This is a genomic window from Myroides odoratus (assembly GCF_965118575.1).
GTDB classification, from domain to species: domain Bacteria; phylum Bacteroidota; class Bacteroidia; order Flavobacteriales; family Flavobacteriaceae; genus Flavobacterium; species Flavobacterium odoratum_B.
Genome location: NZ_CBCPHW010000026.1, coordinates 1 through 55,226 on the forward strand (window position 1 = coordinate 1; position 55,226 = coordinate 55,226).

The following is a 55,226-nucleotide window of genomic DNA, read 5'->3' on the forward strand; positions in this document are numbered from 1 at the left end:
TCAAATAATAAATATTAATAAAGCTGCTTAACTAATTGTCCGAATTTCATTAGGATATCCATACTTTGATTCATGAACAAAAGCATCGAGATGATAATGCAAAAGGTATTACAAATACACATGCAAGTCATGCCGAAGTTTATATTCATCAAATGGCAGATGAGTCTTTTAAAATGACGACAGAAGGCTTTCAACAAGGAATGGTGGAAAACATGTTAAGTTATATTTTAGGTGTTAAGAAGAGAGGAGATAGAGATAAATTAATTGATGATTTTAATAATTCTAATTCAGCAGGTTTTGAGGTAGGTAAATCGTATAAGTCAGGGTATGGATGGGAAGTGAAAAAAAATAATGAAACAAAATACCTTAGATCACTTAAAAAAGCAGAAAAGCCTAATTAATTATGAAAAAAAAAATAATTTATTTATTCTATGTTCTTTTGTTTATTTCATGTAGAGAAAAGAATGATATAGAGGAAATTCTATTAGATAAAAATGGAAAAAAAACTGAATATTGGGATTATTATGCTTCAAAGGATAGTATTACTTATGAATTTTTGGGGTATAAAATGTTATTTGCTTCAAATAATAATTATCAATTATTTTATTTAAAAAGTAAAAATCAAATAGATACAAATCATAAAAAAGAGGATGATTTAATTGAAAGTATCTCTGAAAGAGAGTGGCATGTGGATACAAAGAATATGAAAATGAATTTAGATGTAGATTCTTTTATAATTGAAAAGTATAATAACGATACAATATTTATGAAGGGAGATGGCTTCGATGGAAAATTTATGTTAATAAAGCATATAAAATGATTTAGATTTTATACCCCCCCAACCTTCCAAAACGGATCGTTGGGGTTTGTTTTAGTTAACAGTTTACTGTTAACGGTTGACAGAGGTATTATTCAATGTAAAGAGAAGTAAAACTGTAAGCTGTAAACCGCCCACCGTAAACCAAAAAAAACACCCTACCACCGTTACACTATTAAAAAAGCTTCGACATTTTAAACGACAATGGCAAAAGTGTTTCAAAACGTAAAGTACAGCCTAAGACTACAAAAAAGCAACAGTGGTGTAGTAAAAAGAGTAGTTGGGTTTTAGTCCTTTGTTTACTATAATAGCAAAGAGTACTAACGTACAACATACAATAAAGGTGTACAATTGATTTAAAAAGTGTTTTGCAGTAAGTGATTCATTGCAATAAAATAAACAGTTGTAGCAATGTATTTACATTATATTTTTAAAAGTAGTTTATCGTCAGTGGAGTAGTAAAGAGGAGCGTAGTAAGTCGAAGGCTGCGACAGTGCCGATAAATAATGTAGTTTTACAAAGACTACTTTTTTGCTTTGAACTAAAGACTACCATTGAAAAGTAGAAAAACAGTCAAATGAAAATAAAAAGATTGTATGTGTTTATTTTGGCTTCATAGCAATTGGATCGTTCAAACAAAGTAAATCGATTGTACGAAGTATTTACTGCCTTAAAACTAAGGTTAAACGCATAAATAGGCGCAGTTAAAAATAGCAGTAAGCAAAGGCTAAATAATAGCAGTTGGAAGATGAAAAACCAAAGAGAATTGCGATATTTACTTTGTGATTAACTTAACATAAAAAACAAAAAAGGAAGGGAAGGAGTTGTTGAATAAATAGCAAAACATTAAAGAGTTAACGCATATACAGACGCACATTGAAATACGGCGTAGATAAACCCACTGAAATTGCATAGGTAAAAGGAAAGGCAATGGTACCATAGCGACCACTTGGGAAGTTCTTCTTACCTTACAGACATCAATGGAGTGCCTACGCATTACTATGGGTACCTACCATTCGGAGAACTGATGGTGGAACACAACAATAGTAATTATGATAATGTGTATAAATTCAACGGAAAAGAAATAGATCCACAAACGGGTTATTACTATTATGGTGCGCGTTATTATGATCCGACGATGAGTGTGTTTTTGAGTGTGGACCCGTTGGCGGAGAAAATACCAAATTATAACCCTTATATTTATACATATAACAATCCAATTATGTTTACAGATCCAACAGGAATGATAGGGGAAGAAGTAATTATAAAAGGAGAAAAGAAGCAAGAAGCTTTTGAACAATTACAAGCATCAACTAAGTTAAACTTAACTATGGATGCGAATGGAAAAGTTGATACAAATGATAAAAGAGGAGGATCCAAGTCGGATAAAAAATTATTTGATGCAATTAAATCTCCAACTATTCAAGTTGATGTAAATGCTACTGATAGTAATTATTACAGTGAGACTAAAGCTATGTTAGGAGGAGTTTATGAAGGAAGTACTATAGATGAGTCAGGCAAAGTTATTGCAAATCAAACAGTAAATCCCCGCCAAATGGGAGATATTGATGAGTTTTACAATATGCCTAAAGGAACTACTGCAAAACATGAAATTTTAGAAGCTTATATTGGAGCAGATAAATCTCCAGGGAAAGGAATTCCTTTAATGGAAGGAACAAATGAGTATAAAGGGTACATTAAGGCTCATAACGGAGCAATGAAATTGGATAAAAATTTTATGGAACCTGATATAAAACAACATGACTCAGGAAGTTTTTTTATGTACAAACCTAACCCTAATCCTGTTTTTAAATTTCCTCAAATCAAAGAATTAAATAATTTATCTAAATGAAAAAATGTGTTTTAGTTGTAATAATTTGTTTGTTAGTTAGTTGTTTAGCTAATAAAAAATATGACTATGAGGAGGAATTGAAGATCGTTAATGAACGATTGTTCATCATAAAAATTAGTAAAAAGAAGGGTTATTATCTAATTGATGCAATTCGTTCGTCTAATGATACTATTTCGATAATTTCTTATATCAATAAGAAAATGATTAAAAACAAAAAGAATAAAACAAAATTAAATGTTGAGGAAATTTATAATTTTAGTTTAATGAAAGTAAATGTTAAAGTTGCTAATGGACTTTCAAATAGAGGATATATTATAATTAAGAATGATACTCTATGGAGAGGAGACATAGTATTAAATAAAAGTGATTCTTTAAAATATGTATACCCTCAAATTTTCGAATCCTTAAATTCGGAAGGATTAGATTTGTACAACTAAATAATAAACACCACCCCAACCTTCCCAATCGGATCGTTGGGGTTTTGTTATTTAAGGGGGAATTGTTTTTAGAGGAAAAAAGAAACACCCTACCACCGTTACACTATTAAAAGAGCTTCGACATTTTAAACGACAATGGCAAAAGTGTTTCAAAACGTAAAGTACAGCCTAAGACTACAAAAAAGCAACAGTGGTGTATCCACCCGAGCAAGTACATCTTGTTAGGTAAATAAATTATTCTATAGCGTCTGTAATTAGCTTTTTGTAGTTATGAGGATATACATTCGTACTATTCTTGTGATTGATAGCTTGTATATTTTCAAGGACGTATTTTAACCATTGATATGGATTAACGTCATGTTTTTTACAATTAGCAAAAAAAGTATAAGCCATAGCCGCTCTTTGCGCAGCATCATGAGACACGTACTTACAATTTTTTCAGTACAAACTTAGAAAATATAAAATAACTAAAGTATCTTGTGTACGTGTTCAAAAAGTAGAAATACCTCAGTCGATGAAAAATCAAGTCTATATTTCATGTAGTTTTGCCAAGAGAAAGGAATTAGATCAAGCAGTAGAAAGCATAAAAAATACATTACTGTCTCAGGGATATTTTCCATGGGTTTTTGTAGATAACTATACCTTTACCCTAGAGCAAGAAAAAGAAATGATGCATCAAGCAATGCAAGATATTGAGGCTAGCGTTTTTTTACTCGCTGAAACATCAGATAAGGGCATTGGCATAGGAATAGAGGCGGGGTATGCCAAAGCGCTGAATAAACCCGTTGTTTATCTGCGAAATATAGCAGCAGAACATTCCACTACTTTAGCAGGAATTAGTGATTATCAAATTGTATATGCAGATGGAACAGATTTGGCGATACAAGTAGAAAAGGTAGTTCAAGCTATTAGTCACAATAAGAAATCCTAAACCAATATACCCAATACTTAAACAACAAAAAGAAACAGAGTGATGATACAAGTAAATAAAGCCGATTTTAATCCTTGTCATTACGATGACGAAACGGTAGAAATGACCGCGGTTTACAAAGAAAAAGAAGTGATTTTATCCGTCTATATCGGCGATGTGGCACTCGAGGATTTTTTGCCAGAAATAGAGCGTATTACTTCAAGAATAGTAGAATTTGATCAACAAGGCAAACAGCTTATTTATGAGGAATTGGGCGAGTCCTATAATCAGCACAATCCTCAAAATACTCTGGCAGAAGAGGCTTTTAAAGAAAAACTAGATTTATTTTCGCTTTATTTTTCAGGCGATGAAGAAGTAGAATTTACCTATGAGGCAAATGGTATGTTTGGAACCCATATTTTGAGTGTTGAATTAATTGAAGGCGTATTTACCGAGTGGGTAAGTATGAATGGATAAGGTAGAACAACTAAAAATGACGATAGAAGACCTACTTAAGCAGTTAAAAGCGAAAGAAAAAGCAAGAATAAAAACCGCAACGGTTCGAGAATTGGATGAAGAGGAGAAAGGACATTTTGTTGCTTTTGTAGATGACGCAGAAGCAACCTATGATGTGCATATTGAGTTAGAGGATCAAAAGATCAAACAAATGACCTGTGATTGCATGGAAGAACTAACGCCTTGTATTCATCAATGGGCGGTTTTACTGCAAATAACACAACAAGGATTAAAAGTTGTACCTACACAAGTAACACAAAAAAGCAACTCAAAAGCAAAAATTTCGAAAAGCAATGCCTTGTTGCAAGAACAAAGTCGAGAAACACTTGCAAAATGGCTAGCTGAAGTTTTTAAAAAGAATAAAACCTTAGAGCAGCAATTTATTGTAACTTTTTCTCAAGAGAAAACCAACTATACTTGCGAATACGTAGAAGAGAGTATGCAGCAAACATTTAAAGCCGTTGCGGGAAAAAGAAAGACCTTAGAAGGTGTGAAAATTAAAAAGATAGTAGATACGCTTGCTATCGCTTTTGAACCGGTAGATGACTTTATAACGGTTAACATGGATAAGCCACTTGCTTTTGAGCTTTTTTCAACAATCATGCGTACGATGCAAGCATTTGATCGACGTATTGTCCATCACAGCAAGAAGTTTGACGATTTCTATGAAAAATACAGTACTTGGTTTGCCTTAACACTTAACAATATGCAAAACCAAGGCCTTTGGCAGGTTCAAATCAAAAATTTGGTTGAAAATATTTTGGTGGATGCTAGTCCTTATAGCGGTTTTGAGGGGGTACTCGTGAAAAACATCTACGAACATGCAACCCTAGAGCAACAGCAGAAAATAGCACAAGAAATAGCACAAAGTTTAGCGAAATCATCTCAAACGAGATACGATTATAAAGTAGATTTTATCAGCTTTATTCGAGATGTTGCCTTGACCCATGATTTTTATGAAGAAGTATATGATTTTTTTAAAATCAGAGATTGATAGAAGAAAAATAAGCGGATAATTTAAAAAATCAATGCTGTTTATTTCAGTAAAGGAAGGAAGATAAAGGAGATAAAAAACAACCTCAATTGCGAAAGCGATTGAGGTTGTTTTTGTTATTTGTCATTCTCATCAGAGAAATATTGGTTGTATATTTTTATACTGTCAATAGGATCAGGCATTCCCATAGGTGCATTGTCTCTCTCGTATTTTTCAATTAGAATTTGCAATACCTCTAGTTCATCTACACTATCTTTATGTTGAGGACTACTTTCTAATACTTGTACTTTTATCATAGCCGTGTGATAATCTTCTTCCGTACGAATAGGTCTTAATTTCATAATACTACTATTTTTTTTGAATGAATTAGTGTTTTGGAAACTTGATTTTTCAAGCCTATCCCATAAAACTACACCTTTTTTTTGATAAAAGAACTCAATTACCTGCTAATTACTGTTAATACTAATAAAAAAAGCCCTCACGAAGTGAAGGCTTTTTTTTAGGTTAAATTATTTAGTATCATTTGTTTCGATCCATTTGCGAGCATTGACAAAAGCTTCCATCCATGGGGATACCTCGTCTTTGCGTCCTTCTGGGTAATTCGCCCAGTGCCATTGAAATAGGGAACGCTCAATATGAGGCATCATAACCAAGTGACGACCTGTAGGGTCACATAGCATCGCTGTATTGAAATCCGAACCATTTGGATTGGCAGGGTAACTATCATACGCGTATTTCGCAACAATATGGTAGTTGTTTTCTGTTTCAGGTAAATTAAATTTACCCTCACCATGTGAAATCCAAACCCCTAAAGTACTTCCCGCTAAGGTAGATAGCATGATCGAATTGTTTTCTTGAATGGTAACAGAGGTAAAGTTACTTTCGTGTTTTTGAGAATCGTTGTGTAACATTTTTCCGTGAACAGCGTGTTCTGGATTAATTAACTCCAATTCCATAAACAACTGACAACCATTACAAATACCAACAGATAAAGTGTCTTTACGAGCAAAGAAGTTTTTCAATGCTGTATTTGCTTTTTCGTTGTACATAAAGGCACCTGCCCATCCTTTGGCAGATCCCAAAACATCTGAATTAGAAAAACCTCCAACAGCACCAATAAATTGGATGTCTTCTAGCGTTTCTCTACCTGAGATAAGATCCGTCATATGCACGTCTTTAACGTCAAATCCAGCTAAGAACATCGCATTGGCAACCTCTCTTTCAGAGTTACTTCCTTTCTCGCGGATAATCGCTGCTTTTGGACGAGGTTTTGAAGCGTCAATAACCGGTTTCTTACCGTCAAATTGCGCAGGGAAAGCAAATTGTAAAGGTTGGTTCTTATAGTTGGTAAAGCGAGCAGTCGCTTGACCGTTTTTCGTTTGTTTTTGATCTAATAGATACGAAGTTTTGTACCACGTATCGCGGATTGCAGGAACACTGTAGGTAAAGCTGTCCGTTCCGTTTTTGAAAGAAACGGTTTCTTCTGTGAGAACAGTTCCAATTTTAATAGCTTCAACCCCTTTGGCACTTAATGCTTTTTCGAAGGCCTCATCATTTTTCGCTTGAATGACTAAACCAATGTTTTCATTGAAAAGAACTTTTACTGTATCTTTTTCATTTAAAACCGTTAAATCATAAGCAGCGCCTAAGTTGACATCTGCAAAAGTCATCTCTAAAAGCGTAGTAATCAAACCACCACTTCCAATGTCATGTCCTGCAGCAATTTGACTGTTTTCAACCAATTCTTGAACCGCATTGAAAGCCTTTTTAAAATAAGCCCCATCTTGGATGGTTGGTACTTCATGTCCAATTTTATTTAAAATCTGAGCAAAAGAAGAACCCCCTAATTTAAACTTGTCTTGAGATAAATGGATATAATAGATTGAACCTGCTTCTTTCTTCAAGGTTGGTTCAACAATTTTTGTGATATCTGTACAGTTTGAAGCAGCAGAAATAATAACAGTACCTGGCGCAATTACCTCGTCATTCGGGTATTTTTGCTTCATTGATAAAGAATCTTTTCCAGTTGGAATATTGATGCCTAATTCAATAGCAAAATCAGAACACGCTTTTACGGCTTCATATAAACGAGCATCTTCTCCTGGATTATTACAAGCCCACATCCAGTTAGCAGATAAAGAGATATTTTTCATTCCTTCATGTAAAGGAGCCCAAACAATATTAGATAAAGCTTCAGCAATTGCATTTCTACTTCCTGCTGTTGGATTTACCAAAGCAACAACAGGCGCATGGCCAACCGTTGTCGCGATTCCTTCTTTTCCTTTGTAATCAAGAGCCATAGCCCCTAAGTTATTCAACGGAAGTTGTAAAGGACCCGTGCATTGCTGTTTCGCCACACGTCCACCCACACAACGGTCCACTTTATTAGTTAACCAATCTTTAGAAGCAACTGCTTCTAATTGAAGAACTTGGTTTAAATAGTCATTTACTTTTTCAACAGAATAGTCCAAATCAGCGTAAATACGCTCAATGGTTTGATCCGCCATAATTGTTTTTGGAGAACTGCCAAACATTTCTTCAATAGCAAAATCCATCGGTTTGGCACCTGTAGTTGCTGATTCAATGGTAAAACGGTGATTATTTGTAATCTCCCCAACCGCATACATTGGCGCACGCTCTCTTTCTGCAATACGCGCTAAAGTAGCCATATCCTTTTGTCCAATTACCAAGCCCATGCGTTCTTGAGATTCATTTCCAATCGTTTCTTTGGCAGAAAGCGTAGGATCTCCGATTGGCAATTTATCTAAATTGATGTGTCCACCTGTTTCTTCTACTAATTCAGATAAACAGTTTAAGTGTCCACCTGCACCATGATCGTGAATTGACACAATAGGGTTGTGGTCTGCTTCAACTAAACCGCGGATCGCATTTGCTGCGCGTTTTTGCATTTCTGGATTGGAACGCTGAATCGCATTTAATTCAATACCTGAACCAAAAGCCCCTGTATTGGAAGAAGAAACTGCTGCTCCTCCCATACCAATACGGTAGTTTTCACCTCCTAAAATGACAACTTGATCCCCTTGTTCTGGTTTGTGTTTTTTCGCTTGATCTAACTTTCCATAGCCAATACCTCCGGCTTGCATAATTACTTTGTCAAAACCAAGCTTACGCGCGTCTTCTTCATGTTCAAAAGTTAGAATAGACCCCGTAATTAAAGGTTGTCCAAATTTATTTCCAAAATCAGAAGCTCCATTTGAAGCTTTGATTAAAATATCAATCGGGGTTTGGTATAACCACGCTCTTTCGTCCATAGCATTTTCCCAAGGGCGATTTTCTTCTAAGCGTGAGTAAGAAGTCATATAAACAGCGGTACCGGCTAAAGGCAAGGATCCTTGCCCGCCTGCTAAACGATCGCGAATCTCTCCTCCTGATCCAGTAGCAGCTCCATTAAAAGGCTCTACGGTAGTAGGAAAATTATGCGTTTCTGCTTTTAATGAGATGACAGAATCAAATTCTTTTTCTACATAAAAATCAGGTTTATCTGCGGATTTTGGAGCAAATTGTGTAACGCGTGGTCCCTTGACAAAGGCCACATTATCTTTATAAGCTGAAACAATCGCATTCGGATTAATTTCAGAGGTTTTTTTGATTAATTTGAATAAAGAAGTCGGTTTTTCTTCTCCATCAATGACAAAGGTGCCATTAAATATTTTATGACGACAGTGTTCTGAATTTACTTGTGAAAAACCAAATACTTCAGAATCCGTTAATTTACGTCCAATTTTATGAGCTAAATCTTGCAAGTAAGTGATTTCCTCTTCATTCAAAGCCAAACCTTCCTCTTGGTTGTATTTTGCAATATCCTCGATGTAAATAATAGGCTCAGGTTGAATGTTAATCGCAAAGATATCTTGATTTAAAGATTCAAATACTTGTGACAACATAGGGTCAAACGCTTGTTGGTCACCTTCGGAAAATTCTTCAATGCGAAAAATTCCCTCAATCCCCATGTTTTGTGTGATTTCAACCGCATTGGTACTCCAAGGCGTAATCATGGTTGCACGTGGACCAATAAAGGGGTTGTTGATTGCTTTTTGATCGAGGTGTTTAGCATTGCCAAAAAGCCAATTTAGTTTTTGAATATCTTCAATAGATAAAGTGTTCTCCACCTGTACAGCGTAGAACTTTTTCGAAGGGTTTTCGAAGAAATAAATCATTGCGATAAGATTATTTTAGTTGTTGTTGTAAGATGCAAAAATATACTAAAAAAAGACAATTAAAAAATTATTCTTTTGTAGTTTCAATATGTTGATATGCCCCCAAATCAGGTGATTTAGTTCGCTCTTTTCCATCCAAATCTCGCGGTAAATCTCGCGCAACTTTCAAATTACCTTGACCAATGAGGTGAGTCATTTTAGTCGTATAATAAAATAAATTCTTTTTAGGATCCTGAAAATCAATAGCAGATAGAGCAGGGGTATCTAAAAGAATATTGTTGGAATACATGGATGTATTGCTGTAATTGTAGGCCGATGAATTGCCATTGCGTTTGCTCGTATCTTTTAGCGCATTGGATTCAAAGGTTATATTCGCCGTTTGTGTGGTTTGAAGCACAAAACTTTGAGCAATTGCACTGTGTAAAATACTATTTTCAATGGTCAAGCGCTCAAAAGGAAAATCAGCAGAGTTTTCGACGAGTAAAGCCATTTGATCCGGTCGATAACCAGAATTGCTAAAAGTACAATGTTGAAACCTGTAATTGCCCCCCTCGCGCAGTACAACCGTTGCATTTTGCGTATTTGCAGCCACAAGGTTTTGCCCCAAGAGTGTAGAATTCACAGCAACTAATGCGGAATAGGAATGATTGTATAATTGGACATTTTGCAAGGTGAAATCCGAAGCATTTTCAAGGTATAAACCGATTTTAGCCTGTTCCACAATTACGTGATTTAAAGTGCTCTTAGCCGGGTTTTGCAAGCGAATCCCAGACCATTGTCCGGTTGCATACATATAGTTGGTCTCCAAGCGATCACCCCGCAAGATTATAGGTTTTTTGTGTGTGCCATTGGCTTGTATTGAACTGCCTTCTAAACCAATAATTCCCGAATTTTCGTGAAAATAGAGTTGAGTGCCTTTTTGTAGCACTAAGGTTTGATTTTCAGGAAGGATAGCATACCCATAAATAACATAGGGTTTGCTGTTATCTAGTTCTAAGGTATTTTTTTCATGTACTTTTGAGTCACCCAAATAAAAACCTTCAAGTGGAGTTCCATCTTGCAACTGTATTTTGTGTAATACGTTTTCATCTACCTTACCTGGATGGAAAAAATAAGCATCTTTAATCAAGGTCACTAATTCAATCGTTTGTTGTTGTGTACTCCCTTGAATGCGAATTTGATCGGTATAAATAAAATCCTTTGCCTGAGGATCTGCTTTTCCTAAGGTATGAACGAAAACATATAAACTGTCTTTAGCTAAAAGTTCAATATTTGAAAATCGCTTATTAGAAATCCCTTCAATGATAAGGTTAAAATAAGAATCCTCCCCTTTAGCCAAAGTAAGCTGGGGGATTTGAATATTCTTACTACTGGTATTGTAAATCTTAACTAAGTAAGAACTTGATTTTGTTTCAGAAAAAACAGGATCCAAGTAAACCGTATCTGCAGAAAAACGCAAAGGTTCAGATAAAGGTTCAAAATCCATATCCGTTCGGCAACTGATAAGGCTAAACAGAGAAAGAACCAGTACTAAAAACCTAAGTGTGTGCATAGCTGATGTTTAATAGTAAATGTAATGAAAAATAGTGAAAAATAACGAAAGTAGGAGCGGTTAGTTTTTGATGTTATTTCGCAGCATCCAAAGCTTTACATAACGCAAAAAAGTCGCATAGGCATTGAGTGAAGATAAAATTAAACCTGGAATACCATCTCGAAATCCCTGTTTTATGATATAGTGTTTAAAGAAACGCATCCCCGGTTTTACAATAAAGTGGTGTGCTGTTAATTTACCTGTTTTTTTATCGTAATCCTGCGCTTGTAAACTCGCATATTGACTCAATTTAGCGATGTGAAAGTCAAACCCGCGATAGGTGTTGTGATAGAGCTTCTCTTTTAGAAAACTCACCTTTCCATCGACTTGTAAAGTTTCGTGAACTTTGTTGGTATACTGGCAAACGTCCTTTTGAAATAAACGAATAACTTTGTCTTTTTGGTAACCCGAATAGTTGATTTCTTTGCCAAAGAAAACGTTTTTTCGGTAGACCCAATACGCTTGGTATTCCCCTAATTTATCTTGTTCAATTAACTGCGTTATTTCTTGCTTTAACTCAGGGGTTAACTGCTCATCTGCATCCAATAAAAGAACCCAATCCCCAGGAATTTGAGCGATTGCCCAGTTTTTTTGGTCTGAGTAATTGTCAAATTTTCGAGAAATTACTTTCGCTCCAAGCGCTTCTGCAAGTTGAACCGTATTATCCGTGCTAAAAGAGTCAACAACATAAATGTCATCTACAAGATCAATCGCAGAGAGAATACAAGCTTTAATATTAGCCTCTTCGTTTTTTGTAGGAATTAAAAGCGTTATTTTTTTTTTCATAAAATAAGGAATAAAGCAATTTTAGTTTTTAAGCTGAGGTCATTAAATTCGTTTCCCAAAAATAAAAAACGATTAGTTACAAAAGTAAGTTATCTGTCCCATTAATAATACCCCTTTGCAAAAATAAAACCAAACCTAGAGAATCAAAGAGCAGGAAAAAAGTAGAAAAAAGCGGGATATCCAAATTTATTTAAGACCGCATTTGGGGATAAAATTACAGGATTGCTAATTATTATTGTATTTTTAGCAAAAAATAAAAGATGAACATTGTATATCTTGTTTTTGGACAAAACATTAGCTATTACCAACAGGTGTTTTTTTCAATTTATACGGCTTTTCTTACTAAAAATGAGTCAGATCGAATTATTGTAATTGCAGAAAATCCTTCTTTTTTTAAACAAGTAGAACATTTAATTACGGTAATACCTTTGGAAAAAGAGAAGATTAAAGCATGGGAAGGGGCGTATGATTATTTTTTTAGAATTAAGATAAAAGCCTTAGAACACGTAGCTAATGCGTATCCAGATCAAGCTATTTTGTATTTGGATGGCGATACTTTTATCTATAAATCTTTGGCTATTCTTAAAGCAGAATTAGATAAAGGTTTCAATATCATGCACCTTAACGAAGGGCCTCTGCCGTTGTTAAAGACCAAGTCAGAGAAAAAGATGTGGAGTAGTCTGAAAAATAGAAAGTTTGGAGATGTACGCATCGATACTACTACTTGCATGTGGAATTCTGGCGTAATAGGAATTTCACCCCAACATTTTCAAACAATAACTTTAGCCTTACAAATTTGTGATGAGATGTGTGCGGCTAATATTGCTTATTTTACCAAGGAGCAATTGGCTTTTGGTGTTGCGGGAAGCCAGTTTACAATGATTAAACCTGCAGACCATGTAGTTGGTCATTATTGGGGAAATAAAGAGGAGTGGAATGAAGTGATTGCTACTTGGATGAAAAAATCCTTAATGAGCAATTATTCTATTGCGGAGATGATGGAAGAAGCAAAAAAAATACCCTTTGCTCAAATTCCGTTTTATTATAAACATTCGAATACATACAAGCGCTTATCAAAGCGTTTAAAAAACTATTTTAAACCTAAGCATGCACTTTATATTAAAGAATAAAAAATAAAAACAAAAGCCAAAATCACATTTGTGATTTTGGCTTTTGTTTTTATCGTAATGTCTAATGAATAGTATGTTGAATCTAGAGCATAATTTCAAGAATTAGGCAAAAGAAAGAACTAGTTCATATAGAGATTTTTACTATATCTTATCTTCATGCCTCTACCCACAAAGTTTGTCTGCCCTAAGGTAAAAAGAGGGGCATTAATGGTTATTAGTAGGGTGCTCCTGTTCCTTTTTTACAGTCAATAGATTGTTTTTAACACGGTGATTAAACGATTGAATATATGCTTTTAAAAAGCGTTCCATGGCTTTTACTCTTTTGGGCTCTTTTGTTAAAAGGTTATTTTTTAATTCAGGATCTATCTTCCAGTTGTATAAGCCTAAGCTTTTTGCACCATCAAAGGCTAAATAATAATCCCCTTCTTCATAGTTGTAAATAGTATTTAAATAACTAATCGCAAAATCCTGCTCCGATTGGTAGGATTTACCATAAGTGACCAGTTTAGTATTGATTTTTAGATAATCCATTAAACTCGGTAAAATATCAATCTGTTGAAAGTTGCGTTCCACTTTAGTTGGCGCAAGGGTAGCATCCCCAGGGGCAAAAAACAAGATGGGAATTCTAAATTTGCCCACATTAGTTTTCCATTGCTCTTCCTGAGGTTCTGAAGAGGTATGATCGGCTACAACAATAAAAATAGTATTGGTGTACCACGCTTTGGTTTTTGCAGTTTCAAAAAATTGCTTTAATGCATAATCAGCATACGCAATTGATTCGTGTATATCTCCAGGCCCTTTCGGGAATTTCCCTTTGTATTTAGTTGGAATAGTGTATGGATTATGGGAAGAAATCGTAAAAAGAGTGGAGAAAAAAGGCGGAGAGAAGCTGTCTAATTTTTTGGCAAAAAACTGCAAGAATTCTTCGTCAAAAATTCCCCAGGTACCATCAAAAGCCTGAGGTCCTTCATATTCATTTTTTCCGTAATATTCTTTAAATCCCGCTACATTAGCATATTGATCAAAGTTTTGACTTCCGTTAAAAGCACCGTGAAAAAAAGCGGTGTGATACCCGTTGTCATTTAATATTTTTGGTAAAGCATACACGTCATTTAAGGCATAACTAGACGTAATAAACGTGCGATCCATTAAGCTGGGAATACTCGAAATAGAAGAAGGAACAGCATCAATAGAAACTTTTCCGTTGGCAAATCCATTTTCAAAGAAATAGCTGTTAGTAGCTAGTGAATCCATGAAAGGAGTAAGCCCTCTGTGCATATTTTCTCGTCCAAAGCTTTCTAAAATTAGCAAAACAACATTTTTTTTGTTGATTGAATCATATTGAAAAACTTGTACAGGATTGAAAATCTTCACTAATTCCTCTTCCGTATAGAAGTTGTAGTCGGGTAAATTTTCTTTTTTACCCATGGTTTTTAAAACAGAAAATGGCGTATTTAAAACTAAGGCTGTGTTTTTTAGTCCTCCATAAGCAGCAGCATCAACTAATCGAATCGGCTTAGGTTGAAAACCACCGCGACCAAAAACAAGTAAAATCCCCACTACTAAAATAGCTACAATACTTTGAGGAAAGTTAAAGCGAGAATCGTAAACGCGGTAATTTATTTTGCGGTAAATCAGCCAAAAGAAAACAAAGGAACCCAACATAAAAAGGGGAATCCACCAATAGTCTACGATGAAGTTTTTCAGTAAACCTGGCAATTCATTTTCCATTCCCGAAGCTGTAATAAAAGAATACGAACTGCGTCTGCCGATGAATCTAAAGTATTCGTAATCAACGAAATTTAAACACAGAATACCAACGTTAACCAGAAAAAAACTGTAAAATAAAAAGGACTGATACCCTTTTTTGGTTTGAAATTTACCGGGCCATAGATGCAAAAGCGCAAAGACAAGATTGATGAACCCTAAGGCTGCCAAGTCAAATCGAATACCTCCTGCAAGTACTTTGAGGTCAATGGAATCTAATAAATGCCCATTATACCAATAAAAACCGAACCTACAAATTTGATAGAAAGCAAAAATAAGTAAGAAGCGTAAAGCAAATATCTTTGCGTTTTTTGAAAATAGTTTATGCATAAATAATCCGATAATTTAAACTAAATTACCACAGTAAGTAGCTTACTGTGGTAAAAGTATAATTGAGTTACTTGAAAATTAAACAGCAACATTGTATTCTCTTAAAGCATCGTTTAAGGATGTTTTTAAATCGGTAGAAGGTTTTCTTTGACCAATAATTAAGGCGCAGGGAACTTGATATTCTCCAGCAGGGAATTTTTTGGTATATGAACCTGGAATTACAACTGATCTTTCAGGTACATATCCTTTGATTTCCACTGGTTGATCCCCCGTTACATCGATGATTTTTGTAGAAGCAGTTAATACCACATTGGCACCTAAAACGGCTTCTTTTCCAACGCGAACCCCTTCAACGACGATACAACGTGAACCGATAAAGGCATGGTCTTCAATAATTACAGGCGCGGCTTGTAGGGGTTCTAAAACTCCACCAATACCAACCCCACCCGATAAGTGAACGTGTTTGCCAATTTGCGCACAAGAACCAACCGTTGCCCAAGTGTCAACCATCGTTCCTTCATCTACATAAGCTCCAATATTCACATACGAAGGCATTAAAATTACCCCTGATGAAATATAAGCGCCATGACGAGCCACCGCATTCGGAACAACACGAATCCCTTTTTCAGCATAGTTGCGTTTTAAAGGCATTTTGTCGTGGTATTCAAAAATACCAACTTCATGTGTTTCCATTTTTTGAATTGGAAAGTATAAAACAACGGCTTTCTTTACCCATTCATTTACTTGCCATCCGTTTGCTGTAGGTTCTGCAACACGTAATTTTCCTTGGTCAATCCATTCAACTACCTCGCGGATTGCCTCTTGTGTATCTTGATTTTGAAGCAGGGAACGATCAGCCCATGCTTTTTCAATAATTTGTTGGATATGATTCATTTGTACGTTTATTTTGAATTAAAATTAGTTTTGAATAGTTGGAATTACAGCCATTAAGTCTTCTCCCGCAAGTTCTTGTTGAGCCGCTTGTTCAAGCAAATCAGACAAACGATAAATAGGAATATACCCTAGATTTTTCTTCTTGATTTCTACAGAAAACGAATACAGAATAGCTTGATTTTAATAGGTTTATAGCTATAAGGTTGACCATATTGCCTAAACCTATCCATCCAATATTTTTCATGGAGTTTTAATTAAATAGGTAAATCTTTTTATAAAAAAGTAAGAAGCAAAGGTAAGTATAAATGTTTAGAAAATGAGTGTACAGCAAAGGAATCCGATGGGAATTACTACTAAAAAAGAAAAGGAAAGAAGCACAATTTTTAGTTGTAAAAAAGCGACGTAAACAAAGGAATGAAGAAGGAGATTAAAGCAAAACAGAACGTGTAATACTAAAAAAGCTTCTATTCTTGTAGAATAAAAGCTTTTAGGTTTGGTATGAAGTATAGAATTACTTTGTACTTAAATTATCTCTATAGACTTTACCATCTTTGATAATAAGAAGTAAATTCGTTTTGGGATCTCCAAGTACTTCAATGTTTTCTAAAGGACTTTTGTCAAACAATAAGATATCGGCATAAGCACCTTCGGCAAGTGTGCCTAAATCTGAGGGATAAGGATTTCTCGGCCCACTCATTTTGAGCAATTGCGCATTGTCATAAGTAATCATTTTCAAAATCTCAAAATTGGTAAACCACTCTTTTAAATTGACAACTAGTTCATTTTGTCTCAATGGATTTTTAGGAGGTGCGACTAAATCGGTTCCAAAAGCTATTTTTACCTTGTGCTTTTTCGCCCAAGTATATACGTTTTCTGTTCCTGTTCCTACCATTCTTTTATTCGCAGCTTGCTCCGGATTAGTATAAGCACTCGCATCCAAATCAAAAGGTTGCATGCTTAACCAGATATTCTTTTCTCCTAATAATTGTACAGTTGATTCATCCAATAAATGCCCGTGATCAATGCATTTTACACCCGCTGCTACAGCCTGTCTAACCGCTTTTGGTGTATACGCGTGAACGGTAACATAGGTACCCCAGTTTTCAGCAGCTTCAACCGCAGCTCTTATTTCTTTGGTTGTGTATTGCGTAGCATCTAATGGATCATAGATCGTCGCAACACCACCACCTGCCATGACTTTAAGCTGAGAAGCTCCTTTTCTTAATTGCTCTCTGGCTGCAACAGTAACTTCTTGTTCGCCATCTGCAATAATACTACCGCCTAATACTTGGAATCGTGGTGGGGTATGATCAATCATGCGCGGTTCAGACCATGGGAAGCTTGCATCTCCATGTCCACCCGTTTGGGATATCATCGCCTCACTTGGATAAATACGAGGTCCTTTGTTAATGCCATAATCATTCGCTTGTTTAATCCCCATCACATGACCTCCTAGATCTCTTACGGTAGTAAAACCACGTTGTAAGGTGTTTTCGGATTCCTTGGCTGCATTAATAAACAAAAAACTTTCATCTCCAAGCATAATCGCCTGATTGGAATTAGCCGCTAAAAAGGAATGCCAATGGGCATCAATCATGCCAGGCATAACAAATTTGCCCTTGCCATCAATTACTTGTGCGTTTTCTAAATCAGCAGCTGTAACATCACCGGTAACAATTTTTACAATTTTGTTTTGCTCCACAACAATGGAACCTATTTTGGTTTTGTTGTCTTTACCATTGAAAATCTCAACGTTTTTTAGTACAAGCTTGCTTTGTGCAAATCCAGAGGATGCGAGGCAAAAGGCACCCAAAAGAAGGCTGATTTTTAAAAATTTATGCATCATATTAATTTTTTTAGGTAAATATACACTTATAAAATTTTATTTTCAGTTCATTGTGGATAAAAATGTATTTTTTTGTTTATATGGTGAGAATAATTTAAATTTTTCTTAAAATTAAGAAGAATAGTAGAAACTCCTTTAGCTTTGTATATAAAGAGGTTTAAAAAATGGAAAAAAGATATTTGATATATGGGGTTAGTAAAGGTTTAGGAAGAGCCATTGCTTGCGGTATCCCTCAAGAACAAGATATTGTGTTTGGCGTTTCTCGATCTAAACCAGTTAATTTTCAGGAAAATAAAATTTGGATTCAAGCAGATCTTGCTAATCCAGTAGCATCAGTAGAAGCTGTTCGCGCCGTTATACAAGAAGCACCAATTGATTATTTGATTTACAATGTGGGGATATGGGAGCAAGAAGCGTTTACAGATGCGTATGATTTTGAACAATCGTCAACCGAAGAAATTGTACAAATCATACAAACCAATATAACGGCTTGTATTTTAGCTTTACAAGCCTTTCTTCCAAATTTAAAAGAAAGTGCAAACGCCAAGATAATACTGGTTGGCTCTACCTGGGGATTGGAAAATCACCAAGGAAAAGAAGTTGCTTTTTCAGCTTCTAAATTTGCTTTGCGAGGCATTGTTCATGCACTTCGCGAAACCTTGAAAAAACAGGCTATTGGTATAAGTATATTGAATCTAGGGTACTTAGCTACGGAATATGAAACGCTATCGGTAGATGAAGTGGTAGAAGCAGCTGAAGGAACCTTGATTCCTTTAGAAGATGTTTTGGCCGCTATTCGCTTTATTCTAAGTACGAGTAAGGCAACTTGTGTAAAGGAAATAGATATGCCTGCCATGCAAGATCTTCACGTATAAATGACCCCTAAATTAAAGAAGAAACAGTACCTTACCCTAAAATAAGAAAGAATGTTTAGTACGCAAACGTATTATAAAAGAAGAGAAATATTAGCCCAAGCTATGGGAAATAAAGGTATTCTACTATTTTTAAGCAATGGAGAAAACCCAATTAATTTCGAAGACAATACCTATCCTTTTCGTCAAGATAGTACTTTTTTGTACTATTTCGGAATCCAACAACCCCATATCGCTGCATGTATTGATTTAGATGAAAATAGAACGGTTATTTTTGGGGATGAGTTATCTATTGATGCTTTGGTTTGGATGGGGCGACAAGAAATGTTGCAAACAAAATGCGAGAAAGCGGGTGTGAAGGAAACGCGTTCTTATGCAGAATTAGCCGCTTATATCGCAATAGCAAGAAGTAAACAACGAAAAGTACATTATTTGCCCCCTTATCAGCCCGCAAATAAAATGTTACTCAGTGAATTATTGCATATTCCTTTCCAGGAGATCCAACCTTCTGTCGCTTTTATTCAAGCGGTTGTTGCGCAAAGAGAAAGTAAAGAGGATCAGGAAATAAGTGAAATTGAAAAGGCATTAACCCTTTCAAATGACATGCATTTAGCAGCCATGCGTTTGACTAAACCTGGTATGAAGGAATACGAAATTGCTGCGGCCATCCAATATATAGCTGCGCAAGAGAATTGTGGATTAGCCTATCCATCTATTGTAACAGTAAATGGAGGAATATTACACAACCACTACCAAGGTAATACACTGCAATCAGGGCAGTTAGTTTTGAATGATTCAGGTTGTGAAACACCGAGTGGATATGCGTCCGATTTAACGCGAACCTTTCCAGTCGATCCAAAATTTACCACCGAACAACGCGAGTTGTATCAAGTGGTATTACACGCATTTGAAGGAGCTAAGAGTCAGCTTAAAGCAGGTGTTAAATTTAAAGATGTACACCTACATGCAGCCTTGCTTCTCTCCCAAGGATTGATCGACTTAGGTTTTATGAAAGGAAAGGCAGAAGAGGCTGTACAAGCGAATGCGCATACGATGTTTTTTCAATGTGGTTTAGGACATATGATGGGCTTGGATGTACATGATATGGAAGATTTAGGAGAACAATATGTAGGATATACAGCAGATGAACCAAAAGAAAATCAAGTATTTGGATTAAAATCGTTGCGATTGGGAAAAACGCTAAAAGCGGGCCATGTATTGACCATCGAACCAGGCATTTATTTTATCCCAGAACTAATTGAAAGGTGGGAAGCAGAAAATAAATACAAAGCCTTTATTAATTATGAAAAACTCAATAAATATAAAACCTTTGGAGGAATTCGAATTGAAGATAACTTCTTAATTGAAGAGACCGGATATCGCCAATTGGGTCCTGAATTAATACGAACCGTAGAGGATATCGAAGCGTATAGACAACCGTTTTAACGACAGTATGGCATAATAGACAAATACAAGGCGCAAAGAGTCAATAGACTAATTACATGAATCCAATCCCTCTTTCCTCTCTATGAAATTAGGGGGATAGAAGGGCTGTTTTCTTTTATGTGGATTCGTTATAAATTTATTCGAAAGTCTAGGTTTATAAACTAATCCCTAAAAAGAGGAAGATTATGCAGTAGGTTTCTTATTTTAATTGCCGTACGAGGCATTGGTTCTGCAATAGTAAGACTTAAAATATCGTATTTTTCTCCAATATCATAGATCAAACGGGAAACTTCATTGATTTTCATTCCATGAGGCACAATGCCAACAGCAGCAATGATTTCTTCTGGGTCTAATACGTCGAGATCGTAATGAATAACTACTTTTGAAGCACCTGTTTTTTTTAGCCATTCCAAAACGGAACTGCTGTTTTCTGCAACTTCCGCAGGGAATAATCCCTTAATATTCAAGGCCGATTGTCTATCTTTCATTTCCTCGTCCCAATCGCGAACGCCAACAAGTAATGTCTTGGAAATATCAAATTTGGCAGGAAGCGCTTGGATGATTTCATCGTTCCACAACCCAAGACAAGCAGCCAAAGCCATGGCGTGATATCCTTTGTACTTGTCATGAGGCATATTAATATCCGGATGCGCATCAATCCAAACAAGAGCAACATCATCAGGATATTTGGCCGCCAAATAGGTAAAAGGAACAACACTCGATGAACAATCTCCACCCAAGGTAACAATCCTTTCTGGATTTTCTTTTTTCAATACGGCCAGCGCATCTTTGGTCTGTTTTAAAATAACTTCGTAAGCGTTGATTCCCTTTTTTTCCGCCCTGTCAGTAAGAGCTAGGGATATAGGAACCTCTACCGTTCTTTGCTCCTTATTTGGAGCAAGAAATTGAAGCAAATGCGATCCCAGGTAATAACCTTGAGAAGCATCGTCTGCGGGTATATCGGGCATCCAATGAGATACAATTCCGCCCTGCCATTGTGGATAAATAAGTCGAAGTGTTGTTGTTTTATTTTTCATAGTAGTCCTAATTATTTTGAGTTTTATGGAAGAAATTCCAGCATAAAAACCGTTATCCTATTTATTATTTTTACCTTGCTTTTGTTCGAAAGTAGATCAATTAAAGTTATATAGTATATTGAATATAAACAAGTAAGGGTAAATTAGTCCTATATGGATTAAATCCCCCATACTTCAATAATTAGGGGTTTATTGTTATTTTTGTAAGTAAATTAGATCTTATGTATAAACGAAAAATACCCTTTGATATCGACTGTGGTGTTAAAATAGCAATGGAAGTTTTAGGTGGTAAATGGAAAAGTTGCATCCTCTTAGCCTTGGCAAAACGCCCGATGCGTCCCAGTGAACTGCATCGAGAGTTTCCCGACGCAAGCCCTCGTGTTGTCAATCAGCAGTTAAAGGAATTGGAGTTTTACGGAGTAATCAAGAAAAGGATTTTTGCAGAATTGCCTCCGCATTCAGAATATTCACTTACAGATACTGGAGAAACATTACTCCCTATTATTGATCAAATAGAGCAATGGGGAGATAATTTTCGAGATACAATGAAAAAAATATTGAGCATTACCTAACTAACCAATGATTTTGATGTTTAATAAGATGTATTAATTATTGTAAATTAGCAAGAAAGGTACTAAATCGTTGGATGTTGTATATACGAAAGAGATGGAAACAGATAAAAATTTTATAAGTAGAAAACCTGATCATGCATTTCTTTCCACTATTGTGGAGCATTTCTTTTATATCGATATGCCAGTAGCAGCTTTAGCACTGGAAACCGAGTTTATGATTCCATTTCCACGCATAACATTTGGTTACTTTTTTGATCATCCTTTTGCGGTAACCAATCATACCCTCAATCAGTCTAGAATACTAAATCTTGCTATATCTAGAATTTCTACGCAAAAAATAACGGTAGCCCCACAAACAGAAACAATAAGAATTTTAGGGGCACATTTGAAACCCTTTGGCTTGGCCTATTTTACACAAAAATCGATCAAATCATTGCCTTGGTTGATTAATACAGAAGAGCTATTTGGTACTATTGCCGAAAACTTCGTAGAGAAAGTAAAGGCGTGTACTAGCATAGAATCTATGTTTAAGGAGGTTGAAGCGGTTTTTTTAGCTCATCTACTTGAACGAGATTTATCCCTTATTACCCAGGCAATTGAACAGATTGAGGGACATCATGGTCATCTAGAAATAACAGAACTAGCCACACAATTTGGCGTGTCGGATAGAACCCTGCGCAATCATTTTTATGCGTATATTGGTTGCTCTCCTAAAGAGTATCTTCGCATCGTAAAAATGAAACAAATTGCCTATCAATTAAAACATTCTGAAGGTACTTTAACGAATATTGCCTACGATAATAACTATTTTGATCAGGCACATTTTATTCATGAAATAAAAGGTATTACGGGACAATCTCCGAATCAACTCCGCAAAGAAATTCCTCATTTCCGTTTTTTACAATTTTAAGCTTCGGGCTATATCGACCTTTGTCCTATAATTAAAAAGACAAACAAGATGAAATTTGTAAGCATGTTATTCGTAGGTCTATGCTCAATAGGCATGATCACTTTTTCAAATCAACCAACAACAGAAGAAAGAGTAACGTTTCGTATTAAAAAGGGATTTAGTACGATAAAGGGTGAATTTAGTCAGGTGGATTATTGTATAGCACTTGATCAATCAGGAACTGGAACAATCTATGGGACTGTGACTATTTCAAGTGTATCAACAGGAAATGCAACAAGAGATAAACACTTGCAAAATCAAGAATGGTTGGATGCAGCTACCTATCCAAAAATACGTCTTCAATCTAGAAAAATAGTCAAGAATAAAGCAAGCAAGTATACAGGAACTTTTGAAGTAACAATAAAAGGGAAAACAGAAATTCAAGAAATTCCTTTTCATATCCTACAGGATGGAGATGTAAAAACACTGAAAGCAACCTTTTATTTGTCCACTGCAACCTTTGGTATAGGTGGGGGAATTGTTAATCTACTAGTTGGAGATAAAGTAACGGTTGATATTCAATTGCCATTTAAATAAATAAGTATGAAACGCAAGACTATAGTTCGAGTACATATTGGAGCTACGATAGTAGCCATGCTAACAATTTTGACCTTTTTTGGCTTATCGTTATTTGCTGAGATAAAAGGAAAGATTCAGTTCATTATGCAGGTAAAGACTTTTATTTTATATGCACTACCAGTAATGATTATCACGATGCCCGTATTAAAAATTACAGGCGATAAATTGGCAGGTAAAGCGAAAAATCCAATCCTTTTAGCTAAGCAAAAAAGAATGAAATGGATGCTTATAAATGGAATGGGACTCCTTGTATTAGCGATATTTCTGTATTGCCGTTCCCACTTGTATACCATGGATTATGTATTTTTCCTTGCGCAAATGGTTGAATTTATGCTAGGATTAGCTAACCTTACTTTGCTTATAATCAATGCTAAACAGGGAATGCAACTTTCGAAAAAATGAAAGCCATAAGAAACAATACGATGCAAAAAAGGGACTTTTAACGTCATTTTTTGCATCGTATTATAGCTGTAGCTAAGAGTGTCTAACTTGATTTATGAGATTCCACCATTTTAATAGAAAACTGCATTAATACAGCCAATATGATGAATATACTGATACTACCTACCAGTAGGGCTGTTTCTTTTAATTCCAGTAAGAAATACAATAGGCCATATAAAAGAACTAATAGGCCTAAAATAGTTAGGGTACTACTCTTGTTTTTTGAAATCTTCCAAGTAAAGGTTACGATGAGTAAAATTGTAGATAAGGAAGATGCAAAATAAGCAATGGAAAATCCAATGTATTCTGAAAATGAAAGCAATAGAATATAGTTTAAGAAAATTGCAAAACCAATTAAAGCGTATTGAATCAGATTTATTTTTAAGTTTTTGATATTTTCTAAAAAGTAAAATACAATAAAAGTAAGCCCAACAAATAGCAAGGCATATTTGATAGAACGATCAATTTTGGAATAAAAATTATTGAGCTCTAAAAATTCTATTCCAAACGTGTATTTGCTTAAATCTATATTAGCTAGAGAAGTGGTGTGAATGGGTAAAGGTTGATAGATATTCCAAGTACTAGTGGAATTGGCTTTGGTCTCTTGAGATTGTTCAGGCAAATAATTTCCGATGTATTTTAAATCTGAATAATCACTTTTGATCTCAATTTTTGTTGTATTTGCATTGGCTATAAACTGCAAATTAGAAGAACCTTTCAATTTTAGAGGAAGTTTAACTTTTGTTGGTAGCTGTTCCTCAACCATATAGTCAACGCTTAAAAAAGGAATTGCTTGAATAATTGGTGAATTGTTTAAAGAAAAATTCTTTTCAGGTGATCCTTGAAGTACGAGTGCCTGAGATAATCCTTTGGTATCCGATATACCATAAATAATTTTTTTACTTGTGATTTCTGTTTGATCTTTGAGATGCAAAGAAGCGATTAATTTGTCTTGGTCATCAAATTGAGCTTCTATCAGAAGATCAGTATTGAATAAGGTAACTTGATATAAACTTCTTTTTTTTGTTGTGGTACTAATATTTCCCGTAATTGTTTGTGTAAGAGGAGAGAATAGTGCTTGTTCCCGCTGATATATAACTTCATTTTTAGCATTTTTAGTTGCCGTTCTATATTCAAGAAGTAAAAATGGACCGTAAAGCGTTTGCTGATCCCCCCATTTTTCAGAAACTTCTTGAACAACTTCGTTCTGAAATTTGGCGCGTTCCGAGATAATATTTCCAATAATAGGAATTAAAATAAGCAAGCCTAAGGATAAGGCTGCAATGGCTAAGCCTTTAAAAAGATGTTTTTTAGTTTCTGTTTCCATTTTTTGAATTTAAAAGTACTTTGTTTTTCAAAGTATAGAGTTAAAAAAATTATTTTAGTTTCTGTATTAAATTTTCTAAATAGGAGAGGTGTTGCTTAAACGCAATTTTTCCTTCTTCCGTAGCCCTGTAAACGGTGTTTGTTTTGCGGCCAATAAAACCTTTATACACGGTAATGTATTGACTGTCTTCTAAGTTTTTTAAATGCGAAGCTAGATTGCCATCCGTTAGATCCAAGTATTCCTTTAAATCTTTGAAAGACAAATTTTCATTTACCATTAATCCGCTCATAATCCCAACGCGAATACGGTTATCAAATACTTTGTTTAATTTTTCAATATCAAATTTCATGAGCGTTTACTTCGTTTTTTTGTCGTATTTGTTCCACAAAATTAAGCCATAAAGAAGATGAGTTAAACCAAAACCTAAAGCCCAAAAGAAAATGGCATAATCAATAAAATAGAAAGCAAATAACCCTAAAGCAATTTCCAGTATAGCCATTGTTTTGATTTCCTTCACGGTATCTTCTTGTATTGCATATAAAGCAAGACCATAAAATAAAAGAGTAGTAGGTAGCGTTAATTCTAATAAGAACTTTGTGTAGAAAATAAAACACAAGATTCCACCGATAAGCAAAGGAACTGCAAAACGTTGAAGCAAGCGTTTCGTTATTGTGTTTAAAAAAGAAGTCCCTTGTTTTTTGGTTTTTTGTATTGTAAAATAAAGGCCACCACTCAAAGCAATGACAAAGGTGATACTCGCCAATACCAATAAGTTAAAAGCACTATAACTGTAGAATGAAGTTACATCTGGCGCAAGATTGTTCTTCCAAATATGTAAAATCAAACTGGCTACTAAACCACAGATTCCAACCCAAATACCACTCCAACCACTCAAACTTAAAAATTTAGTGGAGCGTTCCATAATTGATTTGATTTGCTGTAAATCTTCGATTGCCTTTGTTGTCATTTTTAAAGTACTTTGAAAAACAAAGTTAGAAATAAAATTGAGAAATAAAACAATAGTGTGGAAAATTATTAAAAATAGGAATGAGTGAAAGATTACTGCTTCTCTTTTCAAGGTTACTCATTCAAGTCAAGGACGACTATTGACCCAAATCCAAACATGTACTTTAATTAAAATTGGCAATTAAAATTTTGTTTTATTTTGAGTTTTCAGAGAAGTATATGAAAAAACTTTATAAATTATAATAAAGTTGTATCTTTAAAAGAAAATGAAATATGAGCAGTATTATTTTAAATCGAATTAAACAAAATGTAAAGCATTGGTATCTTCCAGTAATTTTAGGTGTAGTATTTATACTTGCTGGCGTATTTATTATGATGACGCCCGTAGCATCTTATTTATCGTTGGCTTTATTATTTAGTTGGCTTTTCCTCTTTTCAGGAATTGCAGAAATTGCCTTTGCTTTGAGTAATAGAAAAGAATTAGATGGATGGGGATGGATTTTATTTTCGGGTATTGTTGATGTAGTCTTGGGATTACTATTATTGAGTCAACCTGCTATTACTTTACAAGTTTTACCTATTTATGTAGGATGTATCTTATTATTCCGTTCTGTGCGCAGTTTAAGTATGGCAGTAGAATTGAATAATTATGGTGTTAAAGGAATACCAGCTATGGTTCTTTTTGGTATTTTAGGTTTATTGTTTGCTATTTTTATGATGACTAATTTGGAAGCAGGTGCATTTACAATTGTATATTGGACTGCATTTTCAATTATAACGTTAGGTATATTTAGCGTTATCTATGGTATGAAACTGAAGAAGTTAAAAAATAGAGGTACTAAAATCAGCGATGAACTCGTTAAAAAATGGGAAGCTGTACAGGAGGAAATTAAAAAAGCAATGGATAAAGAATAATAAAAAAAAGGATTTATTTTCAAGGAAATAAATCCTTTTTTTATTTTGATTCGATTTTATCATACGCATCTGTGATAAGTTCTTGAATAGCATTGGATATGCGATTCTTACCTTCCTCAGTATTGATGTCGATACCACAAAATTTACTCCCATTGTTTTTAGCATGTAAACTTAGATAATAAATCCCGCTAATTACTAACGCTAATCGAGCTCTAATATCAATGGATGAATTTTCAAAGTCTGGAATGGTCTTAGAAAATAATTCTTCACCTATTTCTTCTCTATTGTCTGCTATTTTTCTCAATATCTCATTGCTTTCTCCAACTTCCCAATGAATAATGCGTTGAAGGGCTTTATCTTTTAAAAGTGTTTCAAATTGATGTTGAAGCAATTGATTGATATGATCTTGTGTTAGCTTTTCTGGAGTCTCTAACAAGTGACTAATATGGTTTTTAGCTGTTTTTTTGAAGAAATCAGTTTGATTGATATATTCCTCTACCAAATTGTCTACACCCCCAAAATAGGCCCATACAAGCTTCTTGTCTACCCCTGCAACTTTAGCAATATTTGGCGCAGTAAGTCCTGTATATCCCTTTTTTTGAAGTACTTTTCCTACGGCAGCCACCATTTTATGCATCGTGCGCGATTTATCTCGTATAGGACCTGAAGATACCTTTCTGATTTTTGCTGCGGTTTCTTCTTTCTTCTTATTTGTTGATTTTTCTTTTTTAGGCATTAGTGTCCAAATATTAAGGTTAAAAAATGCAAATTGCAATTAATTACTACAAGCGCCAAGCAAGATACCCTAGAGCATGCAATTTAGCAAATAGAGGGAAAACATAATCTCGACTTTTTTCTTGTCTTTTACTAGAAAAATGGATTTCAAGGTAAATATACTTAAAAAAAGAGCGCCATATTTTGTGTTTTTTATATTTTACAGTATTCCCCTCAAAGTGATAAAAAATAGTCAGAATGTATTAAAAATGTTAAATATTACTTAAAAAATACGTTTTAGTATGCTATTTGTTTATACCATTTAATTTAAATAAGGAATGGAAGGTGAGAACGAAAAGTAAAATAAAAAATGAATGGCTAGGGATTGGTTTTTCTTTTCTCTTTCTTGTGTTCAATTGGGGGCAAAAGCAAGATCTAATGACCGCCGATTTTTTTGTAGGTAAATATCAGGGTGTAGTTGTATTTGAAGAAAATGATCTTGTGGTTCAAAGTGATAAAAGTGTAATACACATTGTCAAAATTGGTGATAAAACTAATTTTGTATTTGCAGCCAATATACCGACAATCTCAACGATTTTATATAAAAATAACAAAACCAAGGAACTGATAAATCTAAACCCTCAAGAAACAAATTATATTAAAATCAATGCGAGTAAGCTAGAGATTTTATTTGCTGATGGAAATAAAAGTTGGACCGTTTATGCAGATAGAGATTAGTTAAAGTGGGGACTTAAAAATACCTCAATATCAACTAGGCAATAAACGTCTGGTTGTTCATAGAAATAGCCTGAATTTTAGGCGTTAAATCTAGTACATTTCTTTGTTTGATTGGCGTTGCTTTACTTGGGATAATCTGTTGTTGTCTCCCTTCAATTCGCTGCTTGTGCGTTACTTTTTTTAGTAACTGTACGTGCTGTTGGTCTTTCTTTAATTCAATAAGTAGATATTTTACCAAAGGCAAATCACCGTTTTGAATGGGCGTTTTTTCAAGCAAAAAATCAGTGTGTTTAAAGTATAAATGCGCAATTGAACCCGTATGGGCTATAATCGGAAGCTCTGCGGTTTCAATTATTTTACTCAATTGATTACTGTACAATACACTGAGATGAGTAATTTCATCTTTCGTTAAAAATACGGGAGCAATTTTCATACTATCATCTAAAATAGCATAAACTTGCAATACAAGGGGCTCCTCATGTTTGAGAAACAATTGTATCTGTGGAGTGAATTCTAATTCTTTCATAGCGGTTTTTTTTTACTTGTTTTACTTAAAGGTACGTATTTTACCTTTCATCTTAGAATATGAAACGTGTTAAAGTTGATTTTTAGTGTAAATTAAGCTGTTAAATTTCGCTATATGTAGATTATATGACCCCTAATCAAGATAGATAGGAACGATGCTACTTCAGGCTCTTTCTTTGATTAAAATCAACGAAGACTTGTGATTTTAGCTCGTTTAATGAAAAAAAAGAGTGTTTTTTTTCATTAAATGAAGATTTAATTAATCAATTAAAAATGGAATACAATTCCTTGCCATTCAATTGATTAATTGTGAGCTTATTTGTTGTTTTACGCAATTCGTAAAGTGTTTTTCTTTCCATTAACGAATGTTTGTTAAATATTTGTAAAACCAAGGAATGCGTTTGTTTTATTAAATAAAAATATAAATTTTGACAATAAAATTGAGAACACTAAATTTATATTGATTATAAATCTATTAGTGAATATTGAATCAAGTCCCCAATTTTGATTTTTGTGTTACTATATTTGTGTTTGATAGTAAGCCTATGTTTATACATAGGCTTTTTTAAGCTGCTATAAGTTTTCTTCTCAAAATGAGAATATTTAAACAACCAAACATCAAATAGCAAATGAGGTAGAATCTTCGATTCCTATTATACTAATACATAAGCAATATCTTATTCTGTATTTGCTTTAAAATTGCGATTTAATGAAATTTAGAATACTATTTTATATTCTGATTACTACTGTAGGTTATGCTCAAACTAATGCTTTCGATAGTTTTTACCAACATACATCGAGAGTCGGCTCAACATCGACTCCCCAGGAAGCCTTAGCATATCTAAAAAATCTTGAAACCTTAGCAAATACCAAAAAGGAAAAGATAGAAGTCTACCTTTTAAAAGCTTCCTTACTTCGCCAATATGGGGTTCGAGATAAGGCAATAGCCACGTTGAAAGTAGCTGATAGTTTGGCGTCAATTGAGAAATATTCAGGCTTACAAGCTAGAATTCAGGGCGCTTTATCTACACTGTATCGCGAAAGTGGAATAGAAAGTTTAGGAAGATTGGCTTTGGTAAAAGCCAATTACTGGAGTCAATCTATACAAAATCCCTTAGAATTAGCTATTTTAAAGGGAAATCTCTTGCAAGAGCAAGCGTATTATCATATGAATAGTGGTAGATTCACAGACGCGCTAATAGCCTTAAATTTGGGTCGAAGTGAATTTGAAAAAATTGAATCGCCCGCACATCGTTTCTTTTATTTGGCCAGTACAGATCAATTGATAGGAGAAAATTACCTTCGATTAGAAAAAATAGATCAGGCAATCGCAACGTTAGTTTTAGCCTTAGAAGAACTCGAGGATTCCCATAATCCCGAAAGCCCCTTGAAAGGGTTTATTTATAAGAGCTTAGGTATTTCTTACCTGTTTATCCAAGATTATGAAACCTCTTTTTCCTTTTTAGATAAGGCGTATAAAGTGGCAGAACAATCGGATTTTGCAGAATTGAAAAAACAGGTTTTGGCTTCGTTGAAAGAATATGCAAAACAAGTAGAAGATACAAAAAAGTACCTGTTGTATAATGAAATGTACATGCAGCTTGTTGAGCAAGAATTTGGTTTACAAACCAAAATTGCAGATTATCTGGTTGAAACCTATTACGAAAAAGTAGGCGAAACCAAACAGGCTTATGAAAATTATGTGCTCTATAGTCTTGCAATCGGCGGAGGAACTCTTCTTTTTTTTTCCTTTACTTTTTATTTAAGAAAACAACGTATCAAAAAGAATACACAAGCTGTACTTGAACAGCCTGTCTTACTTGCCACTTTGGTCCGAAGTGAAGGTGAAAGTAAAAAAAACGAAAACACTGTTGATCATTCCTATATTTCTAAAGAAATGGAAGAGCTAATTCTAAGTGGAATTCGCGCCTTTGAAATGCAAAAGGGATTTTTAAAACATGAAATTTCCTTGAGTAAACTAGCCAGTCAAATAGGTGTGAACCATCGATATCTCTCTTATGTGATTAAACACCACAAACAACAAGATTTTTCTAGTTATATCAATACGTTGCGTATTGACTACGTTATCCTTCTTTTACAAGAAAATCCAGAGATGCTCAAGTACAAAATTAGCTACTTAGCAGATTTATGTGGATTTGCTTCTCACAGTCGTTTTACAATTACTTTTAAGCGAATTAAGGGAATATCTCCCTCAACATTTATTGACCAAATAAAAGATAAAAATTAACAGAGGCGCTGTTATTGAAGATTTCTTCTGCGTTATCAAAAAGTTATCTTATTGGTTTTCTATTGATTATACTATCTTTTTTACCGAAATTTAAATTGTAAAAAAATAGAACTATGGAGCAGTATAACAGGCATTGTTTTTTTATTGATTCAGGAGTAAATATTCCTATCGGAAAAGAGATTAGTAAGTTGCAAGTTCGTTTTGGATTTTCGGAAGAAATGAGAAAGTTATTATTGATTCAAAGTTATAGCAAAGGAACGATTGCTTTTCACCAGTCACAACTAGATTGGAAAGAAGAGGATGAACCGATTCAATGGTATACTTTAGATGCCTTAGACGATACTTTCGATGTTATTGAACGCAATGAAGATTTGATTCTATCTGATTTTTTATTTGTTTTTGCGCAAGATCGAGAAGGGAATCAGTTTGCAGAAATTACCAAAGGAGGCATGAAAGGAACCATTGTATGGTTTAATTCGCTGTATTATGAAGATGTAGATAGTTTAGAAGAACTAATGGAAGAAGAAAATAGGGAGCAAATTGATATTGCGCAAGGATCATTGGACGTAGAAGTCGTTTTTAACTTACTGTATACAAGTCATCAGAAGATTGCTTTCAAGGCAAATTCGTTAGACTTATTTATTTGTTAGAAACATAAAAATAAAAAGGCTTATTCGCACGAATAACAAGTGATGCGTTTTTTTAGTTTGTCAAGTCTGTATTTTATACGGGCTATTTTAAAAAAAGAGGGGAATTCGTTTGATTCCCCTCTTTGTGTATAGTTGATTTTGAGTCGATAAAGCAGTAACTATAGGTTAGTTAGATGGTTTCGCTAAATGATCAAAAAAGTAGTCTGCAATTTTTGTATTTAAGTGAACGCGATCAAGCCCTCTTACATTGTGTTCATGATTGGGATATAAAAAGTAATCCACTTGTTTATTCGCTTTGATACACGCTTCTATAAATAACATCGAATGCTGTTGTACAACAACTGGGTCCTGTGCGCCATGGATAAGTAAGAGCTTATTGTCTACTTGTCCAGCTTTATTTAAAAGACTAGTAAGCGCATACCCTTCTGGATTTTCTTCAGGTGTGTCCATGTAGCGTTCTCCATACATGATTTCGTACATTTTCCAATCCATTACAGGTCCACCAGCAACTCCAACTTTGAATATCGAAGGATAGTTGACAGATAAGGTAGTAGTCATAAATCCACCAAAACTCCAACCATATACTCCAATTTTAGTTTGGTCAACATAAGGTAGGTTTTGTAGGTATTTAATTCCCTGCATTTGGTCTGCCATTTCATTTTGCCCCAATTGACGGTGAATAACATGTTCAAAATCTCGTCCTCTGTTTGAGCTTCCTCTGTTGTCAACCGTAAACACTAAGTATCCCTGTTGTGCCATATAGTGGAAAAACAATGAGGAACCTTCTAACCACGTATTGGTAATGAGTTGAGCATGGGGTCCTCCATATACATAAACCATCACGGGATAGGTTTTACTTGCATCAAAATTAACGGGATAAATTACACGAGCATTTAATGCGGTTTTACCATCTGCAGCAGTAAGTGTGAGTACTTCCGTTTTTGGCATTGTAATCACCCCTTGATACGGATCTTTAGCCGTAAATACTTCTACCTCTTTTTGATTTGAGGTTGACACAACCGAAACTTTGTTAGGGATCGTTGAACTAGTAAATTCATTCAAAAACAAAGTCTTGTCTTGGTTAAAAGTAGCCTGATGTGTACCTGAAAGCGCAGTTATTTGTTCGGTTTTTCCTTTCTTAAGATTAACCTTAAACAACTGTCTATCCAAACCTTGATTTGTAATTCCTGTATAATATATGTTTTTGCCGTCTGTATCAAAACCAAGTAAATCGGCTACGATAACCGTAGAAAACCCTAAGGATTTAATCAACTTTCCATCAGTTGAATACAAATACATTTGACGATAACCTTCTTTTTCAGAAAGGTAAATAAAGGATTTAGGATCTGCTGGATTAAAAACTAAACCTTGAGAAGGCTCTGTATAAGTTGTCGATTTTTCTTCCAATAAAGTCGTTTCAAATGCACCTGTTGCTGCATTGTATTTGTTGAGTTTTAGATGATTTTGTTCGCGATTCAAAAGACCTACATACACATAATTTCCAGAAGGATCCCAAGTAACCATCGTTAAAAATTGATCTTCTTCTCCCGTTTGTAAGGTTACTTTATTTTGGGTATAAACATCGTAGATAACAAGAGAAACACGTTCATTTGCCATACCTGCCATTGGGTATTTGATGTTTTTATTTTCGGCTACTCTAGAATTCCATTGAACTAAGGGATAATCACTAACTTGAGATTGATCATTTCTATAGTATAACAATTGCTCTTGTTTAGGACTCCACCACATCCCTTTATTGATGCCAAATTCATTGCGGTGTGTATTCGAACTACCATTTACAATAGCAGGGTCTGTATCGGTTGTTACCGGTGTGATTTGTCCTTTTGCATTGACAATTTCAATATTGTTTTCGTTTAGCCATGCTGTGTATTCTTTATTTCTAGAAAGCGTAAGTTCTTGTCCTGAAGCAGGTACTTTTTGCAGTACGGTAACTTTTTTGTCTTGTAGATTGTATTGAAGTAACCATCTGAATTTTTTAGCACTATCAACCAGTGAAAATTCTAGTTTAGTTTCATTCTTCCAAGATAAATCGGATGGAAATGACAGTAACTTAAAGGTTGCTTCAGTGATATCGCGTTCCAAGGCTTTATTTAAATCTGCAGCTGCAAATAAAAAAGACGGAGTCCAATTTACAGCATTTGTACGCACAAATAAACTATCGCGTTTGGCATTTAAATGCGTGAAAGCATTGGATTCTTTCCAGATAGGCTGTGTTATCTTTTCTGGAGCAAAAGAAGTATACTGTCCTAAGGTAGCTTCTTGCATCGTAAGATTGCGTTGTGCAAAAAGTAAATGACCAGTAAGCACAGCTAGGACAAGTAGTGTTATTTTTTTCATTCTGTTGTAGGGTTTATTTTAAAGTGTACTAAGTTAAGGTTTTTCTATTTTCTGACCAATTAGTTCACAAAGTAAGTCTGTAGATTGTTTTGTGAAGGGTGAGAGGCGAAGGGCGAACGTCTCTAAATATAGTTGACCGTTTTTACCCATTAATTTCAGTGTTAAAGATAGTAATAATTGGTTTGTAGAAAGTGCTTCCTACAAACCAATTATTTTCAAATTCAACTGGCGTCATTTTAGCTATTGAATTATGAGGTCTGTTGTTGTATTGATTAACTGCTTTTTTAACTCATGTACGTTCCTGAATTATTTAGAAGTTTTACTTCTAAATAAAGAAAGAGTATTTTTTTTATTTAAGGCAAATATTCGCAAATAGAGAATATTTAAGAAGAAATCATGGATATTTCTTTATGGAATGAAATAAGTTTTATCAATAAATCTGGATTGCTTTTTAATTCATATACATACAGTAAAAAGGGAGGGATTTTTAAATTTATATATTTGAAGAAGCAAGTATTCTTGCTTTTTATGTTATTTAATTTTTTTTAGTTCACAATGAACCACAAGTTACTAATTGAATTTATACACCTTATTTTTGAATTTGAAAATGAAACGAAGGAAAGACTTTTTCCTATTTATTCTCAAAATGTAAATGGATTTAAAAACTGGATTCGAGATAAAAAAGAGCAACAAGAAGAAAGTGAGGCATTGGAAGTAGAACAAGCAAAATTAACTTCAGAACAAAAGATTGCCTTATCTTTTTTCAATTTGGCAAACTACAGTAAAATGTATTGGCGATCCTTTTTGATTGATACACCCTTTGCTATGCCTGATAATTTGATCTTTTTGTTGAATCTATGGGTATATGGCGAAATGACTAAGATGGAGTTGATTCGCAAGAGTACACAAGAAAAACCAACGGGTATGCAAATCGTCAATCGATTGATTGAATTAAAATTAGTTCAGCAAAAAGATTCTCAGGTAGATAAGCGCAGTAAAATTATTGAAATTACGGAATTAGGACATCGTGAATTGCTTAGAAATAAAGCAGAGATTCAACGGGTATCCCAAGTAATTACAGGGGATTTGAAAGAGGTAGAAAAGCAAAATTTACTTCATTTATTGACCCGATTAACCCAGTATCACGAAGAAGTTTTTAATGAAAACAAAAGCAAAGACGAATTGATTCAGCTTATTTCTAAGTTTAGTAAATCGGAGAATACGGCAAAAAGTTAAATTAGCTTTTTGCTGTGGTTCAAGTATTACTCGTGTCGTTCGCCTAGCTAGGGAGAAATAAAAATAGATAAAAAGCCTGATTCCTTAGGAATCAGGCTTTTTATCTATTTTTTTAGATTGACTTCTTTTAAGGGAATTAGTTTGGTTTTGTATTTAAACTTGTGGTAGAAATAGAAAAACAAGAAGAAAGGAATTCCCATATAGGTAATTAAAAGCCCTTGCCAATCAATTATTCCTTTAAATAGCATTTCGCTATCTTGACCAAGAATAACAAATAAACACAGAACAAAGGCGAAGATTGGACCAAAAGGAAAGAGTTTCGCTTTGTAAACGAGTTTTTTAGTATCCATGCCTTGCAGAACATAAGCTCTTCGAAAGCGGTAGTGACTGATTGCTATGCCTAACCAGGCAATAAAACCCGTTAATCCCGAAGCAGCTAAGATAAAGTCAACGGCTTTTGGGGTTATGGATTGCACAATAAATATAAAGAATACAACGCATGCAGTAGCCAATAAGGCAAGTAAAGGGACCCCATGAGGGGTTGTTCTACTAAAAGATCGGTGTGCCATGCCGTCTTTTCCCATCGCATACAGCATACGCGTTGAAGCGTACATACCTGAATTTCCAGCCGATAGAATAGAGGTTAAGATAACCGCATTCATTAAAGCAGCGGCAAAAGCCCAATGCGCCTTTTCAAATACTAATGTAAAGGGCGATTTGGCAATTTCCGTGATATCTGCGCCTAAAAGTTCAGGACTGGTATAAGGAATGATTAAGCCAATGACAAAGATAGAGAGAATATAAAAAATGAGTATGCGCCAAAAAACTTGTTTGATGGCTTTGGGGATATTTTTTTCGGGATTTTCTGATTCACCCGCTGTGATTCCAATGAGTTCAGTGCCTTGAAATGAAAAACCTGCAATTAAGAAAACACCCAAAACACTCAAAAACTTACCCGAAAAGTTTTCACCTAGAAAGGGAGCATCCCCATGAGTGAAATTTTGAAACCCAATATATTCACCTCCTAAAATGCCAAAAATGGTTAAGAGCCCTACAAGTAAAAAGATTACGACGGTTACGACCTTTATAAAGGAAAACCAGTATTCGGATTCTCCATAAGCTTTTACCGATAGCATATTTAACCCAACAATAAGAGCAAAGAAAATCGAACTCCAGGCCCATGGAGGGAGAAAGTTCATCGGTTCCCAATACGAAATAACTAAGGCGGCAATGGATACATCGACGGCTACGGTTATCACCCAATTAAACCAATAATTCCAACCCAAGGCATATCCCAAAGAAGGGTCAACAAAACGAGAGGCATACGTACTAAAGGATCCAGAAACGGGTAAGTAAGTAGCCATTTCTCCTAAGGAGGTCATTAAAAAATAAACCATAATACCAATAGCGCCATAGGCTAGTAAAGCCCCTCCGGGACCCGCCTGATGAATGGCTTCTCCACTGGCCATAAAAAGGCCGGTTCCAACACATCCACCAATAGCAATCATCGTCAAATGACGCGCTTTGAGTTTACGCAGTACGCTTGAATTGTCTTTCTCCTTGTTTTGGTCTTGTTCTGTCATGCTTTTTTATCGTTTCAAACAAATGTAACTATTAATAATATTGAAATAGAAATTTCTAAATGCAATAGGTGAAATAAATCGTTCTTAGGTGTGTATCCTTTATTTTTTTAAAGAAAATAGAGCTTTAATTCACGGTTAAGTAAATATTAATAAAAATATAATTTTATGTTAAATGTAACAATTGTGTAATTAGTGTTTTAGATAATTCTATGTAGTATTGTTGCGTTTATTCCTTTTTTATCTTCTATTTTATTGATGTATTCTTAGTTGTTCTTTTGTTGTCTTCGAATTGCTTTGTTTTTTTAACTAAACTTTGTATTAACTTAGTTCTAAATATAGTAGTAATAGTAAATCATATTTTATGTGGAATAAAAAGACAGGACTGAAAGGAGTTATTGTAGGTTTTATACTGATTCCAACTCTTGTATTGTCATCTCCAGAACTCAAAGTTTGGATTGAAAATATGCGAGCGCATTGGGATGACAATTTAACTGCCCGTTTTGAAAGTAAGAATAAAACAACGGGTAGTTCCAATTTATTTTTTGATGATCCAACGTGTGAAGTAATCACAACATTGCCTTTTGTAGAGACTTTTTCAAGTGACTCGCCAACCAAACCCTGTTGGACGGTCATTGACAATAATGAAGATGATATAACTTGGGATTTAACGGATGGAAGTGATCCTTATATAGGCGATGAAAACCCGGTAATGACCACAGATGGATTAGGAGGAGAGAATGACGATTGGATGATTTCCCCTACGATTCAGCTTACTGGAAATCAAAGATTGAGATACTATTATAAAGTTGAATCTGATTTTGAACCGAATGATTTTCGTGTAATGCTTTCAACATCAGGAACTGCGGTTGCTAGTTTTGTACATGAATTAGTCCCTTTACAAGCGTATGACAATACAACTTATAAAGAAGAAATTGTTTACCTAGTAGACGAAAATGGGGTTCCTTTTACCGGAGCGGTGAATATTGCTTGGCATGTTCCTCCAGATGGATTGGATGGATGGCGCTTATCTATTGATAATGTTATTGTGGAAGATATTCCTGCTTGTCCTTTACCGAGAAATATAGCCTTGTCTAATAGAACAATTAATGGAGTTCAAGTGGACTGGCAACAAGGATATCAAGAAGACAAATGGGAAGTTGCTATTCAAGTGGCAGGAACGGCTGCTCCAACTTCGGGTGTAGAGGTTCTGGTGCCAACGTATACTTCGAATCTATTAAATAGCAATACAGTCTATGACGTGTATGTCCGTGCAAAATGCGAAGGGGAAGATGGAAATGTCAATTCGGAATGGGCAAATCCTATTCGTTTTAGAACCCATATGATTCCTGCTAATTTACCATTTGTTGATGGTTTTGAAGGAGAAGAGAACTTTGTGTTTGTTGGAGAAAGAGAAAATAAATGGCATATTGGAACTGCTGTAAATAATGGCGGTACACATGCGATGTATATTAGTAATGACGATGGTGTTTCGCATCGATATACCATAGATGATGAGGATTGGGAGCCTACCATATCCCATGCGTATAAAGATTTTGCAATTGATGCCGATGTAAATGAATTGCAGTTGTCGTTTGATTGGAAGTGTATGGGAGAAGGGGAGTTTTGGCCAAGTGATTATTTTAGAGTTTGGCTCGTACCTGTAGACTATTCAATTCTGCCGAATCAAGAAATTGATGAAGATGCAGAAGGCGTCGTACAAATTGGTGAACCAAGCTATGTCATGAACAATGCCTTTCGCAATGAGTTTGTCTTTTTTGATGGAACTCCTTATGCAGGTGAAAATGTTCGTCTTGTTTTTGAATGGTTGAATGATACCCGTGGCGGGACTCAACCTCCAGCGGCTATTGATAATATAGATTTGAGAAATGTATTGTGTAGTAGACCTCAAAACCTGGCTTTGGGCGCGGTAAATCCGACTGGTTTTACAGTAAATTGGACACCGCTTGCAGATGTAAATACCTATGAATTGTTGTTGAGAACCGATCCTTTGCCTTTGGCAACGGATACAGATGCAGCAACGCATACGGCAACTGGAGCAACCCATACTTTCACGGGCTTGACCACGGGGTCTTTTTACTATGTATGGCTGAGAACAGCTTGTGATGCCACAACCAAGAGTAAATGGATTGGCCCTTTAGCTGTGAATATACCGAATATGACAGCGGTACAATTGCCCTATGAAGAAGATTTTGAAGGAGACGTTTATTTTCGAACCACAAAGAGTACAACTAATAAATGGGTAGCAGGGAATTCGGTTAGCGCTTCGGGAACAAACTCTTTGTATGTAACAAGCAATAATGGAGTTAGCAATTCCTATTTTACAGAAGAAGAAGCCGTTATTCATGCCTTTAAGGATTTTGTTGTGCCCGCAGGTAGTCAAACCTTAGACATTTCTTTTGTATGGAGAGCAATAGGAGATACAACCTTAGATTTTGAGACTTGGGAAGAAATCCCTGGAGATTTTATGAAGGTTTGGCTTGTACCTACTTCATTTACACCAACAGCCAATCAACCGATTACTGCTTCTGCAGATCGAATTGAAATTGAACCGAATAAAGCGTATTTTGAGAATAGAAATTTTAATACCCAACGCCGTTTAGTTCCTTCGGCAGGGCTAGCAGGACAAAATAGAAGAATTGTATTCGAATGGATTCAAAATGATTGGAGCGGGAATCAACCCCCAGCTGCCGTTGATAATTTAGTGATCAAGAATTATACCTGTGCGGATATTATTGATTTAGATGTGCTCAAGGTCGAAAATACAAACAATTTTGAGGTTACTTGGACGCCAGGTGCTGGACAAACCAAATGGGAAGTATTTATTATAGAAAATGGAAATCCTTTTCCGATTTTTTCGGATACGGGAATTATTGTGGAAGGGGATCCATCCTATATCATAGAGGATGTCCCAGAAGAAACCTTCTTTAAAGTATTTGTTCGTCCAATTTGTTCAGAAAATAACAAAGGATGGTGGACGGGACCGAAAGACTTCTCGATCTTTCATCCACCTGGATGTGCGGGTATTACCTTAGAGGATATCGAATTAAATATATCTGAACAGGGTGAATATATCATTTGTACGGATGAGCCGTATACCTTGGATTTGAAAGCGGATTTTTACGATATAAAAGCAACAACCGATTATGTGGTAGAGCCTATTGAATATGCACCACCCTTTCCTTTCTTTGGTGGTGATGCTGTAGATTTAACCATCGATGATTGGTGGTCTGGGGTTATTGACCTTGGTTTTGATTTTTGTTTCTATGGCAATAGTTTTGATAAGGTTTTGATTAATACCAATGGGGCTATTTCCTTTAGTATTGAGGGTGAAGTAGCGGGAGGACGTTATGAACCTAGTTCATTTAGTACATGGGAATTTGAAGATGAGATCCCTATTCAAAGTGTAGATGATGATTCTCCTTATTTAAACGCAATATTTGGTGCCATGCAAGATTTAGATCCAAATGCGTCTCCGGATGATTATTCCGTAAATTATCAGATTATCGGGTCCTACCCATGTAGGGCCTTAGTTTTCAATATGTATCATATGGGGTTATTTAATCAAGAGTACGATCCAGATGATATTGAAGGATCTACTCAAACCTCACAAATTGTCTTGTACGAAGGAACGAATATCATTGAAGTGTATGTCAAAAATAGACCCATTGTAGCGGGTGATAACCCACATAATGATGCGAGCGGTGTAATTGGAATTCACAATGAAGATGGTACTATCGCTCATGTGCCTCCTGGTCGAAATACAGGTGATTGGGTAACAGAAAACGAAGCGTGGCGTTTTACACCTAATGGAGCGTCTATTGGCTCATTCCAATGGTTGAAAAATGGCGAGTTCTATTCGAATGATACGGATATAACTGTAACGATTGAGGAATCCACAACCTTTACCGGTCAAATTACCTATGAACACTGTAATGGTGAAGAAATGAAGATAAAAAAGAGTTTTAAATTCTTAAAAGAACCGATGATACTTAGTGAACCTAAAAAACTAGTTGATTGTGCCAAGAAACCAGGGGCTACTTATAACTATAACTTGGAAGAAAACGTGCCAAATATTTTAAAGGATTTAGTGATAGAGGATTTTACCCTTGAATACTATGCTTCGTTAGCGGATTTAGAAGCAGAAAAAGATAAGTTAGATCCGATGCATGCCACAACAACTCCGTTGACTGAGACTATTTTTGTAAAGGTGACTAACAAAATAACAAAATGTACCAAAACGGTTAGTTTCCAGTTGGGCGTTAACCCTCAATTAGGCGCTACAAAAGTGAAAGATATTTTTGTATGTAAAGAGATTAATTTGCCTGCTTTAGCCGAAGGGGAAGCCTACTACACCCAGAATTATGGAGGGGGTACAAAATATGAGGCAGGTAGTTTGTATACGGTAGTTGGCAATACTACGTTGTATGTGTATCACGAAGATGAGAAGGGATGTTATGGCGAATCTAGTTTTAAAATTGAGGTGTTACCTGAAGTAAGTGCGCCACAATTTGACAATATAGTTTTGGAATGTGAAGCATATGAATTGCCAGAATTACCGGAAGGAACTAAGTATTATACCGAAGCAAATGAAGGAGGAATAGAATTAAAACCAGGGTATGAGATAATTGTGCCAATGCCTATTTACATCGTAGCTAGAAATGGCAATAAGCAAGTGTTTTGCTATGCTGAGAGCAGTTTTACTGTTGATTTCAAGGATTGCCCAATACCGAAAGGTTTTTCACCCAATGGCGACGGTATCAATGATTCGTTTGACTTGAGTAAGCATGGAATTGCAAAGATTCAAATTTTTAACCGAGAGGGAATAGAAGTTTATTCACATGGATTGGGTTACAAAAATGAATTTATAGGCAAGGACACAGCGGGAAGTAAATTACCAGCTGGAACGTATTACTATGTAGTAGTTTCTCACGGAAAATTAAAAACAGGTTGGGTACAACTCAATTATTAAGTAAAAGAGCGGATAGGCTTTTTAAGCCTATCCGCTTAACTAAAAGTAAAGATAGTAACCTATGAAATACATCGCTCTAACTCTTGGATTACTGAGTTTATTTAGTGGTCTAGAAACACAAGCCCAACAGAATCCACAATACACCCAATACATGTATAATATGAGTGTGGTTAACCCTGCTTATGCAGGTTCCAAAGATGCCGTATCTATGGGAGCCTTATACCGCAAACAGTGGGCAGGATTTAATGGAGCGCCCGAAACCGGAACCTTCTTTATCAACAGTAGGGTAGGTAAGAAAGTAGGCGTAGGGTTGTCTTTTATCAATGATCGTATCGGTCCTGTAACGGAGAATAACCTCTATGGAGATTTCTCTTATACCCTAGAACTAGGTGGTGTTCACAAATTAGCTTTAGGTGTAAAAGCCGGAGCAACCTTTCACAGTGCCAATCTATTTTCGGATGTAGGGGATGGTTATACCATCGATCCGTATGATCCTGCTTTTGGCGAGGATAGTAAGTCTACGCTTTTTAATGCAGGTATTGGAGCCTATTACTATACGGATAAATACTTTATCGGTTTAGGGGTGCCTAACTTAATTAAAGAGTACTATTTGAATTACGATGGCAAAAACTTTGGTCAACGAGAGATTCACATGTATTTAAATGGGGGTTATGTATTTGATTTAGATCGCGATTGGAAATTGAAACCTTCAACGATGATCAAGTATGCAATGAATGCTCCCATATCCTTTGATTTGAATGTAAATGTGATGTATTTGAATAAAATAGAAGCCGGAATTAGTTACCGTTTGGACGATGCTATCGGTGGGATGATTAACTATCGCGTTACTCCACAATTGCGCGTGGGGTATGCCTATGATTATGTAACTTCCGATATCAATAAAGCAGCCAAAGGCTCCCATGAGTTTATGGTTTTGTATGACGTTTTCTTATCTAAGAAAGTATCGAGTTCTTCCCGTTATTTTTAAAACGAAAGGATTATTTATTAACATAGCGTTTTACTAAAAAAAAGAATGGTTTAGATCCTTGTTGGGATGAAAGTAGTTTTATCCTTGACTATGAGGATTGCCCCATACCCTAAGGTTTTTCTCCAAATGGCGACGGAATTAATGACTTTTTTGATTTGAGTGAACATGGCATCTCTAAAATTCAAGTTTTTAACCGCTATGGAATAGAAGTATTTACCCATGGCGAAGGATATACCAATCAATTTGTTGGTAAAGATAAATCGAGTAATCAATTACCTTCAGGTACCTATTACTATGTAGTGGTTGCCCGAGGTAAATTAAAAACAGGTTGGGCGCAGTTGAATTAGTAAGGATTTGATAGTTAGTGATTAATAAAAATAAAAAAGCCAATCCCATTGAAAGGATTGGCTTTTTTGAGGATATACTGTTAGTTAACTCCAAAAATTTAGACAAAGTATGTTATCTCAACAGCGGAGAGATAACATCTCTTATATTCTATTACTTATTCTTTTAGGATTTTTACTTCCTGTCCCGTATTTGTCTTTAAAAGGTATAAACCTTTTTTCAAATCAGACACGTCAATTTTAACTTCTTCTTGTTTCGATTTTACTTCTACTTGTTTCACAACTCGTTGATTTAAATCGTAAATAGTGAATTGAGTTGCATTGGCGTTCAGGATAGAAACGGTACTGTTTACGGGGTTTGGATAAACCATTAAGGTTTGATTAGGAGGAAGCTCATTTAATGTAATTTCATATAAACATAGGTTAAAAGGATCATTAGGATTATTAGGATTATATTGGCCCTCTTCCCAACCATACGTGGTAAAAGTACACCATGTACTCCAATTTGTACAAGGTGATTTAACTCTAAATCGAAAACATTTAGTACCAAGCGCATTAGCCATTGCAATGATTGTATTGCCTGAAATATAGGGTTCATAAACTTCCATTGTATGTACTTGATTAGTAGTGAAATAAGGGGTGTTGAAAACCTTACAAGAATTGCCATGTAAATAAAACTCTATCAAATAAGGACCTCCTACATCGTCCCATTTGACATGACCCAAGGGGCTTTGCATCCCTGCATATTGATGGTGTAAAATACTTACATTTAAGTCAGTATCAGTAAAACTAATATCTACTCCTGCATTTGTGGATTCAGCTTCTAAAAGATAGGTATAACCGATAGAATTGGTAAAAGTTGCTTCCACTTTAACTTCATAGGCTCCTATAGGAAGTGGAGTAGGAAAGGCTATCGTATAACTGAATGTTCCGCCATTAAAATGATTTAAATAAATATTGGAAGGATTAATGGAAACTGGATTGCCATTGCTATCTAGTACTTTTATAGTTGAACTGGTGTAGGTTGTACCACGGGGTGCATTATAAATTCCTGTAATAGTCACTTTTTCTGGATTGCAAATATTGTCGTTTGGATTTAAGTCAATAAAACCAAATTGAGACTCTTTACAAGGGCCATCCATTCGGATATTATCGAGATAAACTACACCTACATCACCTCCCCATCCACAATCCGCAATTACAAACTGAACTTTTATATCTTGTCTGTTTACATATTCTTCTGGAATTACAATGGTTTGGCAATAGAAATTTTCCGTATAAAAAAGACGATCGCTAACCTTGGTCAAGATCAAATCATTTAAGGAAGCTTTGGCACAAAAGGGAACAGAAGAAATAAGGTTATTGTTCATATCCAGTAAGCGTACAGTAAAAAAAGGTTGTACATCATCCTGCGTAATATGAGGAGAATCTAGAACAGCCAAATAATCAAAACTTAGGTATTTGGACGTCGGTCTGAAGGTTTGGGTGTACGAGGTAATATCTTGTCCACCCCCTTGATTATTTAAACGAAGGGAATATTTACCACCATTTGGTCCTACGCATGGAATAGCAATTCCGTAATTGTTTAAAATAGGTTCATTGACCGCTGTCATAATCGATGCTTTTGCAGCAGCATTATTTAGGAGAGTGGGCGGTGTAAAAATACTGCCAAAAGTAACGCCGATGTTGCATTCAACAACAGTAAACATCGTACTATTCTGATTTCTGTAAACGGCAGAATTCAAAGGAATAGAAGTAGTGCCCAGTTCAAAGTCGTTAATCATTTGAGCATGGACGATGCCACCGAATAATAATAACACTAGAATAATAATATTTTTCTTCATAAGAATGAATTTTAGTTAAAAACTAAGATAAATTAATTTTCATAATATATGTTAAAATAAATAGTATATTTTTTCTTTTATATAAAAGTAGGTTTATTGTTTTTTAAATTTGTATAATTAGTAAACAGCATGAAGTAAGGGCGAATATTTTTCGTTAGAAGAAGTGATGATAGAACTTAGCGAATCAGTGAACATGCGTATCTAAAATTCAAATTTTCAATCGCGATGGTCTTGAAGTAGATAGTCACGGCGAAGGATATACCAATCAATTTGTGGGCAAAGATACATCGCGTAATCAATTACCTTCAGTTACCTATTACTATGTGGTCGTTGCTCGTGGTAAATTAAAAACCGGTTGGGTGCAGTTGAATTAGTAAGGGTTTGATAGTTAGTGATTAATAAAAATAAAAAAGCCAATCCTTTCATTGGGATTGGCTTAATGAAAAAAAAAGCTTGAGTCTAACTCAAGCTTTTTTTTATTGTGTAAATCATATATTTCAGAAAATTCACCCATAACTCATAACCCATAACTCATAACCCATAACTCATCACCCTTCACCCAAAAACTTCTTAAAATCCGCGAAATTCAAAGGATGCACCCCATGACCTACTGGATACTCTTTATATTGATGCTTAATTTTGAGTACATCTAAGACAGGAGAGGTCTTTCTAGCCCAATCAACCGGGATAACCTGATCTACCGTTCCGTGCGAAGCAAAGACTTGCAATTGGTTAAAATCGTTGTGTTCAAAGCCTTCTTTGATGATATTGGCATTAAAATAGCCGCTTAAAGCCACTACTTTATTGATTTTTTCAGGATAAGATAAAGCAATCGCATAACTCAAAATAGCCCCTTGACTAAATCCAACTAAGTTGATATTTTGTTCATCAATCGGATAGTGCTCAAGTAATTCATCGATAAACTTCACGATGCGATCTCTCGATTCAATCGCTTGTTTATCATCAGAAAACTTATTGGCATCTGCATCAAAGTGAATCGCATACCAAGCATACCCATAAGGTGGAACAGGGTAGGGCGCTTGTGCGGATACAATATAATACGTATCTGGAAGCTCACTAGCAAAGGAGAATAAATCCTCTTCATTACTTCCATAGCCATGTAACAATAAGATTAATGGATTTTTTTCCGCCTTTACTTTAGGCGCTTGAATTAAGTAATTTATTGATAAAGATGTTTCCATAGTTACGCAGATAATTTGTCAAACCATTTTTGAAAATAGACCCCCACACCTGGGAGTACATTAATACCGCCTTTAATTGCGCCAGAAAGACTATAATACCACAAAACAATAAAACATACATAAAAGGGTACTGTAGCAAATAAAGAGTTGATATTGGATACAAAATAAGCAAAGACATAAAACATCAAATGCAAACCAAACGTTTGTTTGATATAGAATCCCGTATATTTATTCTTAGGCTCAATATTCATGAAAATGACAATCATACATCCTAAAATCGTTAGGTGTGAGGCTATCGCCATGTTTTTGCCAGATTCAATTTCTTTCGCTGAAAAAGTTTTGATCATAATACTTGAAATAATATAAATTGTTTTTAGTAATACTAAAAAGTAAAGGTTTGTTTCTCAAGGCGAATAGCCCCGTATACTTTACCTTGCATTGAAGTACCCAAAAAGGCTGAGTTTTTAGATTTAGACAAGATATCCGCTTTAGAGAAAATCCATTCCCCTTCCGTTGTAAATAAACTTAGGTTGGCGGGTTGTCCTTCTGCTAGACGGACAGCTGGTAGACCAAAAATTGAACGTCCTGCTGTTAGCTTATCCACAATAACAGCAATAGGCAAGCAGGTATTTAGCGCACCAAAGGCAGATTCTAGACCCAGAGTTCCTGGTGTAGCTAAATCAAATTCTACCTTTTTGTGTTCAATGTCTAAAGGCATATGATCCGTAGTAATACAATCAATGGTACCATCTAATACAGCAGCAATTAAGGCCTGTCTAGTTTCTTCCTCTCTCAAAGGAGGAAGTACTTTGTGTCGGCTATCGAATTCGGTTAATTTAGCATCCGTTAATACCAGTTGGTGAACCGCAACACTACAGGTTACTTGTAATCCTTTTGCTTTTGCTGCTTTGATTAATTCTGCCGATTTTGCCGTTGAAATTGTCGGAATATGTATTTTTCCGCCTGTGTATTCCAATAAGAATAAGTTTCGGGCAATTTGCAATTCTTCCGCCAAAGGAGCAATTCCTTTGAGTCCCAAGGTTGTACTCGTAACCCCTTCGTGAACAACTCCTTTTCCTTTGATGCTTTTATCTTGGGAAAAAGCAAGAATTAATCCATCAAAATCCTGTACATATTGCAAGGCAATTTTTAAGACATTGGCATTGTCAATGGCTTTTTTATAATCGCCAAAGGCAATCGCCCCTGCATTTTTCATATCATATAATTCTGCTAAATCCGTTCCTTCACTTTTAGCAGTTAAGGTGCCAATAGGAAAAGCTTCTGTCGTTTGACCGATCGCTTTTTGTTTAATTAAACTAACAATACTCTGGTTGTCCGTCACTGGATTTGTGTTGGATTGAATTGCTACTTGAGTAAAACCACTTCTTGCAGCAACTTCTAATCCATGAGCGATAGTTTCTCTTTCTTCATAACCTGGTTCTCCAAAGGAAACAGACGTGTCAAACCAACCTGGAGATACACTTAAATCATCCAATTGAATTAGCCTAGCTTGCTCATCTGTAAGTGAAGGTGCTATTTTTTCTATTATTCCATTTTTAACCTGTATATCAACAACTTGATCGTTGAAAGGACTTGAAGAATCTATGATTTTTGCAGATTTTAAAATGATATTCATTTTAGTGCGAGAATTAAAATTAGTGATGTGTAGTTAATGAATACAAAAATACTTTTTATTTTTTTGTTTTGCGAGTATGTTCAGCAAGAAAAGAACAAAAAAAATACATCCCTTACTTGGATGTATTTTTTTGTTTTTTTACTAGTATTTTTGAATTTTCGTAGCATTCATTTAAGGCTTGATAAATCTGAAAATCAGTCGCCGTATAGATAAAACGGTCTGATTGATTGCAGTTTTTAAGTGTTTTGATAATATCTTCTTGGGTAATACCCAATAAACCACAAACAATTTCACGATCGTAACGCGTTTGCATCAAAGCAATCATGTTTTGATCCTCTTTAATATCCTCAATCTTCTTTAGCTCTTTGGCTTTGCCTTTAAATAAGTTATAAACCGCATCTACAGGGCTAAAATAGCTTCCTACAGCAATATTATACGTGGGCATGCTTTGGCGCTTGTAGAAATTGACTGCCAGCTTATCATTGAGTTCAATTAGCTTGGTATCTACTTCGAGTATACCTGTCAAATCGTATTTCTTGATGAAAATCTCGGCTAATTCAATAGACTGCTCCGTTAAATATAGTTTTAGGTTTTCATTGTTCAACCAGTCATTGGTTACTTTTAACTTAATAGGCAAATACCCTGGAAAAGAAAAGTGAATTGAATCATTGAGATTTGCTGCAATCGTAAAAGAGCCATCCCTTTTACTTACCGTACCCTTCACTTGGGTAATGTTGATGACATTAACATCGTCAACAGGTAAAAAAGATTTATCATTGAAAACGGTACCCCTTACTTGCGTAGCGGTTTGGCTCCAACCTATTAAAGTGAATAGGCAGGTAAATAAAAAAACTGTAAAACTTCTCATCATTTTTAAAATTGCTTAAAAATAGTGGATATTTTACAGTTTTAGATCTTATTTGAAAAAAATTAACAGATTAACTTCTTCTTGGACGTTTTGGTGCGCTACCATTTTCCGTTCTTCTTGAAGTACTTCTCTCATTTCTAGGTGCTCTGTCGCTTCCACTTCTGTCGTTAGAACGAGTTCCTCTATCACTTCTGTCGCTTCTATCATTTCTGTCGCTAGAAGTACGTGGTCCTCTGTCAGAACGAGTGCTGCTGCTGCTAGAGCGATTTCTATCGCCTCTATCGCTGCTTCCACCGCGGTCTCTGCGTTCGAAACGACTACCGTCTCCTCCGCGTCCACCACCACCACCACCGCGTCTACCGCCGTGATCTCTTCTTTCACCATTTCTACCACCGTCATTATTTGAAATCTCAACATTTACACGACGCTCTTGGTACGTTTCATTGTTTAAGACCGTTATAATCTTATCTGCATGTTCAGCATCTGTATTAAAGAAAGAAAATCCTTCTTTTACATCTACTTTGAATAAGTCATCACGACCTAATTCTAACGTATCACGTAAATAATCTTTTAAACTCATCCAATCAAAACCGTCTTTCGCTCCTAAGTTTAAGAAGAAACGAACCGCTCCATCTGTAGGAACTTCTTTGGTAGATTTTCCAGAAGAAGAAACATTAGATAAGCTATTTGCCGATTTCTTGTAGTATTCTAACAAGTGGTTAAACTCTACAGAAACTACTTTTTTGATCAGTTCTTCTGTAGTTAAGTCTTGTAATAATTCTGAAATAGAAGGTAAGAACGTTTCAATTTCAGGATTAACCTCTACATTTTTGATACGATTGGCAATGTGGTACAATTGAATTTCGCAAATCTCAATTCCAGAAGGAATTGGTTTCTCTTCGAATTTCGTTTTCATAATACGCTCGATTTGTGAAATCTTACGCGCTTCACTCTTCGTGATGATAACCATAGAAACCCCTGATTTTCCAGCACGACCTGTACGTCCACTACGGTGGGTATAGGTTTCGATTTCATCTGGAAGCTGGTAGTTAACTACGTGTGTGATATCATCTACGTCAATTCCACGTGCAGCAACGTCTGTAGCTACTAACATTTGGATTTGTTTGCCTCTAAAGGCTTTCATTACCGAATCGCGTTGTGCTTGTGATAAATCACCATGTAAAGCCGCTGCGTTGTAACCATCCTCGATTAATTTTTCTGCAATGGCCTGTGTATCTCTTTTTGTTCTACAAAAGATTACAGAAAAGATATTTGGATTTGCATCAGCTAAGCGTTTTAACGCTAAATAACGGTCTCTTGCAGAAACTACATAATACTCGTGACTAACATTGGTTGCACCTTGATTTTTGTGTCCTACTGTAATTTCTACAGGATTAGACATAAATTTCTTTGCAATGGTTGCTACTTCAGCAGGCATTGTCGCAGAAAATAACCAAGTATTCTTGTCTTCTGGTGTGTCAGCTAAAATAGAGGTGATGTCCTCGTAAAACCCCATATTCAACATTTCATCTGCCTCATCTAACACACAATATTCAATATGTTTGATGTCAACCATACCGCGATTAATCATATCTTGCATTCTACCCGGAGTAGCTACAATAATATGCGCGCCACGCTTGATCTCTCTTGCTTGATCTGTAATACTCGCCCCACCGTATACAGCTACTGTATGAAGTCCTTTTACGTACTTAGAGTATTGTTTGATTTCATTTGCAATTTGCAAGCATAGCTCTCTTGTAGGTGATATAATCAACCCCTGAGTGTGTTTTTTAGACAGGTCTATTTTCTGAATAAGCGGAAAACCAAATGCTGCGGTTTTCCCAGTCCCTGTTTGGGCTAACGCAACAATATCGGTATTTTTTTCTAATAATAAAGGAATTGCTTTTTCTTGAATTTCTGAGGGAGTTTCAAATCCCAAATCTTTAATTGCAGATACTAGCAATTCATTTAAACCTAATAGTTCGAAATTGTTCATATAAATTTTAAAATAGCAGCAAAGATACTAATATTCTTTTATAAATTTATAGTTAAGACCCATAAAAAAAGCAAAAAAAAGGATTTACTACCGAATTTTTGTTTTTTTTATTGATAAACGGGTGAAAAGAAGCAAAAGATTAGCAAAAAATGAAACATCCAAACAAAAGAAGAATAGGGGAGATGCTAGTACATGGTGCAAAAAACAGATAAATAACCCTAGACAGAGATCATAAAATCCCATTATGTCATTTCATAGCGTAAAAAAGAAAGATTGTTTGTTTAGTGTTTGATTTTAAAGTGTTTGAGTTTGTCAAGGGAGAAGAACCGTATCGCACTAGTTGTAAATAGAGGGAAATCAGCGATAAAAAAAATAGAGTTGTGCTTTGTTTTTACAAAACTACTTGTAATTTTGTCCATGAAGTTTGAAAAATAATGCACAAAATTCAATTGAGCATGATCTTTAAGATATCATAAAATATTAGTGGGGACTAAATGTATATATTATTGAAATTCTTAAAAAAATACCCCTTCAACAGTTTCAAACTTACTTCAATTGCTGTTGAAGGGTTCTTTTGCTACTCGTTTACTCCTTTTTTAGTGTATCACATAAAAAAAACCTACACGTTAGTATAGGTTTGACTATTTTATTTGCAAAAGTACTTTTTTAGTGTTGAAGTAGTTGTTCCATATGACGATCAAAAATATTGACAAAGGCTTCTTGGATACTTCCATCCGCATTTAAAATGATACTGCGTTGGATTTTAGTAATAATCCACTTGTCTTTCATATCGTTAAAATCAGTACAGCGCAATTCAATTAAATTAGGATGCTTGTATTTGCTAACTAATCCTTTCCATTCGTTGTGCTCACCATCAATACAAACCGAGATAACCTGAAGGTGAGGGAGCTCTTTTAAAAGTTCTAAAGCTCTGTTGTGGCTAGCCTCTGCATGAGCCAAACCGTTTTTAGTCCAAACAAACATTAAGGTTTTCTTCGTAATCAATTTTTTAAAGTCTACCGGTTTTTCATTTAAATCAACTAACGCAACTGGCGGTAATCGGTTTTCGTATTTTAAATTTTGAATGGCCGTTTGAATCTTTACAATCTCTTTATGTTGGGTTGTATCTGTAGATAAGTTAAAATATGCCTCAAAAAATTTATCGTTGTTGTTGAGATTTTGATCTTCTAAAAGATAGATTAAGGCAATATTATCGAGAATCGTATTCTTTACTTTTTCATTGCGAATTAGCGTATCCACAACATTTAACTTGGTGATATTTTTGTCAAACTTCGATTGACTGTCAAAGTCAAGATCAGATTCATCGCTAATTGAACTCAACATAATGGCTAAATACTTGGTGAATGAAGAATAGCGAATTAGCTTCTCATTATTAAAATCAACTTTTTTTCTGAAAGCATAATAATCGGCGGGTAGTTGATGGCGTATATCTTCTTTTGTACGCACATAATGCGCGATAGGATAAATTTCCTTTTGACTGAAAAAATGCAGATCTAATTTGGATTTCGCATACAAGTCAAATTCAGGTCCCCATCCGATAATGGCTTTACTTTTTAAATAATACGTTGTGCGTGCCGCATGGGTAGAGTCAATAAATCGTGTAAACTGATCTACGTTATAATCATAGTTTTCATAGCGTGTAGATTCATCTACTAAATTTTTAACCGTAAGATTCATCAAGAAATTATTTTTTTCAGAACCTCGACCCGAAAAAATAATCGAGTGATCAAAATCTCTTGAATTTAAACGCAGGTTCAAACTGTCGTTTTTGTCAAAATAAACATACTGAAACTCAGGGTTTATCCGATAGATATACAAACCAGGAGTTAGTGAATCAAAGCGTTTTTCAAAGTGATTATTTTCGTCAAGAAAAATGGTGTCCAAAAATTCATTGTCTTTGAAAAATAAGATATATTTAGCAGTTGAGTTTTGTATTTCACCGCTGAAATAGGCCGAGTAATCCTTGGCTTCAAATTTCTTTTGACAAGAAAAAAGCAGGACGAGTAATGGCAAAATACCATAGCGGATACTTGTATGTAAAAATTTACTATACATTGTTTGGGGAATAATGCTAGTTAGAATTTGACGTTGCGAGCAAAATTAAGTTTTACGATTGTTTAAACTTGTTAACAGATGGTTAAAATAAATAATTCAAAATGGAAATAAATTAAGAGGGATTAAATCTCATATATATTTAGTAATTTTGCACAAATTAAATCAAACGAGAAATAATGTTAACAGTTTCAAATCTGTCAGTTCAGTTCGGTAAACGAATTTTATTTGATGAAGTAAATGTAACCTTTACACAAGGTAATTGCTATGGAATTATCGGTGCAAACGGTGCGGGTAAATCAACGTTTTTGAAAATATTATCAGGAGAATTTGATCCTACATCTGGACACGTTATTCTAGAACCTGGAAAACGTATGTCGGTTTTAAATCAAAACCACAATATGTTTGATGACTATACGGTACTAGAAACCGTAGTAATGGGAAATAAAGATCTATTTGCTGTTAAGAAAGAAATGGATGACCTGTATTTGAACTATACAGACGAGAATGCTGATCGTATCGGAGAGCTTCAAATGCGCTTTGATGAGATGAATGGATGGAATGCAGAATCTGATGCAGCAACGATGTTGTCTAACTTAGGTATTGAAGAAGAATTCCATTATACTTTAATGTCGGAGATGGATGGGAAATTGAAAGTTCGCGTTTTATTAGCGCAAGCTTTATTTGGAAATCCTGATGTATTGATTATGGATGAGCCGACCAACGACTTGGATTTTGAAACCATTGGTTGGTTAGAGAACTTCTTGGCAAACTACGAAAATACAGTATTAGTTGTATCCCATGACCGTCACTTCTTAGATGCGGTTTGTACGCATGTTTCGGATATTGACTTTAGTAAAATAACGCACTATTCTGGAAATTATACTTTCTGGTATGAGTCAAGTCAATTAGCAGCTAAACAAAGAGCACAACAAAATAAGAAAGCCGAAGAGAAAAAAGCTGAATTGGAAGAATTTATCCGTCGTTTTAGTGCGAATGTTGCCAAGTCAAAACAAGCAACGTCACGTAAAAAAATGATTGCTAAATTGAATTTAGACGATATTAAGCCTTCTTCACGTCGTTATCCAGCGATTATCTTTGATCAAGATAGAGAGGCAGGAGATCAAATTTTAAACATTACTGGATTAACAAGTTTGGCTGATGGAGAGGTTTTGTTTAAAGATGTAGATTTAAATGTAGCTAAAGGAGATAAAATTGTAGTGATTTCGCGTGATTCACGAGCTACAACTGCTTTTTATGAAATCCTAAATGCAAATCGTCAAGCAGATGGAGGGAAAGTAGAGTGGGGAATCACCACATCTCAATCTTATTTGCCTGTAGAGAACCATGAGTTTTTTGAAAACGATTTGAATTTAGTAGATTGGTTGCGTCAGTGGGTTAAAACAGAAGAAGAAAGAGATGAAGTATATGTACGTGGATTCTTAGGAAAAATGATTTTCTCTGGTGAAGAGGCCTTGAAAATAGGAAGAGTATTATCAGGAGGAGAAAAAGTGCGTTGTATGTTGTCGCGTATGATGATGCAAAGAGCGAATGTTTTGATGTTGGATGAGCCAACCAATCACTTGGACTTAGAATCGATTACAGCTTTCAATAACTCTTTAAAAGGATTTAAAGGGACAATCTTGTTGACAACCCATGATAAGGAATTTGCACAAACAGTGGGTACTCGTATTTTAGAGCTAACACCAAATGGTGCAATTGATCGCTATATGACGTTTGAGGATTATTTAGATGATCCAAAAGTAAAAGAACTTAGAGCAAAAATGTATAAGTAAGATAGTTGACCGTTTACGGTTGACCGTTTTATTGTTCTTAAAAAAAAAACCAATCATGTATATTTATATGGTTGGTTTTTTTTATGGTGATGAGTGAAGGGTTATGGGTTATGGGTTAAGGGTTATGGGTTATGTGTTATGTGTTATGGGTTATGGGTTATGGGTTAAGGGTTATGGGTTAAGGGTTATGGGTTAAGGGTTAAGGGTTATGGGTTATGGGTTATGGGTTAAGGGTTATGGGTTATGGGTTATGGGTTATGGGTTATGGGTTATGGGTTATGGGTT

General features: G+C 35.2%; 46 protein-coding genes and 2 pseudogenes. 24 read left to right on the forward strand and 24 right to left on the reverse strand.

Annotated features, from left to right (window positions below; all coding sequences use genetic code 11):
* Positions 1–65 precede the first annotated feature (65 nt).
* The 4 genes from ACMHJ2_RS16395 to ACMHJ2_RS16410 all read left to right on the forward strand — a co-directional run bounded on the left by ACMHJ2_RS16395 (position 66) and on the right by ACMHJ2_RS16410 (position 3,106).
* Positions 66–401 (forward strand): hypothetical protein, encoded by a 336-nt coding sequence (locus tag ACMHJ2_RS16395; protein ID WP_413513942.1) that lies wholly within the window; start codon positions 66–68, stop codon positions 399–401.
* A gap of 2 nt (positions 402–403) precedes the next feature.
* Entirely contained in the window at positions 404–820 is a 417-nt protein-coding gene (locus ACMHJ2_RS16400) for a hypothetical protein (protein WP_413513943.1), read from the forward strand.
* 946 nt (positions 821–1,766) lie between these two features.
* Positions 1,767–2,669 carry an RHS repeat domain-containing protein gene (locus ACMHJ2_RS16405; protein ID WP_413513944.1) on the forward strand — a complete coding sequence of 301 codons (903 nt, stop codon included), beginning with the start codon at positions 1,767–1,769 and terminating at the stop codon, positions 2,667–2,669.
* Positions 2,666–3,106, forward strand: a complete 441-nt coding sequence (locus ACMHJ2_RS16410; RefSeq protein ID WP_413513945.1) for a hypothetical protein — start codon at positions 2,666–2,668, stop codon at positions 3,104–3,106. Before ACMHJ2_RS16405 ends, ACMHJ2_RS16410 begins: the two co-directional genes overlap by 4 nt.
* Positions 3,107–3,340: 234 nt before the next feature.
* Here ACMHJ2_RS16410 and ACMHJ2_RS16415 read toward each other — a convergent pair.
* Positions 3,341–3,526, reverse strand: a pseudogene (locus ACMHJ2_RS16415) (transposase domain-containing protein); the annotation flags it as partial.
* A gap of 94 nt (positions 3,527–3,620) precedes the next feature.
* Here ACMHJ2_RS16415 and ACMHJ2_RS16420 point away from each other — a divergent pair.
* From ACMHJ2_RS16420 to ACMHJ2_RS16430, 3 genes are read left to right on the forward strand one after another with little or no spacing between them, the layout of a single operon-like run.
* The gene (locus ACMHJ2_RS16420; protein ID WP_413513946.1) at positions 3,621–4,037 is read left to right on the forward strand and encodes a nucleoside 2-deoxyribosyltransferase; all 417 of its coding nucleotides are present in this window, start codon (positions 3,621–3,623) and stop codon (positions 4,035–4,037) included.
* 42 nt (positions 4,038–4,079) lie between these two features.
* Positions 4,080–4,493: a hypothetical protein gene (locus ACMHJ2_RS16425; RefSeq protein ID WP_413513947.1), complete on the forward strand. Its 414-nt coding sequence runs from the start codon at positions 4,080–4,082 to the stop codon at positions 4,491–4,493.
* A 16-nt stretch (positions 4,494–4,509) separates the two neighbouring features.
* Entirely contained in the window at positions 4,510–5,526 is a 1,017-nt protein-coding gene (locus ACMHJ2_RS16430; RefSeq protein WP_413513948.1) for an SWIM zinc finger family protein, read from the forward strand.
* A 116-nt stretch (positions 5,527–5,642) separates the two neighbouring features.
* Here ACMHJ2_RS16430 and ACMHJ2_RS16435 read toward each other — a convergent pair whose 3' ends face one another.
* The 4 genes from ACMHJ2_RS16435 to ACMHJ2_RS16450 form a co-directional block, all read right to left on the reverse strand.
* Entirely contained in the window at positions 5,643–5,867 is a 225-nt protein-coding gene (locus ACMHJ2_RS16435; RefSeq protein ID WP_413513949.1) for a hypothetical protein, read from the reverse strand.
* A gap of 168 nt (positions 5,868–6,035) precedes the next feature.
* A complete protein-coding gene (gene purL, locus ACMHJ2_RS16440; RefSeq protein ID WP_413513950.1) occupies positions 6,036–9,704 on the reverse strand; it encodes a phosphoribosylformylglycinamidine synthase in 3,669 nt (1,222 codons plus the stop codon).
* 67 nt (positions 9,705–9,771) lie between these two features.
* Positions 9,772–11,256, reverse strand: a complete 1,485-nt coding sequence (locus ACMHJ2_RS16445) for a right-handed parallel beta-helix repeat-containing protein (RefSeq protein ID WP_413513951.1) — start codon at positions 11,254–11,256, stop codon at positions 9,772–9,774.
* Positions 11,257–11,316: 60 nt separating this feature from the next.
* Positions 11,317–12,081, reverse strand: coding sequence for a glycosyltransferase family 2 protein (locus tag ACMHJ2_RS16450; protein WP_413513952.1), 765 nt, complete (start codon positions 12,079–12,081; stop codon positions 11,317–11,319).
* Positions 12,082–12,341: 260 nt separating this feature from the next.
* Between ACMHJ2_RS16450 and ACMHJ2_RS16455 the strand changes: the two genes are divergently transcribed.
* Positions 12,342–13,211, forward strand: coding sequence for a hypothetical protein (locus tag ACMHJ2_RS16455; RefSeq protein ID WP_413513953.1), 870 nt, complete (start codon positions 12,342–12,344; stop codon positions 13,209–13,211).
* 204 nt (positions 13,212–13,415) lie between these two features.
* On the opposite strand, the gene ACMHJ2_RS16460 is transcribed toward ACMHJ2_RS16455, so the two are convergent.
* From ACMHJ2_RS16460 to ACMHJ2_RS16475, 4 genes are all read right to left on the reverse strand, one after another.
* Positions 13,416–15,308 (reverse strand): LTA synthase family protein, encoded by a 1,893-nt coding sequence (locus ACMHJ2_RS16460; protein WP_413513954.1) that lies wholly within the window; start codon positions 15,306–15,308, stop codon positions 13,416–13,418.
* A 78-nt stretch (positions 15,309–15,386) separates the two neighbouring features.
* Positions 15,387–16,202, reverse strand: a complete 816-nt coding sequence (locus tag ACMHJ2_RS16465; protein ID WP_413513955.1) for a 2,3,4,5-tetrahydropyridine-2,6-dicarboxylate N-succinyltransferase — start codon at positions 16,200–16,202, stop codon at positions 15,387–15,389.
* 100 nt (positions 16,203–16,302) lie between these two features.
* On the reverse strand, positions 16,303–16,446 hold the full coding sequence (locus ACMHJ2_RS16470; RefSeq protein WP_413513956.1) for an NAD(P)-binding domain-containing protein: 144 nt from the start codon (positions 16,444–16,446) through the stop codon (positions 16,303–16,305).
* Positions 16,447–16,713: 267 nt separating this feature from the next.
* Positions 16,714–18,048, reverse strand: coding sequence for an amidohydrolase family protein (locus ACMHJ2_RS16475; protein WP_413513957.1), 1,335 nt, complete (start codon positions 18,046–18,048; stop codon positions 16,714–16,716).
* A gap of 164 nt (positions 18,049–18,212) precedes the next feature.
* On the opposite strand from ACMHJ2_RS16475, the gene ACMHJ2_RS16480 reads away from it, so the two are divergent.
* Both ACMHJ2_RS16480 and ACMHJ2_RS16485 read left to right on the forward strand, forming a co-directional pair.
* Positions 18,213–18,923 (forward strand): SDR family NAD(P)-dependent oxidoreductase, encoded by a 711-nt coding sequence (locus ACMHJ2_RS16480; RefSeq protein WP_413513958.1) that lies wholly within the window; start codon positions 18,213–18,215, stop codon positions 18,921–18,923.
* Between the two features lie 51 nt (positions 18,924–18,974).
* Positions 18,975–20,366: an aminopeptidase P family protein gene (locus tag ACMHJ2_RS16485; RefSeq protein ID WP_413513959.1), complete on the forward strand. Its 1,392-nt coding sequence runs from the start codon at positions 18,975–18,977 to the stop codon at positions 20,364–20,366.
* Between the two features lie 161 nt (positions 20,367–20,527).
* On the opposite strand, the gene ACMHJ2_RS16490 is transcribed toward ACMHJ2_RS16485, so the two are convergent.
* A complete protein-coding gene (locus ACMHJ2_RS16490) occupies positions 20,528–21,403 on the reverse strand; it encodes an arginase family protein (RefSeq protein WP_413513960.1) in 876 nt (291 codons plus the stop codon).
* 221 nt (positions 21,404–21,624) lie between these two features.
* On the opposite strand from ACMHJ2_RS16490, the gene ACMHJ2_RS16495 reads away from it, so the two are divergent.
* From ACMHJ2_RS16495 to ACMHJ2_RS16510, 4 genes are all read left to right on the forward strand, one after another.
* On the forward strand, positions 21,625–21,975 hold the full coding sequence (locus ACMHJ2_RS16495; RefSeq protein ID WP_413513961.1) for a winged helix-turn-helix transcriptional regulator: 351 nt from the start codon (positions 21,625–21,627) through the stop codon (positions 21,973–21,975).
* 94 nt (positions 21,976–22,069) lie between these two features.
* Positions 22,070–22,885: a helix-turn-helix transcriptional regulator gene (locus ACMHJ2_RS16500; RefSeq protein WP_413513962.1), complete on the forward strand. Its 816-nt coding sequence runs from the start codon at positions 22,070–22,072 to the stop codon at positions 22,883–22,885.
* A 48-nt stretch (positions 22,886–22,933) separates the two neighbouring features.
* A complete protein-coding gene (locus ACMHJ2_RS16505) occupies positions 22,934–23,461 on the forward strand; it encodes a YceI family protein (protein WP_413513963.1) in 528 nt (175 codons plus the stop codon).
* A gap of 6 nt (positions 23,462–23,467) precedes the next feature.
* Positions 23,468–23,905 carry a hypothetical protein gene (locus ACMHJ2_RS16510; RefSeq protein WP_413513964.1) on the forward strand — a complete coding sequence of 146 codons (438 nt, stop codon included), beginning with the start codon at positions 23,468–23,470 and terminating at the stop codon, positions 23,903–23,905.
* 82 nt (positions 23,906–23,987) lie between these two features.
* Here the strand turns inward: ACMHJ2_RS16510 and creD are convergent, their stop codons facing one another.
* From creD to ACMHJ2_RS16525, 3 genes are read right to left on the reverse strand one after another with little or no spacing between them, the layout of a single operon-like run.
* A complete protein-coding gene (gene creD / locus ACMHJ2_RS16515) occupies positions 23,988–25,271 on the reverse strand; it encodes a cell envelope integrity protein CreD (RefSeq protein WP_413513965.1) in 1,284 nt (427 codons plus the stop codon).
* 49 nt (positions 25,272–25,320) lie between these two features.
* The gene (locus tag ACMHJ2_RS16520; protein WP_413513966.1) at positions 25,321–25,620 is read right to left on the reverse strand and encodes a winged helix-turn-helix domain-containing protein; all 300 of its coding nucleotides are present in this window, start codon (positions 25,618–25,620) and stop codon (positions 25,321–25,323) included.
* 6 nt (positions 25,621–25,626) lie between these two features.
* Positions 25,627–26,238 carry a hypothetical protein gene (locus ACMHJ2_RS16525; RefSeq protein WP_413513967.1) on the reverse strand — a complete coding sequence of 204 codons (612 nt, stop codon included), beginning with the start codon at positions 26,236–26,238 and terminating at the stop codon, positions 25,627–25,629.
* A 272-nt stretch (positions 26,239–26,510) separates the two neighbouring features.
* Here ACMHJ2_RS16525 and ACMHJ2_RS16530 point away from each other — a divergent pair, with 272 nt between their 5' ends.
* Positions 26,511–27,152, forward strand: a complete 642-nt coding sequence (locus ACMHJ2_RS16530) for an HdeD family acid-resistance protein (protein WP_413513968.1) — start codon at positions 26,511–26,513, stop codon at positions 27,150–27,152.
* Between the two features lie 40 nt (positions 27,153–27,192).
* On the opposite strand, the gene ACMHJ2_RS16535 is transcribed toward ACMHJ2_RS16530, so the two are convergent.
* Entirely contained in the window at positions 27,193–27,888 is a 696-nt protein-coding gene (locus ACMHJ2_RS16535; RefSeq protein ID WP_413513969.1) for a TetR/AcrR family transcriptional regulator, read from the reverse strand.
* Between the two features lie 323 nt (positions 27,889–28,211).
* Here ACMHJ2_RS16535 and ACMHJ2_RS16540 point away from each other — a divergent pair, with 323 nt between their 5' ends.
* Positions 28,212–28,604: a hypothetical protein gene (locus ACMHJ2_RS16540; RefSeq protein WP_413513970.1), complete on the forward strand. Its 393-nt coding sequence runs from the start codon at positions 28,212–28,214 to the stop codon at positions 28,602–28,604.
* Between the two features lie 34 nt (positions 28,605–28,638).
* On the opposite strand, the gene ACMHJ2_RS16545 is transcribed toward ACMHJ2_RS16540, so the two are convergent.
* Positions 28,639–29,130 (reverse strand): hypothetical protein, encoded by a 492-nt coding sequence (locus ACMHJ2_RS16545; RefSeq protein WP_413513971.1) that lies wholly within the window; start codon positions 29,128–29,130, stop codon positions 28,639–28,641.
* A 708-nt stretch (positions 29,131–29,838) separates the two neighbouring features.
* On the opposite strand from ACMHJ2_RS16545, the gene ACMHJ2_RS16550 reads away from it, so the two are divergent.
* Positions 29,839–31,377 (forward strand): helix-turn-helix domain-containing protein, encoded by a 1,539-nt coding sequence (locus tag ACMHJ2_RS16550; RefSeq protein ID WP_413513972.1) that lies wholly within the window; start codon positions 29,839–29,841, stop codon positions 31,375–31,377.
* Between the two features lie 113 nt (positions 31,378–31,490).
* Complete coding sequence (locus ACMHJ2_RS16555) at positions 31,491–32,027, forward strand: hypothetical protein (protein ID WP_413513973.1); 537 nt, start codon at positions 31,491–31,493, stop codon at positions 32,025–32,027.
* A gap of 165 nt (positions 32,028–32,192) precedes the next feature.
* Here ACMHJ2_RS16555 and ACMHJ2_RS16560 read toward each other — a convergent pair whose 3' ends face one another.
* Positions 32,193–34,385, reverse strand: coding sequence for a DPP IV N-terminal domain-containing protein (locus ACMHJ2_RS16560; RefSeq protein WP_413513974.1), 2,193 nt, complete (start codon positions 34,383–34,385; stop codon positions 32,193–32,195).
* Between the two features lie 555 nt (positions 34,386–34,940).
* Between ACMHJ2_RS16560 and ACMHJ2_RS16565 the strand changes: the two genes are divergently transcribed.
* Positions 34,941–35,621, forward strand: coding sequence for a MarR family winged helix-turn-helix transcriptional regulator (locus ACMHJ2_RS16565; RefSeq protein WP_413513975.1), 681 nt, complete (start codon positions 34,941–34,943; stop codon positions 35,619–35,621).
* A 104-nt stretch (positions 35,622–35,725) separates the two neighbouring features.
* Here ACMHJ2_RS16565 and ACMHJ2_RS16570 read toward each other — a convergent pair whose 3' ends face one another.
* Positions 35,726–37,204: an amino acid permease gene (locus ACMHJ2_RS16570; protein ID WP_413513976.1), complete on the reverse strand. Its 1,479-nt coding sequence runs from the start codon at positions 37,202–37,204 to the stop codon at positions 35,726–35,728.
* A 361-nt stretch (positions 37,205–37,565) separates the two neighbouring features.
* Between ACMHJ2_RS16570 and ACMHJ2_RS16575 the strand changes: the two genes are divergently transcribed.
* The 3 genes and pseudogenes from ACMHJ2_RS16575 to ACMHJ2_RS16585 all read left to right on the forward strand — a co-directional run.
* Complete coding sequence (locus ACMHJ2_RS16575) at positions 37,566–42,194, forward strand: choice-of-anchor J domain-containing protein (protein WP_413513977.1); 4,629 nt, start codon at positions 37,566–37,568, stop codon at positions 42,192–42,194.
* Positions 42,195–42,255: 61 nt separating this feature from the next.
* Entirely contained in the window at positions 42,256–43,182 is a 927-nt protein-coding gene (locus ACMHJ2_RS16580; protein ID WP_413513978.1) for a type IX secretion system membrane protein PorP/SprF, read from the forward strand.
* A 128-nt stretch (positions 43,183–43,310) separates the two neighbouring features.
* Positions 43,311–43,529 (forward strand): annotated as a pseudogene (locus ACMHJ2_RS16585) (gliding motility-associated C-terminal domain-containing protein); the annotation flags it as partial.
* Between the two features lie 155 nt (positions 43,530–43,684).
* Here the strand turns inward: ACMHJ2_RS16585 and ACMHJ2_RS16590 are convergent.
* Positions 43,685–45,370 (reverse strand): T9SS type A sorting domain-containing protein, encoded by a 1,686-nt coding sequence (locus tag ACMHJ2_RS16590; protein ID WP_413513979.1) that lies wholly within the window; start codon positions 45,368–45,370, stop codon positions 43,685–43,687.
* A gap of 212 nt (positions 45,371–45,582) precedes the next feature.
* Between ACMHJ2_RS16590 and ACMHJ2_RS16595 the strand changes: the two genes are divergently transcribed.
* Positions 45,583–45,744 (forward strand): gliding motility-associated C-terminal domain-containing protein, encoded by a 162-nt coding sequence (locus tag ACMHJ2_RS16595; protein WP_413513987.1) that lies wholly within the window; start codon positions 45,583–45,585, stop codon positions 45,742–45,744.
* Positions 45,745–45,918: 174 nt separating this feature from the next.
* Here the strand turns inward: ACMHJ2_RS16595 and ACMHJ2_RS16600 are convergent, their stop codons facing one another.
* The 6 genes from ACMHJ2_RS16600 to ACMHJ2_RS16625 form a co-directional block, all read right to left on the reverse strand.
* Entirely contained in the window at positions 45,919–46,572 is a 654-nt protein-coding gene (locus tag ACMHJ2_RS16600; RefSeq protein WP_413513980.1) for an alpha/beta hydrolase, read from the reverse strand.
* Between the two features lie 2 nt (positions 46,573–46,574).
* Positions 46,575–46,919 carry a hypothetical protein gene (locus ACMHJ2_RS16605; RefSeq protein ID WP_413513981.1) on the reverse strand — a complete coding sequence of 115 codons (345 nt, stop codon included), beginning with the start codon at positions 46,917–46,919 and terminating at the stop codon, positions 46,575–46,577.
* A gap of 35 nt (positions 46,920–46,954) precedes the next feature.
* Positions 46,955–48,208 (reverse strand): dihydroorotase, encoded by a 1,254-nt coding sequence (locus ACMHJ2_RS16610; RefSeq protein WP_413513982.1) that lies wholly within the window; start codon positions 48,206–48,208, stop codon positions 46,955–46,957.
* Between the two features lie 112 nt (positions 48,209–48,320).
* On the reverse strand, positions 48,321–49,079 hold the full coding sequence (locus ACMHJ2_RS16615; protein ID WP_413513983.1) for a carboxypeptidase-like regulatory domain-containing protein: 759 nt from the start codon (positions 49,077–49,079) through the stop codon (positions 48,321–48,323).
* A gap of 67 nt (positions 49,080–49,146) precedes the next feature.
* A complete protein-coding gene (locus tag ACMHJ2_RS16620; protein WP_413513984.1) occupies positions 49,147–51,072 on the reverse strand; it encodes a DEAD/DEAH box helicase in 1,926 nt (641 codons plus the stop codon).
* 666 nt (positions 51,073–51,738) lie between these two features.
* Positions 51,739–53,148 (reverse strand): hypothetical protein, encoded by a 1,410-nt coding sequence (locus tag ACMHJ2_RS16625; RefSeq protein WP_413513985.1) that lies wholly within the window; start codon positions 53,146–53,148, stop codon positions 51,739–51,741.
* 176 nt (positions 53,149–53,324) lie between these two features.
* Here ACMHJ2_RS16625 and ACMHJ2_RS16630 point away from each other — a divergent pair, with 176 nt between their 5' ends.
* Positions 53,325–54,941, forward strand: coding sequence for an ABC-F family ATP-binding cassette domain-containing protein (locus ACMHJ2_RS16630; RefSeq protein ID WP_413513986.1), 1,617 nt, complete (start codon positions 53,325–53,327; stop codon positions 54,939–54,941).
* The last annotated feature ends 285 nt before the right edge of the window (positions 54,942–55,226 follow it).

What these genes read in the sequence shown, in the direction of transcription:
- ACMHJ2_RS16545 (WP_413513971.1), bottom strand. Translation starts at nt 29,130, where the DNA reads ATGAAAGAATTAGAATTCACTCCACAGATACAATTGTTTCTCAAACAT.
- ACMHJ2_RS16435 (WP_413513949.1), bottom strand. Translation starts at nt 5,867, where the DNA reads ATGAAATTAAGACCTATTCGTACGGAAGAAGATTATCACACGGCTATG.
- ACMHJ2_RS16550 (WP_413513972.1), top strand. Translation starts at nt 29,839, where the DNA reads ATGAAATTTAGAATACTATTTTATATTCTGATTACTACTGTAGGTTAT.
- ACMHJ2_RS16500 (WP_413513962.1), top strand. Translation starts at nt 22,070, where the DNA reads ATGGAAACAGATAAAAATTTTATAAGTAGAAAACCTGATCATGCATTT.
- ACMHJ2_RS16620 (WP_413513984.1), bottom strand. Translation starts at nt 51,072, where the DNA reads ATGAACAATTTCGAACTATTAGGTTTAAATGAATTGCTAGTATCTGCA.
- ACMHJ2_RS16615 (WP_413513983.1), bottom strand. Translation starts at nt 49,079, where the DNA reads ATGATGAGAAGTTTTACAGTTTTTTTATTTACCTGCCTATTCACTTTA.
- ACMHJ2_RS16610 (WP_413513982.1), bottom strand. Translation starts at nt 48,208, where the DNA reads ATGAATATCATTTTAAAATCTGCAAAAATCATAGATTCTTCAAGTCCT.
- purL (WP_413513950.1), bottom strand. Translation starts at nt 9,704, where the DNA reads ATGATTTATTTCTTCGAAAACCCTTCGAAAAAGTTCTACGCTGTACAG.
- ACMHJ2_RS16450 (WP_413513952.1), bottom strand. Translation starts at nt 12,081, where the DNA reads ATGAAAAAAAAAATAACGCTTTTAATTCCTACAAAAAACGAAGAGGCT.
- ACMHJ2_RS16530 (WP_413513968.1), top strand. Translation starts at nt 26,511, where the DNA reads ATGAGCAGTATTATTTTAAATCGAATTAAACAAAATGTAAAGCATTGG.
- ACMHJ2_RS16400 (WP_413513943.1), top strand. Translation starts at nt 404, where the DNA reads ATGAAAAAAAAAATAATTTATTTATTCTATGTTCTTTTGTTTATTTCA.
- ACMHJ2_RS16570 (WP_413513976.1), bottom strand. Translation starts at nt 37,204, where the DNA reads ATGACAGAACAAGACCAAAACAAGGAGAAAGACAATTCAAGCGTACTG.
- ACMHJ2_RS16535 (WP_413513969.1), bottom strand. Translation starts at nt 27,888, where the DNA reads ATGCCTAAAAAAGAAAAATCAACAAATAAGAAGAAAGAAGAAACCGCA.
- ACMHJ2_RS16630 (WP_413513986.1), top strand. Translation starts at nt 53,325, where the DNA reads ATGTTAACAGTTTCAAATCTGTCAGTTCAGTTCGGTAAACGAATTTTA.
- ACMHJ2_RS16525 (WP_413513967.1), bottom strand. Translation starts at nt 26,238, where the DNA reads ATGACAACAAAGGCAATCGAAGATTTACAGCAAATCAAATCAATTATG.
- ACMHJ2_RS16505 (WP_413513963.1), top strand. Translation starts at nt 22,934, where the DNA reads ATGAAATTTGTAAGCATGTTATTCGTAGGTCTATGCTCAATAGGCATG.
- ACMHJ2_RS16575 (WP_413513977.1), top strand. Translation starts at nt 37,566, where the DNA reads ATGTGGAATAAAAAGACAGGACTGAAAGGAGTTATTGTAGGTTTTATA.
- ACMHJ2_RS16605 (WP_413513981.1), bottom strand. Translation starts at nt 46,919, where the DNA reads ATGATCAAAACTTTTTCAGCGAAAGAAATTGAATCTGGCAAAAACATG.
- ACMHJ2_RS16480 (WP_413513958.1), top strand. Translation starts at nt 18,213, where the DNA reads ATGGAAAAAAGATATTTGATATATGGGGTTAGTAAAGGTTTAGGAAGA.
- ACMHJ2_RS16510 (WP_413513964.1), top strand. Translation starts at nt 23,468, where the DNA reads ATGAAACGCAAGACTATAGTTCGAGTACATATTGGAGCTACGATAGTA.
- ACMHJ2_RS16555 (WP_413513973.1), top strand. Translation starts at nt 31,491, where the DNA reads ATGGAGCAGTATAACAGGCATTGTTTTTTTATTGATTCAGGAGTAAAT.
- ACMHJ2_RS16560 (WP_413513974.1), bottom strand. Translation starts at nt 34,385, where the DNA reads ATGAAAAAAATAACACTACTTGTCCTAGCTGTGCTTACTGGTCATTTA.
- ACMHJ2_RS16430 (WP_413513948.1), top strand. Translation starts at nt 4,510, where the DNA reads ATGACGATAGAAGACCTACTTAAGCAGTTAAAAGCGAAAGAAAAAGCA.
- ACMHJ2_RS16455 (WP_413513953.1), top strand. Translation starts at nt 12,342, where the DNA reads ATGAACATTGTATATCTTGTTTTTGGACAAAACATTAGCTATTACCAA.
- ACMHJ2_RS16460 (WP_413513954.1), bottom strand. Translation starts at nt 15,308, where the DNA reads ATGCATAAACTATTTTCAAAAAACGCAAAGATATTTGCTTTACGCTTC.
- ACMHJ2_RS16475 (WP_413513957.1), bottom strand. Translation starts at nt 18,048, where the DNA reads ATGATGCATAAATTTTTAAAAATCAGCCTTCTTTTGGGTGCCTTTTGC.
- ACMHJ2_RS16465 (WP_413513955.1), bottom strand. Translation starts at nt 16,202, where the DNA reads ATGAATCATATCCAACAAATTATTGAAAAAGCATGGGCTGATCGTTCC.
- ACMHJ2_RS16580 (WP_413513978.1), top strand. Translation starts at nt 42,256, where the DNA reads ATGAAATACATCGCTCTAACTCTTGGATTACTGAGTTTATTTAGTGGT.
- ACMHJ2_RS16425 (WP_413513947.1), top strand. Translation starts at nt 4,080, where the DNA reads ATGATACAAGTAAATAAAGCCGATTTTAATCCTTGTCATTACGATGAC.
- ACMHJ2_RS16420 (WP_413513946.1), top strand. Translation starts at nt 3,621, where the DNA reads ATGAAAAATCAAGTCTATATTTCATGTAGTTTTGCCAAGAGAAAGGAA.
- ACMHJ2_RS16565 (WP_413513975.1), top strand. Translation starts at nt 34,941, where the DNA reads ATGAACCACAAGTTACTAATTGAATTTATACACCTTATTTTTGAATTT.
- ACMHJ2_RS16490 (WP_413513960.1), bottom strand. Translation starts at nt 21,403, where the DNA reads ATGAAAAATAAAACAACAACACTTCGACTTATTTATCCACAATGGCAG.
- ACMHJ2_RS16520 (WP_413513966.1), bottom strand. Translation starts at nt 25,620, where the DNA reads ATGAAATTTGATATTGAAAAATTAAACAAAGTATTTGATAACCGTATT.
- ACMHJ2_RS16410 (WP_413513945.1), top strand. Translation starts at nt 2,666, where the DNA reads ATGAAAAAATGTGTTTTAGTTGTAATAATTTGTTTGTTAGTTAGTTGT.
- ACMHJ2_RS16470 (WP_413513956.1), bottom strand. Translation starts at nt 16,446, where the DNA reads ATGAAAAATATTGGATGGATAGGTTTAGGCAATATGGTCAACCTTATA.
- ACMHJ2_RS16495 (WP_413513961.1), top strand. Translation starts at nt 21,625, where the DNA reads ATGTATAAACGAAAAATACCCTTTGATATCGACTGTGGTGTTAAAATA.
- ACMHJ2_RS16485 (WP_413513959.1), top strand. Translation starts at nt 18,975, where the DNA reads ATGTTTAGTACGCAAACGTATTATAAAAGAAGAGAAATATTAGCCCAA.
- creD (WP_413513965.1), bottom strand. Translation starts at nt 25,271, where the DNA reads ATGGAAACAGAAACTAAAAAACATCTTTTTAAAGGCTTAGCCATTGCA.
- ACMHJ2_RS16625 (WP_413513985.1), bottom strand. Translation starts at nt 53,148, where the DNA reads ATGTATAGTAAATTTTTACATACAAGTATCCGCTATGGTATTTTGCCA.
- ACMHJ2_RS16600 (WP_413513980.1), bottom strand. Translation starts at nt 46,572, where the DNA reads ATGGAAACATCTTTATCAATAAATTACTTAATTCAAGCGCCTAAAGTA.
- ACMHJ2_RS16445 (WP_413513951.1), bottom strand. Translation starts at nt 11,256, where the DNA reads ATGCACACACTTAGGTTTTTAGTACTGGTTCTTTCTCTGTTTAGCCTT.
- ACMHJ2_RS16590 (WP_413513979.1), bottom strand. Translation starts at nt 45,370, where the DNA reads ATGAAGAAAAATATTATTATTCTAGTGTTATTATTATTCGGTGGCATC.